We start from the raw sequence: 54172 nt of genomic DNA on the forward strand, positions 1-54172 counted from the left end.
GGCGAGCGGCCGCTGCTCCCGCTGACCAGCAACACGCCGGCCACGACCTCGGCGCATTGACGGACGCGGCAACACCGCGTCCGTCCTCATATCAATCCTGATTCGCCCAGCGGATCGGAATCACCCCAATGGCGCCGCGCGGCGCGGCGGGCAAAACGCAATGTCTCCGCCTTGCGGCGCGACGCCGCGAGCGATCGCATCGCCGGCTCGCGCAATATCGCCGCATCATAGCGATCGGCGCAGATCAACCCCGCCAATTCCGGCTGAAATGCCGGCAGATCGAAGGGTGCCAGATTAAATCCGTGCGGCACCGCCCAGCAGAAACGGTCGCAATAATCGAGATAGTCCACCCACTTCGCATCCCCCAGCAGGTCTGCCCGCGACACTTTGATCTCGACGATCGTGATGATGCCCTTCGCATCGATCGCCATGATATCGGCTCGACGACCATTGCCCAGCGGGACTTCGGCCAACGGCGCCATTTCGTGCCGCAGGAAGAGTCGCGCCACACCACGCGCAACATCGGCCGCGATTACGCGGGTCGCTACATCCTCCGATGGGGACGAATCGGGAAGACTTGCCATAATCCGATGATAGAACAATTCAGGAACATCGCAACGCCTGTCAGTTCTGTATCGCGCCGGCAATCTGAAGTGCATCGCGATGATCGAGCTCGATCGCCCATAGATCGGGATCGGAGCGACGCCTGCGGGCAATATAGTCGCCCACCGCGCCCGGTTCGGACAGGTCGGCCGGTCCAACCGATTCGAGCCGGTAGCCGCCATCGAATTGCCAGACCCGCTCGACGAGTTTCGTAACGATGCCGCGATCGGCCAGCACCAACAGAATCGCGCCGGCGACGGCATCGCCCTTCGCGAGCATCATTGCCGATCCGCCCTTGTCCTGGATCGCGCGGATTGTGGCCGATACGAGCAAAGCCGATGATGCGCGCGCTTCGATCATCGATTCCGCGAATAGCCGGGCAAGGTGGCGAGCGGGATCCGCGATCGCATGAAGGTTCCCGTGCCGCGGGCAACCTCCTCCCCTTCCCCGTCGATCAGCCGCGCGTCGGCAACGAGCACGCGCCGCCGCCCGTTCACCCAGCGCCCCTCGGCGATGATCGGCCCGGTCTTCATCGGCCGGGTCAGCAGCAAATTGAAAGCGGTGGTCAGCAGAAAATAGTCGCTCACCAAGCTATTTGCCGCGTAAAAAGCGGCATCGTCGAGCATCTTGAAATAGGTCGTACCATGCACGGCGCCGGCCGCATGGTAGAGCGTCTCATCGACCGAAAAATGGATGCGGGCGAATCCCTCCTCGACGATTTCCAGCCGGGATCGAAACAGCAGGTTGATCGGCGCCGCCGCATAGAGCGATTCCAACGCCCGAAAATGCGCCTCGGCTCCCGATGGCGGTTGCCCGTCTGCCACAATAAACCCTAGTCAGGCCGCATTGCGGGTTTCGGCGGTTGCGAACAGCGCATAGAGCGCATCGTTCGATCCGGCCCCGCGCAGCTTCGCCACAAAGCCCCTGTCACGCAGGCGCCGACTGACCCGCGCCAGCGCCTTCAAATGCTCGACGCCGGCATCGACCGGTGAGAGCAACAGGAAGACGATATCAACCGGAAGGTCGTCAATTGCCGCGAAATCGATCGGCGCCGCCAATCGCGCGAATACGCCGACGACTCGATCGAGTCCTTCGATCTTGCCATGGGGAATCGCAACCCCCCCGCCAAAGCCGGTCGAACCCAGCCGCTCGCGCTCGGTGAGCCGCTCGACGATCAGCTTCGGATCGGCGTCGACAAACCGTGCGGCGACAACCGCAAGCTGCTGGAATAAAGATTTTTTATTTGGCGCGACCAGCGCGGCCTGCACCGCTTGTGGCGAAAGCAGGTCGCTCAGGTCGTCCATCGATTTTATATCATTCATTCGACGGGCTTCATCATCCTTTTCAGGCCGCCCGGCTTGGTTCCACCCAGCCAATCGTCCCATCGGTGCGCCGATACACCATATTGAATGCGCCCGTACCAGAATTTCTGAACAATAATGCGTTGGTATTCCGTAAATCGAGCATCATCACCGCATCGGACACGCTCGCATCCGGCACGTCGACCCGGGTTTCGGCGATGATCACCGGGTGATCGCCATGCACCTCTTCCTCGGGCGGCGCTTCGAACACTGTGTAACCGGCGCCATCTTCGGCCGTCGCCAGCGCGGGCACCGCTCCGGCACGATCTTTGAGCCGCCGCATATAGCGGCGCAATTGGGTCTCGATGCGATCGGCCGCCTGATCGAAACTCGGGTGGGCCTCCATTGCGTGGCCGCTACCCTTCAGGATCACACCTTGCATCACATGCGCGACGATATCGCATGAAAATCCGTTGCCGTGCTGGCCACGCCCGAAAGTGACGTGAGCGGAGATACTGCGCGAGAAATATTTGTCGGCGATTGCTCTCAGCCGATCCTCGACATGCGTGCGCAGCGCGTCACCAGTATCAACCTGATGTCCCGAAACACGGATCTCCATCATAACCTCCAGTCTTGCCATGCGGATCGAGCGAACCATCCAATCGGCTGCCCTTGCCCGCGATTGTAAGCGATCCTCTTCATCCCGCCGCTCCGGCCAACCACAAAGGATCGGCAAGCCCGGCGATAAATTCCTTGTGCCTTTCCAGTTCCTCCTCACTCGCCATATGGGGTCTCGCGATCCGAATGACAGCAGCCACGGGCGCGGCCTGTTCATGCCGCACCCGATTTTCGACCGTCTTCTCGCGCGCATCGCTCTTCAGCAGCAGGCCGATCTGTCGGCCGCCGGTCAGTTCGACATAGAGCTGCGCCAGCAATTGCGCGTCGAGCAATGCGCCATGCTTGACGCGGTGGCTGCGATCGATGCCGTAGCGGCTGCACAATGCGTCGAGGCTATGTTTTGCGCCGGGATGCGCTTTACGTGCGATAGCCAGCGTATCGATCATCCGCGCCATATCGATCGGGGCATGTCCGCAGTCGGCCAATTCCCAGTTAAGGAACCCGAAATCGAACATCGCATTATGCGCGATCAACGGGCTATCCCCGACGAATTCTAGCAAAGCCAGTGCCTGACTGGCAAAGGAAGGCTTGTCGCTCAGGAAGCGGTCCGACAGGCCATGGACAGCTTCGGCTTCGGCCGGCATCGATCGGCCGGGATTGAAATAGCAGTGGAAGCTGTTGCCGGTTTCGACCCGATTGACCAGCTCGATGCAGCCGATTTCGACGAGGCGATGGCCGTCCGCTGTGCTCAGGCCGGTTGTTTCAGTGTCGAAGACGATTTCTCGCATGCCTTGCAATATCGGACTCCATGCGCCCGCAAGCAAGCAAGGAGATCACGTATCCGCGACTTTGTGCGATCGATCTGCACGCCGGTATCGATGACGAAATCGGCACGGCGCCGTTTTTCGCGGTCCGGCACCTGAAGAGATCGGATATGCTTGAGTTTCAAGGGGTTCATGCCCGGCCTCGCCAACACGCGGCGCGCCTGTTTCCAGGCCGGTGCCGACACCACGACCGTCGCGTCGACCGAACGCCAGCCCTTCTTTTCGAACAATAACGGTACGTCGAGCACGACGACCGGGCGCGATCGATATCGCCGAAGAAAGACTCGGCGCGACTCGGCCAGCGCAGGGTGAATCAATCGCTCGAGCTTACGCAGTTCGGCGCGGTCACCGAGCACCGCCCGCCCGAGCGCGGCCCGATCGATTCCCTGCGGTGTTGCCGTCCCGGGAAAAAGTGCGTCGATCGCCGCGACCAGCTTGCCACCCGGGCCCTGCAATTTGTGAACCTCGGCATCGGCATCATAGACCGGTACGCCCGCCTTCCGGAACATCTCTGCGACGGCCGATTTGCCCATGCCGATCGATCCGGTAAGGCCGAGCAGGATCATGCCGTCAGCATCCGCCGGAGATCGGCATCATGGTCGCGCGGTGCGGGCTGCCCGAAGAACAAGGCAAACGCCTCGGCCGCCTGCCCGATCAGCATCGCCAGCCCGTTGATCACCTGATGCCCCCTCGCTTGTGCTTCGGCGAGCAGCGGCGTTTCGAGCGGACTATAGACAATGTCATAGACGACCGCGCCGGGCGGGACATGCGAGAAATCGACGAGGAGCGGTGGCTGCCCCGTCATGCCCAGCGATGTCGTGTTGACGACCAGATCGAGCACGCCGCTGCGATCATCCCACGCAAAATCGGTCGGCTCGGCGAAATGGCTGAGCGGCGCAATCAAGCTGTCGTCGGGCCCGAAGCTCGCCCGCAACGCCCGCGCCTGATCCAGATTGCGGGCCGCAACGACGATCGTGAATCCCTGCGATGCCAGAGCGAGGGCGATGGCCTTCGCCGCGCCCCCCGCCCCGAACATCCGCGCCATGCGGAACAAATGGCTCCGCGCGAGCAGCGGCTGCAGCGGCTCGAGAAAGCCCGCGAAATCGGTATTATAGCCGACCAGCGCTCCATTTTCGGGACGGACCGTGTTGACCGCCCCGATCTTTTCAGCCGCCGGATCGAGCCGATCGAGCAATGGGATCACCGCCTGCTTGTGCGGAATCGTGACATTGCTGCCGCGCCAGAGCGGATCTGCGCGGCGCGAAGAAAAATGCGCTGCAAGCCGGTCCGGCATCACGTGCGTCGCACGATAATCGGCGGCGATTCCGGCCTGATCGAGCCAGAATTTGTGGATCATCGGCGATTTCGAATGGCTGATCGGATCGCCGATCACCTCGGCATAGGCCATCGTCATGACGGCAGGAGTTCCCTTGTTCGCAGATAATCGAGCAGTGGCATAAGCGGGAGGCCCAGGATCGTGAACTGGCTGCCCTCGATCCGGCTGAACAGTTGCGCGCCCGGGCCTTCGATCCGATAGCAACCGACGCAGCCGGCGACGGCGGGCCATTCGGCATCGAGATAGGACTCGATGAAGGCATCGCTCAAATCGCGGACATGCATCTTCGCGACATCGACATGCCGCCATATCGGCGTGCCGCCCTGGCAGATAACGGCCGCGCTGAACAATCGATGCCGCGTGCCCCGCATTCGTTCGAGTACCGCCCGCGCAGCCTCCCGACTTTCGGCCTTGTCGATCATCGTCCCATCGTCGAGCACCACGGTGGAATCGCACCCGAGCACCAGATCGGTCGGAAAACGGCGCGACAGCTTGGTTGCCTTCAATTCTGCCAAAGCGTCGGCGAGCGCCCGCGCATCATGGCCCTCGCCGCGGAGCGCCAGTTTCATCGATTCCTCGTCGACACCCGCCGCCATCGCTTCGTGCGGGATAGCCGCGGCGGACAGCATTGCGCGGCGCGATGCCGATTGCGACGCCAGAATCAGCTTCACGCGCGGGTATCCTTCGGCGATTTTTCGTTGACCAGATTGATGATCGCGGCAGCCGTTTCCTCGATCGACCGGCGCGTCACGTCGATCACCGGCCAGCCATGATCCGAAAACATCCGGCGTGCGTAAGCGAGTTCGGCCGCCACGGCTTCCTGATCGACATAAGCGGTTTCGGGCGACTGGTTGAGCGAGAGCAGCCGGTTGCGGCGGATCTGGACCAGTCGGTCGGGGCTGGTCGTCAGACCGACCACGATCGGGTGAACGAGCGAGAACAAGGACCGCGGCGGCGGCGCTTCGACCACCAGCGGGATATTGGCGACCTTATATCCGCGATTGGCGAGATAGATCGACGTCGGCGTCTTGGAGGAGCGGGATACGCCGGTCAGGACGATATCGGCCTCCTCCCAATCCTCCGGTCCGATCCCGTCATCATGCGCGATGGTGAACTGAATCGCATCGACCCGCGCGAAATAGGCCGCGTCGAGAATATGCTGGCGGCCCGGGCGGGCGATCGCCTCCTGCCCGAGCAGCCGGGACAGTGCTTCAATCACCGGATCGAGCGCCGACACGATCGGCAGACCGAGCGCGTGGCACCGCGATTCCAGCCGCTTGCGGACGTCGTTATTGACCAGGGTGAAGATCACCAGGCCCGGCCGCTGGGCGATTTCGAGCAGGATGCGATCGAGATGCCCCTGCGATCGCACCATCGGCCAGAAATGCTTGATCGTCTCGACCCCTTCGAACTGGGCGAGACCGGCCTTGGCGATATTTTCGAGCGTCTCCCCGGTCGAATCCGACAGCAAGTGCAAATGGAGGCGGATCACGGGAAGAGCCTGTGGAAAACCATGGGGATAGCGCTAGCGGAATCGGCATGGGGGTTTCAAGCGAGGGATTCGTCCCCGCTGCAGAGATTCGATTCCACGATTCGTCCACAGCGGCTTCGACAGCGCGGTTGCCTGTGGATAACGGGAATGGAATCAACGACTCTGCGACGCTAAACGGCTTTGCGGGAGTCAAGCTGTTGGCAACAGGGCCGACTGTGAATAAACCCCGCTTCGCCGCCGCCTACTACAGCATCAATTTCCTTAAAGAATCTTAAACTAGGAAGATTATGGTCCAGCCGAATCCCGTCGATAGCGTGGTCGATCGTCCGTTGCTCGCCGTCCTGCGAGGCGAACGCCGCGATCCGCCGCCCGTGTGGCTGATGCGTCAGGCGGGGCGTTATCTTCCCGAATATCGTGCTCTCAGGGCAGAAAAAGGCGGCTTTCTCGAACTGGTACATGACAGCCCGGCCGCGGCGGATGTGACTCTGCAACCGATCCGCCGTTTCGGTTTCGACGGTGCCATCCTGTTTTCCGACATCCTCGTGATTCCGCACGCGATGGGGCAGGATCTGCGTTTCGAGGCGGGAGAAGGCCCACGCCTGTCGCCGACGCTCGTCGACCACGCTCTGTCGTCGCTGGTGGCAGTCCCTGAGCGGCTTCTCCCGGTCTATGAGACGATCAGGCTGGTTCGGGACCAACTACCCGCGCGAACCACCTTCCTGGGCTTTGCGGGCAGCCCCTGGACCGTGGCGACCTATATGGTGGCGGGGCAGGGCAGCAAGGAGCAGGCCGAGACCCGGCGGATGGCCTATCGCGATCCCGAAGGCTTTGGAGCGATCATCAATGCGCTCGTCGATGCGACGGTCGATTATCTGTCAAAGCAGATCGAGGCCGGTGTCGATGCGGTCCAGCTCTTCGACAGTTGGGCTGGCAGCCTGGCACCGCGCGAATTCGAGCGCTGGGTGATTGCGCCGACGGCTGCGATCGTCGATCGGCTGCGGTCCCGCCATCCGGAAACGGCGATCATTGGCTTTCCGAAAGGGGCGGGTGGAAAATTGCCTGCATATGCGCGCGAAACCGGCGTCGACGCGATCGGTCTCGACGAGACGGTCGATCCGATCTGGGCCAATGCGGTGCTTCCAGAGGCCTTGCCAGTGCAGGGCAATCTCGATCCCCTTGCGCTGATCGCGGGCGGCCCGGCGCTGGACGATGCGGTGAATGCGATCAGAAGGGCTTTTCCGACACGCCCACATGTGTTCAATCTGGGCCATGGCATCCTGCTCGATACGCCGATCGCGCATGTCGAACAGTTGCTGGCAAGGGTACGCGGACCATTATGATGATTGCGACCGGCTTTCTGGGCAATGCCTATCCCTGGGTGAAGGCAGGACACGTCATCTTCGTGATCTTCTGGATGGCCGGACTGTTCATGCTGCCGCGTTTCTATATCTACCATCAGGCGTGCCAGCCCGGTTCCGCCGAGGACAAGCTCTGGATCGAACGCGAGCGGCGGCTGCGATCGATCATCATCAGCCCCGCGATGACGATGGTCTGGATATTCGGGCTCAGCCTGGCCTTCGATCAGGGTTTGTGGGGTGTCCCCTGGTTTCAGGCAAAATTCGCGACCGTGCTGGCCTTGTCGGCATTTCACGGATGGGCGGTGGGTTATGGCCGCAAGATGGGACGGGGCTATCGGGCGAAGGCTGACAAAGCTCTGCGCTGGATGAACGAGATTCCGGGCATTGCCACGGCGATCATCGTCATATTGGTGATCGTGCGGCCATTTTAGCCGATTATCCCTGCCACGGCACACGGCGGCTGCGTCGCGCCGCTTGACTTGAATCCCGGGCACGCTTAACCGCAAAGGAGAACAGGGCTTCCGTTCGAGCAAGGCCCTATCCCCACACCATATCCATTCCGTCCGTGCGCTGAAGCGTCACCAGATTGAAGACTCAGGACATCCCGATGCATCTTAAGGATCTCAAGAAGAAGACCCCCGCCGAGTTGGTCACCATGGCCGAAACGCTGGGCGTCGAGGGTGCGTCGACCTTGCGCAAGCAGGACCTGATGTTCGCGATCCTGAAGGTCGAGGCCGAAAATGGCGAGCAGATCATGGGGCTCGGCACGATCGAGGTCCTCTCCGACGGATTCGGTTTCCTGCGCAGCCCCGAGGCCAATTATCTGGCCGGTCCCGATGACATCTATGTCTCGCCGAACCAGGTCCGCAAATTCGGTCTCCGCACCGGCGATACCGTCGAGGGCGAGATTCGCGGACCTAAGGACGGCGAACGCTATTTCGCGTTGACCCGGCTGGTTTCGATCAATTTCGACGATCCCGACGTTGTCCGCCATCGCGTCAATTTCGACAATCTCACGCCGCTTTATCCCGAAGAGAAGCTGACGCTCGACAATCTCGATCCGACCGTCAAGGACAAGTCGGCGCGGGTGATCGACATCATCGCGCCGCAGGGCAAGGGCCAGCGCGCCTTGATCGTGGCGCCGCCGCGCGTCGGCAAGACCGTGCTGCTGCAGAACATTGCCAAGGCGATCACCGACAATCATCCCGAGGTATTCCTGATCGTGTTGCTGATCGACGAGCGGCCCGAGGAAGTGACCGACATGCAGCGCTCGGTGAAGGGCGAAGTGATCTCCTCCACCTTCGACGAACCCGCGCAACGCCACGTCCAGGTCGCCGAAATGGTGATCGAAAAGGCGAAGCGCCTTGTCGAGCACAAGAAGGATGTCGTCATCCTGCTCGATTCGATCACACGCCTGGGCCGTGCCTACAACACTGTGGTGCCGTCGTCCGGAAAGGTTCTGACTGGCGGTGTCGATGCGAACGCGCTGCAGCGGCCGAAGCGCTTCTTCGGCGCAGCGCGCAACATCGAAGAGGGCGGTTCGCTGTCGATCATCGCGACCGCGCTGATCGACACCGGCAGCCGCATGGACGAAGTGATCTTCGAAGAGTTCAAGGGCACCGGCAATTCGGAAATCGTGCTCGACCGGAAGGTCGCCGACAAGCGGATCTTCCCGGCGATGGATGTCGGCAAGTCCGGCACCCGCAAGGAGGAACTGCTGGTCGACAAGGGCAAGCTTTCCAAGATGTGGGTATTGCGCCGCATCCTGATGCAGATGGGTACGATCGACGCGATGGAATTCCTTCTCGACAAGATGAAGGATTCCAAGACAAACGAAGACTTCTTCGATTCGATGAATCAATAATCAGACTATCAGCACGGAGCGACGATCGTGGCGGACATCTGGGCGCATATCGTCGCCGATTTTGCGAACATCGGATCGCCCTCCGCAATGGCGGCGTTCGTCCAGGTGCTGATGATCGACATCATGCTGGCCGGCGACAATGCGATCGTTGTTGGTGCGTTGGCGGCGGGTCTGCCGACGAAACAGCGCAAGCAGGTGATCCTGATCGGTATCGTCGCGGCACTGGTGTTGCGGATCGTCTTCGCAATCAGTGTCAGTGCATTGATGAGTATCGTTGGCCTGGTCCTCGCCGGCGGGTTGCTGCTGCTGTGGGTGGCATGGAAGATGTTCCGCGAATTGCGATCTTCGACCAACCACGATGGAAACCCCTCCGATCACGATGCCATTCCGGAGCCGAAGTCATTTATGGGTGCGGCCTGGGCCGTTGCCCTGGCCGACGTATCGATGAGCCTCGACAACGTGCTGGCAGTCGCCGGAGCGGCGCGAGAACACCCCGGAATATTGGTGATCGGCTTGTTGCTGTCAGTCGCGCTGATGGGTCTCGCGGCTAATATTATTGCCAAATATATCGAGCGTTTTCGTTGGATCGCCTATGTGGGCTTGCTCGTGATCCTTTATGTGGCAATCAAGATGATCTACGAAGGCAGCCATCAGATCATTCCGTTGATGTTGTAGGCGCGTAGGGCGAGCCCCGCCCGCGATCGCCGGTTTCCTTTACAATGACGGTATCTTCGCTGCGAACGATAGCCGAGTGCGACCCGTGGAGCGGGGAGGCCGATGACGTCTCTTTTTTTACCCTCCGCCAATGGATTACGGTCAACCATATCCCGATTTGGTATTATTCGGGTTTGTTCGAGATTCATGAAGAACCCGTCGGCTTGGATTAGCAATCTCGTAATTTTATTCGAAATTGTCGGAAAATTTTACACTGACTGCTACTGTGCTTTAGTGAAGCACACTTCGAGTCTTGATATCGTTAACAGCTATTACTGGCATAGACGCTTATTTTTTGGTACGGTCGATTCATGGGAGCCATCCTGCAGGACAGGAGTGGCGTGTGTTCGTCTAGATTTCGGGGTGTGCGATGCGTTTTAATCGTTCTATTCCAGTGTTTCTGGCTGGCTTCGCGTTGATCGGTTCCGCGAATCAGGTATCGGCGTCGATGATTGCCTCGCCGATCACAAGTGCGCTTGCGCAGCTCCAGGAATGGAATCTGATCGCGTTCAATAACTACACCGCCTCAAACGAAGTCGAAGGCCGAGTATTCGTCGGCGGCAATCTAAACGTCGCCCAGGGCACCCAGTTCAACTTCAGGGGCACCTCGGCCTCCACCAGCGGGACGGGCGCCGTAACGGTGGTCGGCAGCGCATCGGGCAACAAGATTGATTTCCGGGCCGGTGATCTCGTCGTCGGCGGCAGTGAATCGGCCAACACGCTCGAGGCGAACAATTCGGGTTCGGTTTTCGTAGGCGGCACGGACACCAGCACCAACCATAATAATATGACGATCACGCAGGGGCTTTCCGGCAACAGCAACTTCACGAACACGCTGAACAGCCAGAAGACCTCCCTGATCAATTCATTGACGAGCCTCAGCAGCAACCTGAAGGCGTTGACCGCGACCGGCACCGTCAGCACGACTAACAATGCCTTGACCTATACGGCGACCAGCGGCCTGAATGTGCTGAACCTGACGGTTGATCAGATTAATCAATATGCCCAGAACTATATCGATATCGTGTCGCCAACCGGAACCACGACCGTCATCAACGTTTCAGGCAGCGGCACGATCAGCCGGAATTTCAATTCGACGTCATCGGCCAATAACATCATCTGGAATTTCTACGACGCGACCAGCCTGACGCTGGGCAATTGGCAGGGCAGCGTCCTCGCGGTCAATGCGGACTTCGTGAAGGATCAGAGCGGCGCGATTAACGGCGCGGTGGTGGCGAAGAATGCCAGCAACTATGCGGAAGTCCATAGCTACAGCTTCCAGGGCGATCTCTCATCAGTGGGTGGCAGCGTTTCGGCAATGCCGGAACCCGCGACCTGGGCCATGCTGATCCTGGGCTTCGGCCTGATCGGTTTTGCGATGCGCCGTCGGGGCGCGACCGTTTTGGCGTCGATACCCGCCTGATTTTTAGACGGTAAGGATCGTTGAGCCGGTCGTCTTTCGGCCTTCAAGCGCGATGTGCGCCGATGCTGCGTCGGCGAGGGCAAAGCGCTGGCCGATCTCGATCTTCACGCTTCCATTTTCCATGGCATTGAACAGCCGTTCGGCGGACTCGCGCCGTTCCTCGGGCGTGGCGATATAATCGAACAGGGTCGGCCGGGTGAGAAACAGCGAGCCGGCTTTCGACAGGTCGCCGGGGCTGAACGGGGCGGGGGCGCCTGAGGCATTCCCAAAACTGATCATCAGCCCCCGACGACGCAGCGATGCGAGTGAGGCTTGCCAGCTCGCAGCGCCGACTCCGTCAAAGCTGACGTCCACGCCATCACCGCAATGTTCGCGGATCAGCCCGGGCAGTTCGTCATACGGGCAATCGAGCGCGATCTCGGCACCGGCCGCATGTGCCATCGCGGCTTTTTGCGCAGATCCGGCATGCGCGATGACGCGGATGCCCAGCGCCGCCATCCATTGAACGAGAATGATGCCCACGCCGCCTGCCGCCGCATGGACGAGCGCGATTTGCCCGGGCCTAATGGCCGCGCAGCGATGGATCAGAAATTCGGCCGTCATGCCCTTGAGCATGGAGGCCGCCGCAAGTTCATCATCGATCGCCGGGGGCAGGGGGATGAGTAGGTCGGCTGCGATCGTCCGGACGGTCGCGTAGCTACCGGGCCCGGAGACATAGCCCACCCGCTGACCCATGGCAAAGCCAGTAACGCTTTCGCCGATCGCCTCGATGACGCCCGCGGCTTCGCCCCCTAGCGGCGCGGGCAAGGGCTGCGGATAGAGCCCTGTGCGATGATAGATGTCGATGAAGTTGACGCCAATCGCGTGGTGACGGACGCGAACTTCGTTGGGGCCGGGCGCGACGAGCTCGCAGGGACGGGAGACGATCATTTCCGGTCCACCGAATGCCTTGGCGACGAGCTGGAAATCGGTGGTCATCGCTTCGCTCCTGATGAAATTAACCAATTGATTCGAAAAGGGTATTTTCTATAGCGCGTTCGTGGCGCAGCAATTTCAACTTGGTCTCCACGCCGTTGCCGCCCGAATAATTGCCTATGGCGCCGGCGGCGGCGGTCACCCGATGACAAGGAACGATAATCGGCAGGGGGTTGCGTCGGCAGGCTTGGCCGATCGCGCGGGGTCCGGAACCGATCATCCGCGCTACCGCACCATAGCTCATCATTTGTCCAAAGGGGATCGCGCAGATCGCTTGTCGAAGCGCTTCGCCGCGTGCGCTGCTAACCGGCTGCAGTGGAAGATCAAATGTGGTCAGCGAGCCGTTGAAATAGGCTGACAGCTGCTCGATCGCGGCACGGGCAATGCGGGACGATGCTTGGGTCCCCCGATATGGGATGTCCTCGGCTGGCGCGGTGATGATGTTGATTGCGCGAAGATGATCCTCGTCGCAATCGACGAGGATCATTCCGATCGGCGACGGGAAGGTTGCGTGAATCATGATCGCTTGCCTGTGACAGCTTTAGCGATCACAAGTGGTGTTTCAACGATCTTTGGATGGCGCCCCCGATGAAGGTAACCGTAGACGTCGATTGTACCCCGGAAGAGGCGCGGCGCTTCATGGGTTTGCCCGATATGTCGAGTGTACACGAAGCCTATACCGATAAGATGAAAAGCGTCATCAACGACGGCATCACGCCGGACATGCTCGAAACGATGATGCGGAACTGGATGCCGATGGGCGAGGCCGGCATGAATGTCTGGCGAACGCTTTTCGATCAGATTGGCCGAACCGCTGGCGGAAAGTAATTGTTCCACGTGGAACATGGTCGAACGTGATACGATCTTTGCGCTCTCGAGCGGGCAGCCGCCGGCGGGCATAGCCGTCGTCAGATTGAGCGGCCCCGGTGCGGGGCGTGCGGTCGATGCGCTCATCAATGGTCGACGGCCGGCTCCCCGCATCGCAACGGTACGCAAGCTATTGCATCCCGACGACGGATCACCCCTCGATGAGGCTCTGCTGCTCTGGTTGCCCGGGCCGCACACGGTGACCGGCGAGGATATGGCTGAGCTTCATCTCCACGGCAGCCGGGCAATTGTCGCGCTGATGCTCGACACGCTGGGAAGGTTCGAAGGGCTGCGGCCAGCCCTTGCCGGCGAGTTCACCCGGCGGGCGTTCGAGAACGGCCGTATCGATCTGATCGAAGCCGAGGCGCTCGGTGACCTGCTGGCCGCCGAGACCGAGGACCAGCGGCGCAATGCGATGCTGCTCGCCAGCGGGGCGCTCAGTCGTGTGATCGAAGCCTGGCGGAAAGAGCTCCTGCAGCTCTCGGCGCGGCTCGAAGCGATCCTCGATTTTTCCGACGAGGATTCGGTGGGCGAAGATGATCACGCAATCCGGTCGGGGATCGCGGGGCTCAAGAGCGCAGTCGATAAATGGCTCGCGGTGCCACCCGCCGAGCGGTTGCGGGATGGTATCCGCGTCGTCCTCGCCGGTCCGCCCAATGCCGGCAAATCGACGCTGCTTAACGCGCTGGTGGGGCGCGACGCGGCGATCGTAACGCCGATCGCGGGTACGACCCGCGACCTTATCGAGGTACCGGTCGCCTTCGGCGGCGTGCCGTTCCTGATCACGGATACGGCGGGGCTGCGCGATGTAGCATCGGATGCGGTGGAAGCGATCGGCATGCAGAGGGCGGCGGCGGCGCTCGATTCTGCTGATATTCTGTTGTGGATGGGAAACCCCGAGGACGCACCCATTGGAAGTCATGTGGTGCGGCTCGGTGCGCAGTCGGATCGCATTCGACGTGCGCCCAATGCCTATGATCTCATATTGTCGGCGACGACGGGGCAGGGGGTCGATGCGCTGATTGCACGGTTGATCGATACGGCGCGCAGGTTGCTGCCGCGCGAGGGCGAAGGGGCGCTCAATCGGCGCCAGCGCTCGTGCCTGATGCTGATGCAGGAGGCACTGTCGGGGGCCGCCGGGACGAGTGACCTCATTTTGACGGCCGAAGGGCTGCGCGCCGCGCGTGCGGCGCTCGATGCGCTCACGGGGCGGGTCGGCACCGAGGATATGTTCGATACACTGTTTGGGGCCTTTTGCATCGGCAAATAGCCGTGTTCCACGTGGAACAATTTTGACTCGCGGGCTGCGGTAGATTAGCGGCAACCCATGTCGAACAGCTATGATGTGATTGTCGTCGGCGGGGGGCACGCCGGGTGCGAGGCTGCGGCCGCCGCGGCTCGGATGGGCGCGCGGGTGGCGCTCATCAGTATGCGCCGCGACATGATCGGCGCGATGTCGTGCAATCCGGCGATTGGCGGGCTCGGCAAGGGGCATCTCGTGCGCGAGGTCGATGCTTGCGATGGCTTGATCGCGCGGGCGGCCGATGCCGCCGCGATCCACTATCGCATGCTCAACGCGAGCAAGGGGTCCGCCGTCCAGGGCCCAAGGGTGCAGGCGGATCGCAAATTGTACAAAGCCGCGATCCAGACGATGCTTGCGGCGATCGACAATCTGGCGGTGATCGAAGGGATGGCGGAGAGCCTGATTATCGAGCCGCTAACGTCGCGGATTGCCGGGTTGGTATTGGGTGACGGCGAGCGGTTGAGCGCTCGATCGGTGGTCCTGGCGACCGGGACCTTCCTTAATGCCCGGCTCCATTTCGGGCTCGATTGCAAGGCTGGTGGCAGGGTTGGCGAGGATGCCGCGATCGGGATGGCGGAGCAGTTGCGCGCGCTCGAGCTGCCGATGGGCCGGCTAAAGACCGGTACGCCACCGCGCCTCGATGGCCGGACGATTGCCTGGGGTGGACTGGAGCGGCAGCCATCCGACGGTGGCGACTGGACCTTCTCGTCCATGGGGCAGGGGCGCCAGGTGCCGCAGGTCCATTGCGCGATTACCCGCACGAACGTCCGGACGCATGATGCGATCCGTGCAGGGCTCGATCGATCGCCGCTCTTCTCCGGCGCGATCGAAGGCCTTGGTCCGCGCTACTGCCCTTCGATCGAGGATAAGGTCGTGCGGTTCGGCGATCGGGACGGCCATCAGATCTTCCTCGAACCCGAGGGGCTCGACGATTTCACGATCTATCCGAACGGCGTTTCGACCTCGCTGCCGCTTGATGTCCAATATGCGATGCTGCGGACGGTGAAGGGACTCGAGCAGGTCGAGATCCTTCAGCCGGGCTATGCGGTGGAATATGATTTCATTGATCCGCGCGCGCTCGATATGGCGCTGGGATTGCGCGCGCTGCGGGGCCTGTACTGTGCCGGCCAGATCAACGGGACCACCGGCTATGAGGAGGCTGCGGCGCAGGGGCTGGTAGCCGGTATGAACGCTGCTGCTTATGCCGCTGATCGCGCACCGATCCTGTTCGATCGGTCCACTAGCTATATTGGCGTGATGGTCGACGATCTCACGCTGCACGGCGTGACCGAGCCTTATCGGATGCTGACGGCACGTGCGGAATATCGGCTGCGGTTGCGCGCAGACAATGCCGGAACGCGGTTGACGTCTTGGGCGATTGCGCAAGGCGCGGTATCGGCGGAACGTCGCAAACTCCATGAAGTGCGTGAGACGGCGCGTGAAGGACTTGTCACGGCGTTGCAGGAAACGACGGTAGCATCCGCAGATATGGCACGGGCAGGGGCGGCGATCGTGTCGGATGGAACGCGGCGATCGCTCTATGATTGGCTGCGGTTTGGCGAAATCGACTATCGCCACGTTATGAGCCTGCTGCCGGAGGTTGAGGATGCCCCCGAGGATATCCGCGCTGAAGTCCTCCAGGACTGCCGCTACGCGCCCTATCTCATACGGCAGGATCAGGAAATCGCGCGGGTTCAGGCGGATGCGGCGATCTGTTTGGAGAGAATCACCGACTATCGGCAGATCGGTGGGCTCTCGAACGAGATGGTCGAGCGGTTGAACCGGGCGATGCCTGGCGACCTTGCGGCGGCAGGACGTATTCGGGGGGTAACGCCAGCAGCGCTCGCGGCGATCATGGTCCACGCGCGGCGGTTGGCCGCGTGAGCGAAGATGAGGCGCGGGCGTGGCTCAAAGCGCAGCTCGATGTTTCACGTGAAACATTGGTACGGCTCGAATCGCTGGTCGAACTCGTCACAGCGGAATCGCAGCAGCAGAATCTGATCGCGGCGTCGACGCTGCCGACGATCTGGGACCGCCATGTCGTCGACTCGGCTCAGCTACTGACACTGGCCCCGGCCGGGGTAGGAAGCTGGCTCGATCTCGGATCGGGGGCGGGCTTTCCGGGCATGGTGGTGGCGGCCATCGCGCGTTCGATCGAGATGGTCCTCGTCGAGTCGCGACGCAAGCGCATCGACTTTCTGAGCCATGTTGCGGCGACTCTCGGCGTGTCGGACCGAGTGACGATTGCCGGATCGCGGCTTGAGCTGATCGCGACGCGGCCCTTTGACGTGGTCAGTGCGCGCGCCTTCGCGCCGCTCGATCGGTTGCTCCCGCTCGCGGCCCGATTCTCGACACCCAAAACGGTTTGGCTGCTGCCAAAAGGGCGGGGCGCCGCATCGGAACTGGCGGCGGCGCGGAGTTCGTGGCAGGGTGATTTCCGGATCGTCGCGAGCGTGACCGATCCGGATGCGGCGATCATTGTCGCACGAAATGTTCAGCCGAAGGGACGTCGATGATCCGCATTGCGATCGCGAACCAGAAGGGTGGCGTGGGCAAAACCACAACGGCAATCAATCTTGCGACCGCGCTTGCGGCGACGGGATGGCGGGTATTGCTGATCGATTTCGATCCGCAGGGTAATGCCTCGACCGGGCTCGGGATGGATCGCGCGTCGCGCACCCATTCGAGCTATGAGCTGCTCCGTGGTGACTGCACTCTGTCCGAGGCGGCGGTCGCGACCAAGGTGCCACGGCTCGATATCGTCACCGCTACGGTCGACCTGTCCGGTGCGGAAATCGAACTGATCGAGGTCGAACAGCGGACGCACAAGCTGCACCAGGCGATTGCCGAGGCCGAAGGTCGCTGGGATGTCTGCCTGATCGATTGCCCGCCCTCGCTGGGGCTGCTGACCGTCAATGCGCTGGTGGCCGCCAACGTCATGCTGGTGCCGCTGCAGTGCGAATTCTTCGCGCTCGAGGGGCTCAGCCAGTTGCTGCAGACGATCGAGCGGGTTCGGGCGCGTTTCAACCCGCAGCTTTCGATCCTGGGTGTCGCGCTGACGATGTACGACCGGCGCAACCGGCTGTCCGAGCAGGTGGCCGCCGATGTCCGCGCGGTGCTGGGCGATATCGTGTTCGAAACGGTGATCCCGCGCAATGTCCGCCTGTCCGAGGCGCCAAGCCATGGGGTGCCGGCATTGATCTATGATTTCCGCTGTCCGGGCTCGGAAGCCTATATCGCGCTGGCCCGTGAATGTATCACGCGGCTTACCAAGACCGCGCAGGCCGCCTGACCGATATATGATGAGAGGTAGAGACATATGACGGCCGAGGCACCGCGCAGAGGCTTGGGCAGGGGCCTTTCGGCTCTGCTGGGGGAGGTCGAGCGCGAACAGCCGGTATCGCCCGGCGCAACGCGCACCCCGGGTGTCCAGACGATCGCCGTCTCGTCGATCTCCCCCAATCCCGGTCAGCCCCGTCGCCATTTCGATGACGAGGCACTCGACGAACTGGCGGCGTCGATCGCGGCGCGCGGGATGATCCAGCCGATCGTCGTACGCCCGCATGGCCATGGCTATCAGATCGTCGCGGGCGAGCGGCGCTGGCGCGCGGCCCAGCGCGCGCAGTTGCACGATGTTCCTGTGATCGTGCGCGAACTGACCGACGTGCAGACGCTCGAGTTGGCAATCATTGAGAACATCCAGAGACAGGATCTCAATGTTATCGAAGAAGCCGAGGCATATCAAAAACTTACGAGTGATTTTGGTCATACGCAGGAAGTTTTGGGCAAACTCGTCAACAAATCGCGCAGCCATGTCGCCAATTTGCTGCGGCTGCTCGAATTGCCGGGGCCCGTCCGCGATTCGGTTGCCAGCGGCAAGCTGAGCATGGGCCACGCCCGCGCGTTGATTACTGCGCCGAATGCGGAAGCGCTGGCCGAGGAAGTGATCCGCCGCGATCTTTCGGTACGGGACACGGAGAAGCTCGCTCGCAGCAACAAGGCTGGCCCGAAGCCCGCGGCTGCGCCAAAGGGCGATATCAGCCCCGGCGCCGATATTGAGGCGTTGCAGCGCCAGCTTGGCGATATATTGGGGCTGAAAGTGCAGATCGAGCATGGCGCGGGCGGCGGCCGGGTCGTCGTCGGCTATTCGACGCTCGATCAACTCGATCTCATCTGCCAGCGCCTGAGTGGTGAGCCCATCTGAGCCAGCATTTTCAATATCTTATCGATTATATCTCAGTTTTTGAGAAACAATCGATGGCCAGATAAACTATCGCCGCCTGCGCGCGGCAGCCGCGCGTGCTATTGCCAGCAATTCCTCGCCGATCGCCACCATTCCCGCGCTACCCGATCGCTTAAACGCGCGCTCGGCGGCGGCGAGCCGCAAGGTTGCGGTGGCGATGGCGTCGGGGGACCAGCGGGAAAGCAGGCCCGCGACGACTTTTTGATCCTTCCAGAAGATGCCGCGACCCGAAGAGGCCATCACCGCGTCCACATTGTTGCCGGCTGCGACTTCGGCGCGGAGCGGCGCGATCTGGGCGAGCCGGCGCAGGAGCGCCCGGACGACGCCGATGGTCTCGGTTGGCCCGATCAGCGCGAGTTCGCTGGCCGCGCGATCGATCTGGCCGCCCAACACGGCGTCGACGATCGCGGAGACATCGCTCTCATCGTTCGCCGCGCCGATCGCCGCGAGCACGTCGGGGCCAGCGGGGCGGGGGGCTTCCGGCGTGCCATCGACATATAACGCGATCTTTTCGAGTTCGCGGGTCATCAGGGCGCGATCGGCGCCGTTGGTCGCGACGATCTGGCGCGCGGCATCGGGCTGCAATTGCACGCCCAACCCGCGTGCAATCTCGATCGCAACCTGATCGGCCTTCTGGCCTTCGGGCAGATAGCTGACGAAGGCGAGTGCGCGGGGATCGGCAAGCGCCAGCTTCAACAGCTTCGAATCCTTGCGCAAATTGCCGGCGACGATCACCACGGGATTGCCGGTCGATCCGGCTTCGAGCAACGCCTGAACCGCCTCGGCGGCTTCATCGCCAGCAGGATCGACCCGGATATGGCGGGCGCCGCCGAACAATGAGAAGGCGGCGGCTTCATCCGCCAGCAGCGCCGGATCGGCCTTCAGGGCAGGTCCTGTCAGATCGACGCGTTCCGCGTCACCACCTTGTGTCCTGCCAAGCCGTGCGGCGATGTCGCGCGATGCGGCCTCGTCAGGGCCATAGAGAAGAAAGAGGCGATAGGCTGGATCCGCGGTATCGAGCGCGCGCCCGATCTGGGCCAGATCCGCCTTCACGGTTGCGTGGGGGCGGTCTTGTCGGCGGCGCGGCGCGCATAAGTGGCGATGCGCGCGACAATCTCATCCGAAAGCATCTCGGTGAGCCGTTCGAGCGTGGTTTGTTCGGCGGCGACGGTCGCATATTCGGATGCCGCGACATCGATGCCGGCGTCGGCGCTCGCCGTCTGATCGAGAACGACGCCGCCATTGGCAACGTCGACCAGCCGATAGCGGGCACGCAGGATACGCCGCTCGCGCGTAATGGCGTTGTTGGTGGCGATACCGAGGCCGGTGATCTGGTCATCGAGCTCGACTTCGAGCCGATAGCGCGCCGGCACCGATCCATGGTGCAGCCGATCGTTAAGCGCGTTGCGAACGAGCCATCCCGCCTGGTTACCGCTGATCGGCGCCACTTCGACGGCCGCGAGCGTGGTTGCTACCGGACTGGCCGATCCGCCGCCATACAGCGGTCGCAACCCGCAACCCGCGAGCAGAAGCGGCAGCATCATGACGGGAAAGGCTCGCTTGAGGTTCATGCGACGATATTGACCAGGCGATCGGGCACTACCACCACTTTCCGGGGGACGGCGCCGTCGAGCGAGCGGGCAATCTTGTCGGAGGCCATCGCCATCGCCTCCAGCACGTCGCGCGAACTGCCTTTGGGCGCCATCAACGTGTCCCGGAGCTTGCCGTTGACCTGTACCGCGATCGTCACTTCGTCGTCGATCAGCAGGGCCGGATCATGATCGGGCCACGCCGCATCGGCAACGAGGCCATCGGCCCCAAGGCGGGCCCAGGCATCCTCTGCCAGATGTGGGACCATCGGGGCGACCAGGCGAACCAGCGTCCGGCAGGCGGCATCGCGGCTGGCCGAGGGAGGCGCTTTCTCGATCGCATTGGCCAATTCATGGATCTTGGCGACCGCGCGGTTGAAGCCGAGCGCCTCAATATCGATCGCGATGCCTGCGATAGCGCGGTGCAGCTTGCGGTCGAGATCCTTATCCTCGCCGGTCGCGGGGTCGGCGGGCTCGGTGAGCCGCCACAGCCGGTGGATGAAGCGCCAGCACCCTTCGATACCGGACTCGCTCCACGGCAGATCGCGTTCGGGCGGACTGTCGGACAGCATGAACCAGCGCACCGAGTCGGCACCATATTGGTCGATGATCGGTCCCGGATCGACGGTATTCTTCTTCGATTTGGACATCTTCTCGACGCGGCCAACCGTTACCGGCTCGCCCGTCGCGATGATCTTGCCGTCGGAGACCTCATCCGGCCCCAACCAGATGCCCTCGGGCGACTTATAGGTCTCGTGGGTGACCATGCCCTGGGTGAACAGGCCGGTGAACGGCTCTGCGATGTCGATCTTGCCGATATGCTTGAGCGCCCGCGTCCAGAAACGCGCGTAGAGCAGGTGCAGGATCGCATGTTCGACCCCGCCGATATATTGGCCGACCGGCAGCCATTGCTCGGCAATCGCCTTGTCGAACGGCTGATCGGACGGGGCGCTGGCGAAGCGGATGAAATACCAGCTCGAATCGACGAAGGTATCGAGCGTGTCGGTCTCGCGCCGCGCGGGCTTGCCGCAGCTCGGGCAATCGACATGCTTCCACGTCGGGTGGCGATCGAGCGGGTTGCCGGGAATGTCGAAGCTGACATCCTCGGGCAGGATGACGGGCAATTGACCCTTGGGAACGCCGACCGGCCCGCAATCGTCGCAATGGATGATCGGGATCGGCGTGCCCCAGTAACGCTGGCGCGAAACGCCCCAGTCGCGCAGCCGCCACACGGTGGTTCCCTGGCCCCAGCCTTCGGCTTCGGCGCGCGCGATCACGGCGGCTTTGGCTTCCTCGATCGCCATGCCATCGAGGAAACGCGAATTCACGATCCGGCCGGGCCCGGTATAGGCCTCGTCATGGATCGGCGTGTCGGCGTCTTCGTCGCTCGGGGCGACCACGCGCGTGACCGGCAGTGCATATTTGCGCGCGAAATCGAGATCGCGCTGGTCGTGTGCGGGGCAGGCGAAGATCGCGCCGGTGCCATATTCCATCAGCACGAAGTTCGCGACGAACAAGGGCAGCCGCCATTCGGGATCGAACGGATGCGCGACCGTCAGCCCAGTGTCATAGCCCTTCTTCTCGGCGGTCTCGATATCGGCGGCGGCGGTGCCGGTGCGCTTGCACTCCTGCACGAACGCCGCGAGATCGGCATTGTCGGCGGCCAGTGCGGCCGCAATCGGATGATCGGCGGCGATCGCGGCAAAGCTCGCGCCAAAGATCGTGTCGGGCCGCGTCGTGAACACGTCGAAGCTGGTCGTTTCGCCTACCGGCCGATCGAGCTGGAAGGTGAAGCGCATGCCCTGCGACTTGCCGATCCAGTTTTCCTGCATCGTCCGGACCTTTTCGGGCCACTGGTCGAGCGTCTTCAGGCCTTCGAGCAGGTCGTCGGCGAAATCGGTGATCTTCAGGAACCACTGGCTGAGCTTGCGCCGCTCGACGAGCGCGCCCGATCGCCAGCCGCGGCCGTCGATCACCTGCTCGTTGGCGAGCACGGTCATGTCGACCGGATCCCAGTTGACCGCGGATTCCTTGCGATAGACGAGACCGGCCGCGTAGAGATCGAGGAACAAAGCCTGTTCCTGGCCATAATAATCGGGCTCGCAGGTGGCGAGCTCGCGGCTCCAGTCGAGCGCGAAACCGAGCCGCTTCAGCTGCTCGCGCATTGCCGCGATATTGGCGCGCGTCCAGTCGCCCGGATGCACCTTCTTTTCCATCGCGGCATTTTCGGCGGGCATGCCGAACGCGTCCCAGCCCATCGGGTGGAGCACTTCATAGCCACGCATCCGCCGGAAACGGGCGAGGACATCGCCCATCGTATAGTTGCGGACATGGCCCATATGGATGCGCCCCGATGGATAGGGGAACATTTCCAGCACATAGCTGCGCGGTTTGGGGCTGTCGTCGGAGGCGTGGAACGTGCCCCTTTCTTCCCAAATCGCCTGCCAGTGCGCGTCGGCCTTATGATGGTTGAAACGCGCGTTCATAAGAGATGAGTCAGCTTTCAGCCTGTAACGGTGGAGCGGCGCAGATCGCGCGCCTTGGTCAGGATGATATCCTCGAGTTTCTGCGCCGTCGCTGCCTGGACGGCGGCATCGACCCACTGGCCGTTGGCCAGCACCTGGCGGACCGGCGCCACACGCACCGCATCGGCACGCAGATCCTGATCGAGGATCGTCACGGTCAGCTTCATGCGCTCGGCCGGCTGGTTCGGATTCACATACCAGTCGGTCACGATCACGCCGCCGTTCGAATCGGTCTGCAGAAGGGGCATGAACGAAAGCGTGTCGAGCGCAGCCTTCCACAGATAGGCGTTGACGCCGATGGTCGTGGTCTTCGACGCAGCAATGTCGGATGCGAGCTGCGCCTTATGCTTTCCGCCATGGCTGCAGGCGCCGAGCGTGGCGACAAGAGCGAGGGCGATCGCGGTGCGGGCCGGGCTATTCATGCAGTCGATCCTCGGGAATTTCGGTCAGGTGGCGCCGTTATAGTTGCTCCGCTTGAGCCCGCAAGCCCAAGGGCCGGGACGATGCGGCGCAAGGCCATTTGGTGCGTTGTGGGGATTCTGCAACACGCGGATAAAATTAGGGAAGATGGCTGGAAACCGGGCGAACCCGCGTGCTAGTGCCAAGGCAGATACAAGAATGAGTCGTGCAGGATGATGAACAAGGGGGTTACAAGATGGCTGGTTGGCGCCGCTGCGGCTGCGTCGATCATGTCGCTTGCCCCAATAACGTCATTGGCCGCCAAGACACCGGAATATAAAGCGAAATCTTCTCACAAGCGGGTGGGAAGCATCGGTTTCTTCACGCCGGCGGCATCGGACGCCCGGCGCGCCGCTTTGTTCGGCCGCGTCGGCGTCGACTTCAACGATACGAGTTTTCGTTTCACGCCGTCGGGCGGCGGTGGCCGTCGCGCCGTCACCGTAGCGATTCGCGCGCGGGCCACGACCAAGGCGGGCGCGGAGCGGACCGCTGCCGTGATGGTCAACAGTGCACCGATCGGATCGGGATTCGAACCGTCGGCCTATAGCCTTGGCGCGTCGGTGGGCTGGAAGCATTTTGCGCTGGCCGGCGATGTGACGCGGATCGATGGTGGATTGTCGACCGTCAATCATGAGCTGGCCGATGTCGGGCTGAGCTATACCGGTGCGAAGTGGAGCACGCGGCTGTTGCTGGGCGCCGAACGCGTTTCCGGCATATCGCCGGAGATTACGGGCCCGGATCGGACGATGTCGGTCGATCTGGCCGGCTCTTATTCGCTGACCAGCAATCTCGAGCTGAGCGGCGGCGTGCGGTACAAAACGCAGCGCGAACGGCAGGAGCTGACGAACGACATGCGTCGTGACAGCCAGGCCATCTATGTCGGGACAGCCTTCCGCTTCTGATCGTTCGGGCGGCGTGGCACCAGGGCTACGACTTATCGGAACCCCATGCATCGATTGCGGCCCATCCATAAGCGCCGATCCGGGCCGTCTGTCGTGCGCGATGTTTCGTCATGCCACCCAGCGCGATCACCGGTTTGGCGGTGGCGCGGCATAAGCGGGCCAGACGCATCAGCCCCAAAGGGGCTTTTCCGGGGTGCGAGCGGGTCGGAAAGATCGGCGATATCAGGATAGCGGCAGCGCCCGATCGCTCGGCGGCGCGGAGTTCCTTGATGTCGTGTGCCGAAGCCGTCCCAAATCGTGGTGGGCCACTCCGACGATGATGCGTTCCATCGGCGCGCAAGCGGGTGTCGATCCCCGCGACCAGCAACATGAGCCCGCGCCGCCGCGCTTGTGCACGCAATCGGACGAACAGTACGGATCGTTCCGGCTCGCAGGTCGCATGGTGGCGAAAGATGATTCCGGCGCCCTTCGGGAGGCGTGGCAAGGAGGCCCACAGACCTTCACCTTGCCGCTCGTCCGTCATCAGCCAGATGCTGGGGAAGGAACGGGGTGACCGAAGCGATGGTTTGCTCGCTGGGCGGACCCGCGAGGGAGTCAAAGTGGCCTTGGGGAGCAAAGAAACCTGCGCCTTCTGTTTGTCATCCGCATAATTTGCCGCTTATAGCGCGGCCATGCCGATTATCGATCCTTCCGCCGCTTTGCTCGCCGATATTCGGAGCCGGATTGCCCGCGCGGCACATCTTTCTGATCGTGATCCCTCCGATGTCACGCTGATCGCGATTTCCAAGACCCAGCCGATCGAAACGATTCGGCCGCTCATCGATGCGGGTCAGACGGTCTTCGGCGAAAATCGCGTTCAGGAGGCGCAGACGAAATGGCCCGATCTGCGCGTTGGCCGCGCGCTCAGGCTGCATCTCGTCGGGCAGCTGCAATCGAACAAGGCCGCCGAAGCCATCGCCTTGTTCGACGCGATTCATTCGGTCGATCGTCCGTCGTTGATCGATGCGCTGGCGCGGGCGATGGACAAGGGAGATCGTCGTCCCGATTGCTTCATTCAGGTCAATATCGGCGATGAGGATCAGAAGGGTGGCTGTGCGATCGATGCGCTGCCGGCGATTCTCGCTCGGGCCCGCGATGCGGGCTTGCCCATCGTCGGTCTGATGGCCGTGCCACCGCTCGATGTCGAACCGGCGCCCTATTTCGCGCTTCTGGCCAAGCTCGCGCGCCGCCATGAGCTCGCCGGGCTCAGCATGGGGATGTCGGGCGATTTCGAGACCGCTGTGATGCTGGGCGCGACGCATGTGCGGGTAGGAACGGCGCTTTTCGGCGCGCGGCGTTGATCCTTACCGTCGATCTCAGCCTTTGAACCAGCGCGCCAGCGCGAAATACAGTGTGATCACCACCGCGATCGCCAGGCAGGTCGCGGTTACCGCGCCGAACGCCCAGGGTTCGTGGGCAAAGGGTATGCCGTCGACATTCATGCCCAGCAGCCCGGTCAGGAAGGTCAGCGGGAGGAATACCAGCGCGACGATCGCGATGACGAGCGATCGCTGATCGATCTTCTCCGATCGCATATCGCTGATCTGCTCGTGCAGCAGCGCCGATCGTTCGCGGATCGCCTCCAATTCCTCACCCATGCGCGCGAAGCGATCCGCAGCTTCGCGCAGGTGGATGCGGTCGTCATCCTCGATCCAGGCGGTCTGGAGCGCTGACATATCCTCCAGCGCCTGCCGCTGCGGTACGATGAACCGGCGATAGCTGATGGCCTTCGATCGTGCCTGTGCGATCTCACGGCGCATCACAAAGCCGCCTTCTTCGGACAGGGTCACCTCGCAATCATCGACCTTGTCGCCCAGTTCGGCGACAACCGGATCGAGCTGATGGGTGATCTTCATCGCCAGCGCGGCGATCAGGTCGCCCGGATCGCGAAACTCATTGTCGCGCATCCGATCGCGCATGTCTTCGATACCCGCCAGGGTTCGGAACGTTACCGAGATCACCCGGCCGGGCTCCGCCCACAACCGGATCGAGACAAGCGCATCGCCATCATCGTCCTCGACCTCGCGCAGGCCGCGCAGGTTGATGATCGTGCCCTCGCGCAACGGCTGGCACCGCGGCCGCGTTTCGACGGCCGTCAAGGCGAAGCGCGCGGTTTCGGGCAGGCCCTCCTGCTTGTCGAGCCACTCCATCATATGCTGGTCGCGCCCGTCGAGATGATCCCAGGCGAAGGCATCCTCATGATGTTTACCGATATGCCAGCAGCCGTTCATGCCCACTCCAGCCTGATCGAAAGCCCCGGCTCCCCGCCACCGATCGTCGGGGATGCCATGATACGCGCGGCATCGGCCCGCGCACGATCGAGGATCGCGGCGGGCATGTCGGCAGCATGATAGATTCGATCGGCCTGCCCCAGCAGCCGGGCCTCGCGAATCGTGAGATCGTCTGGATCGGCCGATCGCAGCGCAATCGTCACGCAGCGATCGGGCGTGGCCTGCCAGTTCCCGGACAGCCAGGATTCGACGCGGGTTATGGCTTCGGGATCCTCGGGATCAAGGAGCCCTGCCGTCGCGAGCGCAGCGTCGATCGCGTGGCGCCGATCCGTGGCGTCGGGCCATTGCCGGCGGATCAGGGGACGCGCGGCGAACAACGCATCGGCCAGCTCTCCGAGCCGGCTAGGCAGCAACGCTTCGAGCCGCTGTCGCAAGACCTTGGCCAGTCCAGCCGATCGGCCGCCGGTGCCGATGGCGATCAACACGGGATCGCGATCGACGATCGCCGGCAAGGTGAAGTCGCACAAGGCCGGCCGGTCGACGACGTTGACCAGAATCGAGCGATGCCTGAGTCGCTCCGCAGCATCGGTTGCAGCTTTATCGTCGTCGAGTGCGACGATCGCCAGATTTGCGGGCTCCACTTCGGCGACAATGATCGCGCCCGCGCGGTGGAGCAGGCGGCGCTTGGCATGGGCGGCCTCGCCATCGCCGATCACGATTACGGGACGTCCGGTGAGGTTCAGGAAGATCGGCAGACTGTGCATCCGCGTCGTCTCCCGCCTCGCTTCAGAGTGTCTTCATGAAGGCGCGGATCGAATCCGAAATATCATCACGCTCGAGTGCGAGTGCCAGATTGGCCTGGATGAATCCTGCCTTATCGCCGCAATCGTGCCGATCGCCGGTAAAGGTCTGGGCATGGAAGGGTTGCTGACCGATCAGCTTCGCCATCGCATCGGTCAGCTGGATTTCGCCGCCTGCGCCGCGTTCGCCACGCGCCAGCAGCGGGAAGATATCGGGCTGCAGGATATAGCGGCCGATGACCGCCAGCCGCGACGGTGCGGTGCCGGCCGCGGGCTTTTCGACAAGGCCTTTCACTTCGGTGACAAGGCCGTCGACCGTCCCCGGATCGACAATGCCGTAGCGATGGGTGTGATCGGCGGGGACTTCGAGCACGGCGATGACGTTGCCGCCCTTCGCCTCATAGGTTTCCGTCATTTGCGCCAGACACGGCGATTTCGGATTCCACAGCAATTCGTCGGGCAGCAGCACCGCAAACGGTTCGTCCCCGATCAGGTCGCGTGCGCAGGCGACGGCATGGCCGAGGCCGAGCATCTGCTGCTGCCGGATGAAAACCGCGCCGCCGGCCGGTAGCCGGGTGCCGTCGAGCAGGCGCAGCGTATCGCGCTTGCCCTTGTCGATCAGGTCGCGCTCGATTTCATAGGCTTCGTCGAAATAATCCTCGATCGCGCCTTTGTTGCGGCCGGTTACGAAGATCATCTGCTCGATACCGGCGGCCTTTGCCTCATCGACGGCATATTGGATCAGCGGGCGATCGACGACCGGGAGCATCTCCTTCGGGACAGCCTTGGTCGCAGGCAGGAAGCGCGTGCCGAAGCCGGCAACTGGAAAGATAGCCTTGCGAACCCGCTTCATGCTTGCTCCTCTTCGATCCAGGGCGGCAATGTGTCGCCCGCTATCAATGCCTCGATCGGCTGTCGGCCTCGCACTATCGCCCATTTGTTACCGGAAACCAGAACCTCCGGGGTCAGGGCTCGCGAATTATAGGTATTGGCCATCGTCGCGCCATAGGCGCCCGCGGTCATGAACGTGACGAGATCGTCAGCCTTCACAACGTCCATCTGCCGCTTTTTGGCGAAGGTGTCACCGCTTTCGCAGATCGGCCCGACGATGTTCGCGGTCATTTTGTCGCCATTCGGGGTGACGCTGCGGATATCGTGCCAGGCATCGTAGAGGCTGGGTCGCATCAGATCGTTCATCGCCGCATCGACGATCACGAACGGGTCGGTGACCCCGGGTTTGACCCGGATGACCTGCGACAGCAGCACGCCGGCATTGCCGACGATCACCCGGCCCGGCTCGAACACGAGCCGCACATTCCATCCCGCGGTAACTTCCGCCACCATCGCGCCATAGGCATCGGGCAAAGGCGGAATGGGCTTGGTCGGATCATAAGGCACGCCCAGCCCGCCGCCGAGATCGGCGGTGGTGATCCGGTGTCCCGCGGCACGCAGATCGGCGATCAGCGTACCGACCCGCTCGAACGCCGCGCGCGATGGGCCAAGATCGGTCAACTGGCTGCCGATATGGACGGCAACGCCCTGCACCGCGAGGCCCGGCAGTGCGGCCGCACGGGCATAAGCCGCCATCGCACGATCATAAGCGACGCCGAATTTGTCTTCGGATCCGCCGGTCGAGATCTTGGCATGGGTGCCGGCGACGACATTCGGATTGACGCGGAACGCCACCGGCGCGCGCAGCCCCATCGCGACGGCCACTTCGGAAAGCATTTCCGCTTCGGGTTCGGATTCGATGTTGAACTGGAAAATGCCGTTTTCCAGCGCCAGCCGCATTTCGGTGGCGGTCTTGCCGACACCCGAAAAGACGATCTTGCCGGCATCGATGCCCGCTGCCAGCGCGCGCAGCAGCTCGCCGCCCGAAACGACATCGGCGCCGAGACCCGCGCCGGCCAGGGTGGCCAGCACGGCACGGTTGGGGTTGGCCTTCACGGCAAAGGCAATCAGCGGGCCATGCGGGCCCGATTCCACATTGGCGAGCGCGGCCTTGAACACCGCGACATGGCGCTCGATCGTCGCGGTCGAATAAACATAGACGGGCGTGCCGACGGCTTCGGCGATCGCGGGCAGCGCGACGTCCTCGGCGTGAAGCACGCCGTGCTTCAGGGTGAAATGGTCCATAAGTGTGCGATCAGCCTGGAGGAGGGAGGTCGAACCGGTCGTCGGGCCGGACCTGCGATTTGGTCAACACGTCGTCGCTGCGCGCCGGACGGGTTTCGGTTGGCGGCTTGAGCAGCGCGTCGACGTCCGGCTGGGAGGCCGCGGTCAACGGCTTGGGCGGGAGCATATGGCCCGTCGCCGGCTTCAGCGTCTCCTGCTTGCCGCAACCCGTAAGCGCGATCAGGGCGAGCGCGCCCAGCGCGGCGATTGTCTTCATGGTGCCGTCTCCAAAGCCACCAGCGCCTCGGCGATCCGGGCACGCACCTGTTCGGGCGCGGTGCCGCCATGGCTGCAGCGGCTGGCGACCGATGCATCGACTGACAATGCCCCATAGACGCGCTCATCGATCCGCGGATCGATCGCCTTCAACGCATCGATCGGCAATTCGCCCAGCGCCAGGCCCTCATGCTCGGCCAGCTTGACCGCGGTGCCGGTGATATGGTGCGCTTCGCGGAACGGGATATCGGCGATTCGGACCAGCCAGTCGGCCAGATCGGTCGCGGTCGAAAAGCCGGCCTCGGCCGCGGCGCGCAGCCGGGGGACGTTGAACGTCACCGTCTCGATCATGCCGGTCATCGCCGCGATCGACAGCGCGAGCAGGTCGTGTGCCTCGAATACCGGCGGCTTATCGTCCTGCATGTCCTTCGAATACGCGAGCGGCAGGCCCTTCATCGTCATGGTCAGCGCCATCATGCAGCCGGCGATCCGCCCCGAATGGCCGCGCACCAGCTCGGCCGCGTCGGGGTTGCGCTTCTGCGGCATGATCGATGAGCCGGTCGAATAGGCATCGGGCAGCGAGATGAAGCCGTAAGGCTGGCTCGCCCAGATGATGAATTCCTCGGCCAGCCGCGACAGATGGAGGCTCAGCTGGGTCGCCGCCATCAGATAATCGAGCGCGAAATCGCGATCGGAAACCGAATCGAGCGAATTGGCGGTCGGCCCGTCAAACCCGAGCGCCGCTGCCGTTGCCTCGCGATCGATCGGGAAGCCGGTGCCGGCGAGCGCAGCCGCGCCGAGCGGGCAGCGGTTGAGCCGGGCTCGGGCATCGGCGAAGCGGCTGCGATCGCGCGCGATCATCTCATAATAGGCCATCAGATGGTGGCCGAGCGTCACCGGCTGGGCGACCTGCAAATGGGTGAAGCCCGGCATCACGCTCGCGGCATGTTCGCCGGCGCGCGTGACGAGCGCCATCTGCAGCGCGGCCAAAGCGGCGTCGACGCCATCCATGGCATCGCGCACCCACAATTTGAAATCGGTCGCGACCTGGTCGTTGCGCGACCGCGCGGTGTGCAGCCGGCCCGCGGCCGGGCCGATCAGTTCGGCCAGCCGGGTTTCGGTGGCCATGTGAATATCTTCGAGGGCCAGATCGACCGGTACGCCGTGCTCACGATATTCGCCGTGAATCGTGGCCAGCCCGTCGGCGATTGCGGATGCATCGGCCTGCGAAACGATGCCCTGTTTGGCCAACATTGCGACATGCGCCTGCGAGCCGGCAATATCCTGCTGCCAAAGTCGCTTGTCGAAGGGTATGGAGGCGTTAATTTCACGCATCACCGCGGCGGGCCCTTCAGCGAAGCGCCCTCCCCACATTTTGTTGGAGTCTTCCGTGCGGCCGCTAATCGTCCTGCTCCTCGCAATCCCACTGGCCGCCTGCGATAGTAAACCCGCAAGCTCGCCGCAAGGCGGCGTCCCCGCCGAATCGGTCGGCACGGTCGATATCGCCAGCCGTGGCAAGGAAATGCCGGCTATTCCCTTCACAGCGCCACAGGGCGGCCCGGCCACGCTCAGCCAGTTTCGCGGCAAGCCGCTGATGGTCAACCTGTGGGCGACCTGGTGCGCGCCGTGCGTCGCCGAGATGCCGACGCTGGACGGTCTCGCCAAGCGCGAAGGCGATCGGGTCCGCCTGATCGTCGTCAGCCAGGATCTGGAGGGTGCGAAGGTCGTCACGCCCTTCTTCAAGGCGAAGGGATTCACCACCCTGCAGCCCTATCTCGATCAGCAGAATGTGCTGATGCAGGCTTTGCGCACCGAAACGCTGCCCACCACCGTCTTTTACGATGCGAAAGGCAAGGAGCAGTGGCGTGTGCTGGGTGCGATGGACTGGAATGGCGACAGGGCGAAGAAACTGATCGATGATGCGTTGAACCCACCGACCGCGGCCACCACATCCTGATCGCCGCGCGTTTCCCGTGCGGAGGAGATCCTCATGACCGTTCGCCAGCCGACCCTGTTCATCCCGCATGGCGGCGGTCCCTGCTTTTTCATGGACGATCCCGCCGGCCGGTGGACGGGTATGGCCGCCTTCCTCCGCAGCCTGCCCGATCGGTTGCCGGCCCGGCCCGATGCGATCCTGCTGGTGTCGGGGCATTGGGAGACCGAAGGTTTCGCGTTCACGGCGAGCCCGCAGCCGCCGTTGATCTACGATTATTACGGGTTTCCGCCGCACACCTATGATCTGCGCTACGACGCGCCCGGCGATCCGGGGCTTGCCGGGCGCGCAAGTGCGCTGTTGACCGGTGCCGGCATGGCTGCAGCGATCGACCCCACACGCGGGCTCGATCATGGCGTGTTCGTGCCCCTGAAGGTGGCGTGGCCCGATGCCGATGTGCCGGTGGTCGAAATGTCGGTCGATCGGGGGCTCGATCCCCGGCTTCATCTCGAAGCCGGGCGCGCATTGGCGCCGCTGCGCGACCAGAATGTGCTGATCGTCGGATCGGGCATGAGCTATCACAATATGCGCGGTTATGGTGATCCGCGTTCGACGCCGCCGTCGCAGGCGTTCGACCGTTGGCTGGTCGCCGCTGTCGAGGCCGATGCCGGCGCGCGGGCTGACCTGCTCACGCATTGGGCCGAGGCACCCGGCGGGCGTTCGTCGCACCCGCGCGAGGAGCATCTGATACCGCTGATGGTCGCTGCCGGCGCTGGCGATGGAACGGGCAAGCAGATCTATGGCGAGAAGGTTCTCGAAACGGCGATCTCAGGCTTCCGCTTCGATTGACCGTTCGATCGCGCGCCGGCGCCGGTGCCATTGCCACAGCTTCCAGATCAGGAAGCAGGTTCCCGGGATCGGCAACGCGATCAGAATCTGGTTCTTGTAGGGGGCAAGCGCATCGAGCATCCGATCGACGGTCGGGCCGAACAGGTAGCCGATGGTGGTGAATATCGCTGACCATATCAGGGCGGCAAAGGCGTTCAGCGAGGCAAATCGCCTGAACGGGACATGCGTCAGACCCAGCGCGATCGGGCTTACGGTGCGCAGCCCGTACAGGAAACGAAAGACGATGATGTAGGCGGTTGGGTAGCGCTCGATGAACGCCATCGCCTTGGCAAAGGCGGGGCGGTGGCGCGCGCGCGCCACGAACGGCCGATCACGGAAGCGCCGGCCGATCTGGAAGAACATCTCATCAGCCAGAAAGGCGCCGAACGCGGTTGCCAGCCAGGCAGCCCACAGCGGCATGACGCCGCGATGGGCAAGCACACCGCCGGCAATCGCGGCGGATTCGCCTTCGAACCCCGCCCACAATATGATCGCGACCGGGCCGTAATCCTGCAGATATTGCCCGAATGTCGTCATCATGCCCCCGCGCGCCGGCCGATGCCGAAACGCGATTCGCATTGGTAACCAATTCGGTTGCCGGCGCCATTCAATTCCTCCCCGAGGAAACTCGGGTGGGAATTACCTCAGTCGCGCAGCAATTCGTTGATTCCGGTCTTCGATCGGGTCTGGGCATCGACCCGCTTGACGATCACCGCGCAATAGAGGCCCGGGCCGCCATCCTTGCCGGGCAGGGTGCCAGGCACGACCACCGAATAGCTCGGCACGCGGCCGATGAAGATCTCCCCGGTCGCGCGATCGACGATCTTGGTCGACGCGCCGAGATAGACGCCCATCGACAGCACCGCGCCCTCCTCGACAATCACGCCTTCGGCGACTTCGGAACGCGCGCCGATAAAGCAATTATCCTCGATCACTACCGGGCCGGCCTGCAGCGGCTCAAGCACGCCACCGATGCCGACGCCGCCCGACAGATGGACGTTCTTGCCGATCTGCGCGCAACTGCCGACCGTCGTCCAGGTATCGACCATCGTGCCTTCGTCAACAAAGGCGCCAAGATTGACGAAGCTGGGCATCAGCACCACGCCCTTGGCGATATGCGCGCCGCGGCGCACGATCGATCCGGGTACCGCACGGAAGCCGGCGCTGCGGAAATTCGCCTCGCCCCAACCCGCAAATTTGGACGGTACCTTGTCCCACCAGCTTGTGCTGCCCGATCCGCCGGGAATCAGCTCCATGTCGTTGAGCCGGAACGAGAGCAGGACAGCTTTCTTCAGCCACTGGTTGACGGTCCAGGCACCATCGGATTTCTCGGCGACGCGCATCGTTCCGGCGTCGAGCGCGGCCAGCGCATCGTTCACCGCTTCGCGAATCTCGCCGGTTGTCGCGAAACCGATTGCGTCGCGATCGTCCCAAGCCTGTTCTATCACTGCCTGAAGATCGGCCATTCCCGTCATTCCCCTAAGATCTGGTGGAGCCAATGGCCCACGTCGCTGATTTCAAAATCGATGAAGCTGCGATCGGCATCGCGCGTCGCCTGTTCCGATCCGTTGTTCACCCATACCGTCGTCATGCCGATCGCCTTGGCCGGCTTCAGATTGCGGGCCATATCCTCGACGAAGAGGGCTGTCGCCGGATCGACGTTCAACGCCTTTGTCATGCTGTCATAGCTCGCTGCATGCGGCTTCGGCTGATAGGCGCAGGCGTGAATGTCGTGAATGGCCTCGAAGCTCTTCGACAGGCCGAGCTTCTCGAGCACGCGACTCGCATAATTGGCGTCGCCGTTTGTGAAGACCAGTTTCCGGCCGGGCAGGCGGGCGACTGCCTCGATGAGTCGCCGATCCTCCTCCAGGGCATCCATTTCGACGTCATGAACGAAGTCGAGGAACTCATGCGGGTCGATTCGGTGGTTCCGCATCAATCCGGAGAGCGTCGTGCCATGTTCATGAAATAAATTTTTCTGGATGCGGTGGGCCTCTTCGGCACTGCACCCCAACAGGCGCTGCACATACATACCCATCCTGACGTCGATCAGCCCGAAAAGGTCTGCCGACGCAGGATAAAGTGTGTTGTCCAGATCGAAGATCCAGCTCTCGATATGGCTAAGCGCAGGCAGCATGATCGGTGCGGCCTAGTCGCTAAAATGCGCAATCGCAACCAATTGGTAACCATTCCCGTTCATGCTTAAGGTCGCCGGTTTCCGCGACATTAAGCGATTCTTTAGCGCCCTTCGGCATGCTGCGCTCCAAGGTTTTTGTACTCGGAGCGTTGTGTATGCGTACTCATTTTACCCGGGCGCGGGCTTGCGCCAGCATTTTGCCGTTGATTCTTCTGGCAGCATGCGGGGGCGGGGGCGGCGTCAGCTCCACCCCGACACCATCATCATCGGGTACGGGGAGCACCACCCCTAATCCATCGGCAACCACGACCGCCACCGATACGTCGTCAACCACGACCACCACGACCACGGTGATGCCAACGCCGTCGACGACGGCCAACCCGTCGATCAATTATAACGACGCCGAATATAAATTGTCGAACGTCGACGTCGCCGCCAACGCGCTCTCGGCCTATAACGCTGGCGCCACCGGCGCGGGCATCAAGATCGCGATCCTCGACAGCGGCCTTTCCGATCCGGGCAACCAGTTTTCCGGCCGAATCGATGCCGCCAGCAAGGATATCGTGTCGAATCGCGGGATCGCCGATGTCGATGGCCATGGCACCTCGGTCGCCTCGATCGCTGCTGCCGGGCGCGATGGTAACGACATGATGGGTGTCGCCTTCAACGCGACCGTGCTCGTCGCCCGCACCGATACAGTGGGCAGCTGCGGCTCGAGTTCGGGTTGCCAGCATAATGACGATATGCTCGCCAAGGGCGTGGACTACGCCCGGCAGAACGGCGCGAAGGTGATCAACATGTCGCTGGGCGGATCCTCCGCCAGCACGGCACTCGTCAATTCGGTCAAGGCGGCGGTTGCCGCCGGGATCGTGGTGGTGATTGCCGCCGGCAATGACGGCGCGGCCAATCCCGACGTGTTCGCGCAGATGGCGGCAACCAGCGGCATGAACGGCATGGTGGTCATCGCCGGCTCGCATGATGCCAATTACAATATCTCATCCTTTTCGGATCGCGCCGGCAATTACAGCCAATATTATCTGACGGCGATGGGCGAAGCAGTACGCGGCTTCGACGAGAATTTCGGTCACTTCCTGTTCTCGGGCACCTCTTATTCGGCGCCGACGATCGCGGGCGCGATTGCCGTGCTCGAACAGGCGTTCCCGAACATGACCGGCAAGCAGATCGTCGACCTGCTTTATGCGACGGCAACCGACGCCGGCGCCGCCGGTGTCGATGGCGTCTATGGCCATGGTATTCTGAACCTTGCCAAGGCCTTCCAGCCGCAGGGCAGCAGCAGCCTGGCCGGTAGCACTGTACCGGTGTCGCTGACCAGCAATGGCACGACCAGTCCCGCCATGGGCGACGCGATGGGCCAGACCGGAGCGTCGGTCGGCAAGACCGTGATTCTCGACAGCTACGGCCGCGCCTATGGCATCAACATTGCCCAGACGATCGGCCATCAATCGGGGTCGCAGCCGCTGATTGGTTCACTGGTGGGCGACGTCCGTTCCACCAACCTGTCGCAAGGGCCGATCGCGGTATCGCTGAACATCGCGCAGAGCCGTATGGGTGATGTTCCTGCCGATGTTGCGCGGCTCGGCCTCAATGATTCGGACGCGCGCGCGGTACGGATGTTGTCCGGCCGGGTAATGGCCCGTCTCGACAAGACGACGCAGGCGGTGTTCGGCCTGTCGGAAGGCGCCGGACGGCTGTCGGCAATGCTCGATGGCCGCGCCGATATGCCATTCCTGGTCGCGCGTGGCCCCGACGAGACGCCGGGCTTCGCCACCCGCGACGGACAGGCCTTCGCAATCCACCATCAGCTTGGGTTTGGTGGGCTGACGGTGTCGGCGGAGCGCGGTTCGATGGTGAAGCCGATGTCTAGCCGCGACACGAGCGCGGGCTACAAGTCCGCCACCGTCCGGCTCGATCATCGTTTCAGCACGTTGGCGGTGTCGGGTGGTCTGGGCATCATGCGCGAAAATGCGAGCGTGCTCGGTGCGCGCTTCGGTACGGCGCTTGGTGGCGGTGGTGCTACCACCGGAATGGTCGATCTGCGCGTCGATTGGCAGATGGGCGATGGCTGGTCGCTGTCGGGCGCCGTGCGCCAAAGCTGGACCCGCGCCGATCAGGGCGGCGCCCTGGTCAGCGGGCACCTGTGGAGCAATGCCTATGCCTTCGATCTGTCGAAGGTCGGCTATCAGCACCGCTTCGGCCTGCGCATTTCGCAGCCGGTGCGTGTCGAAAGCGGGGGCTACGATCTGAGTCTGCCGACGAGCTATGATTATGCCACCGGCACGGTCGGCTATGACGCGCAGCATCTCGGCCTCGCGCCGAAGGGCCGTGAAGTCGATGTCGAGGCGACCTATGGCCGCCAGCTGGCCGGTGGCTGGATCGACGCCAACCTGTTCCTGCGCAACCAGCCCGGCAACGTGGCGGCGGCATCGGCGGACAAGGGCGTTGCCGTCCGTTACTCGCTGACCTTCTGATCGTGACATCCCTCCATGCGGCGCATGGGGGGAGGGGATAAGTTGGAAGGATCCGGGGGCCGCTGGCCGTCGGACAATAAAAATCCCCTCCCGGTGACGGGAGGGGATCAGGTTCGGGACACCGAGGCGTCCCTGTTATCCCTCCCTTGCCGGGAGGAACGATCTGGTTACATCGCGGCGTGGGCCAAGGCGGCCAGCAGCAGCAGGGCCACGATGTTGGTAATCTTGATCATCGGATTGACGGCGGGGCCGGCCGTATCCTTATAGGGATCTCCAACGGTATCGCCGGTAACCGCGGCCTTATGCGCCTCGGATCCCTTGCCGCCGTGATTGCCATCCTCGATATATTTCTTGGCATTGTCCCAGGCGCCGCCGCCGCTGGTCATCGACAAAGCCACGAACAGGCCGGAGACGATCACACCGAGCAACAGTGCGCCGAGCGCGGCGAAGGCGTTGGCCTGATCCGCCACGGCCTTGATCAGGAAGTACACCACGATCGGCGCGAGCACCGGCAGCAGCGAAGGAATGATCATTTCCTTGATCGCTGCCTTGGTGACGAGATCGACGGTCCGCGCATAATTGGGGCGGCTCGTCCCCAGCATGATCCCCGGATTCTCGCGGAACTGCGCCCGCACTTCCTCGACAACTGCCCCGGCGGCGCGGCCGACGGCCGTCATCCCGAACGCCCCGAACACGTAGGGCAGCAACGCGCCCAGCAGCAGACCCACGATGACGTAGGGGTTGCTCAGCGAGAAATCGACCGGCAGGTTCGGGAAATAATGCTTGAGGTCGGTGGTATAGGCACCGAACAGCACCAAAGCGGCAAGGCCCGCCGAACCGATCGCATAGCCCTTGGTGACGGCCTTGGTGGTGTTGCCGACCGCGTCGAGCGCATCGGTCTTGACGCGCACGCTCTCGTCGAGCCCGGCCATTTCGGCGATGCCGCCGGCATTGTCGGTGACGGGCCCATAAGCATCAAGGGCAACGACCATGCCCGCCAGGGCGAGCATTGCGGTGGCGGCGAAGGCGATGCCGATTAGCCCGGCAAGCTGATAGGCGACGATGATGCCGACGCAGATCACCAGGGTTGGGAGTGCGGTTGCCTCGAGGCTGATTGCCAGCCCCTGGATGACGTTGGTGCCGTGGCCGGTCTCGGACGCCTTGGCGATCGAGCGGACCGGACGGAAGTTGGTGCCGGTATAATATTCGGTGATCCATACCAGCAGGCCGGTGACGGCAAGGCCGACGAGACTTGCGTAAAAGAGGTGCATCACCGGGAAGCTGGCCGTGCCGACGCCAATCGGTGCCGTCATGTCGCCCAGTGTATAGGCGATCGCCCCGTAGATCGCGGGTACCGAGAGAATCGCCGTCGTCCAGAAGCCCTTGTAGAGTGCGCCCATGATCGATTGGCTGGCGCCGAGCCGGACCATATAGGTCCCGATGATCGAGGTGATGATGCAGACACCGCCAATGAGCAGCGGCAACGACATCAACTTGCCGATCCAAAGCGTATCGCCGGCAACCAGCAGCGCCGTCAGCACCATCGTGGCGCCGACGGTGACGACATAAGTTTCGAACAGATCGGCGGCCATGCCGGCGCAGTCGCCGACATTGTCGCCGACATTGTCGGCGATCGTGGCCGGATTGCGGGGATCGTCCTCGGGGATGCCTGCCTCGACCTTGCCGACCAGATCGGCGCCGACGTCGGCGGCCTTGGTGAAGATGCCGCCGCCCAGGCGCGCGAAGATCGAGATCAAAGACGCACCGAAGGCCAGCGCGACGAGCGCGTCGATGACCGTCCGGTCATTCGGCGCGAGCCCGCGGAAATGGGTAAGATACAGGAAGAAGACCGCAATCGCGAGCAAGGCGAGCCCCGCAACGAGCATGCCGGTGACGGCGCCAGCGCGGAACGCGACGGTGAGGCCGCTTTGCAGGCTCGTCCGTGCCGCTTCAGCCGTTCGGACGTTCGCGCGCACCGAGATGTTCATCCCGATATAGCCAGTCGCGCCGGACAACAGCGAACCGAGGACGAAACCGATCGCCGAAGTTCCCCCGAGAAAATAGAAGACGAGCGCGGCGACAATGACGCCGACGATCGCGATCGTGCGATATTGACGGCCCAGATAGGCGCTCGCGCCCTCCTGAATGGCTGCGGCGATATCCTGCATCTTCTGATTGCCGGGCGACTGCGCCAGCACCTGACGGCTGGTAACCAATCCATACAATATCGCGAGCAGGCCGCAGCCGATCGCCATTTCCACTATGAGCATCCGATCTCCTTCCCTCTTTCCAACTGCGCGGATCGAGGATCCCCTTATTTTTGGAGGTTCCGCGCATTTGGGACGAGTTTATGTCCGGGATGGAGCCCGCCTGCAAGAGTGCGTTTACGATTGGTTAAGGCGCGATTCAGGCCCGATTTGCGCCATGTTCATAGCCGAGCCGTCCCGGAGTGGGAATCGTGCCTTCGCGATCAGCGATCGTCAGGCCTGAGCCGGTGAAGAAGTGCCCGATATCGGCGATCTCGATCCGGTGCTCGGTTGCGATGGCGGCAAGACGCTCCCCCGCCTCTGAAGGCGCGGCGAAGAGGAGTTGATAGTCGTCGCCGGCGGTAACCGCTGCGAGACGAGCCGCGCGATCGCCGCCGAACGATAGGGTATCGCGCGAGAGCGGTACCGCGTCGAGATCAATCGTCAGCGCAAGCTTCGATGCATCTGCGATGCGCAGGGCATCGATCAGCAGTCCATCGGAAATATCGGCCATCGCATGCACCAACGGCGCAATTGCTTGTCCTGCGCGCAAGCGGGGCATCGGGAGGCGATAGGCTTTCAGCAATTTGCGCGGCCCCGCGATCTCGCCGCGCGCGATGCGCAGGCCGATCCCGGCATCGCCGATCGGGCCGGTCACGTAAAGATGGTCACCCGCTTGTGCACCGCGCCGATCTGGGGCTCCGCCCGGTGGAACGCGTCCGATCGCCGTCAGGCCCAGCACGCGCGCATCGGACGGCGGCTGCAATACCGTGTCGCCGCCCAGCAATGCGACATTGAAATGGCTGAGTGCCCGCGCCAGCCCGTCGGCGAAGGCGATGTCCCATCCGGAATCGCCGGTCAGCCCATAGCCCATCAGCACCCCGATCGGTTCGGCGCCCTTGGCGGCCAGATCCGACAGGTTCACCGCCAGCAGCTTCCAGGCAACATCGCCGGGGGGATCGCTGGCCAGGAAATGCACGGCCTCGACCAGCATATCGTGGGTGAAGACAAGATCGTAACCGATCGGCGCCGGCAGCACCGCCGCGTCATCGCGCAGGTCGCGCGCTGCGGGGTGCGTTGCGATGGCACGCAGCCGATCGATGAAGGCGGATTCGCGGCTCACGCCAAATCCTCCCCCTGGCGGGGGAGGATTCAAGAGCGGACAGCCCTTGCCACCCCATCGAGCAGCCCGTTTACGAAGCCCTTCTCGCGCTTGTCGTAAAAGGCGTCGGCGACATCGACATATTCGCTGATGACCGTCGCGGTCGGCACGTCGATCCGGGCGATCAGTTCATAGGTGCCGGCGCGCAGGATCTGGCGCATCGGTTTGTCGAGCCTGTCGAGCGACCAGCCCGAGGCCAGTTTGCCGCCGATCGCGGCATCGATCTCGTCACGGCGCGCATCGACGCCCATCACCAGATCGTCGAAGAATTCGACCTCCGCCGCGGCATATTCGACATCCTCGATCGTCGCGCCGAGCCGATGCTGGTGAAATTCGTCGAGCAGGCGGGGCATTTTGGTGCCTTCCATTTCCTGCTGGTACAGGGCCTGGACGGCGGCGAGCCGGGCGGCGCTGCGGGCGCGGGAGCGTTCATTGGGTTTCTTGGTCATATCTTTTCCAGGCGCAATGCGACCGAGGCGGCGTGCGCAGGCAGCCCCTCCGCCGTGGCGAGCGCCACCGCCGCCGGGCCGATCCGGGCGATCGACGCCGGATCGAGCGCGATGAAGCTGGTGCGCTTGATGAAATCGAGCACCGAGAGGCCCGAGCAGAAGCGCGCGCGGCGGCCGGTGGGAAGAACGTGGTTCGGGCCGGCGACATAATCGCCGACCGCCTCAGGCGTATGCCGCCCGAGAAAGACCGATCCCGCATGGCGGATCCGATCGAACAGGGCCTGCGGATCGGCCACCGCCAGTTCGAGATGTTCGGGCGCTAGCCGGTCGCTGAGAGCCGGTACCTCGTCGAGCGCGCCGACCACGATGATCGCGCCATTGTCAGCCCAGCTTGCCCGCGCGGTCGTTTCCGTCGCAAGGTTGCGAAGTTGCGTATCGACGGCTTCGCAAACCTTGTCGGCAAAATGCGCATCGTCGGTGATGAGGATCGACTGGCTGGTCGGATCATGTTCGGCCTGGCTGAGCAGATCGGCTGCGATCCACGCCGGATCGTTCGCGCCATCCGCGACGACGACGATTTCGGACGGCCCCGCAACCATGTCGATCCCGACCACGCCGAACAATTGCCTTTTGGCCTCTGCGACCCAGGCATTGCCCGGGCCGACGATGACGTCGACCGGTGCGATCCTATCCGTGCCATAAGCCAGTGCCGCAATCGCCTGCGCGCCGCCAATCCGCCAGACCTCATCGACGCCGGCAATGGCCGCGGCGGCGAGCACCAGCGGGTTGATGTGGCCATCCGGGGTCGGCGTCACCATGACCAGACGGTCGACGCCGGCAACCTTGGCAGGAATGGCGTTCATCAGCACAGACGACGGATAAGCCGCGCGGCCACCGGGAACATACAGGCCGGCCGCCGCAATCGCGGTCCACCGCGCGCCCATGCGAACCCCGGCCGCATCAACCATATCGCTGTCGGACGGGCGCTGGGCGGCGTGGTAGGCGCGGATCCGTTCGGCCGCCAGCTCGAGCGAAACCCGCAGATCCGGATCGAGCGCGTCGAGCGCTGCGTGGCATTGCGCGGGATCGATTCGCCAGCCCGACGCATCGAGATCATGGCGATCGAACCGCTTCGTATAATCGGCGATCGCGGCGTCGCCTTCGGCGCGGACGCGGGCGATGATCGCGGAGACGTCGCGCGAAACATCGGCGTCGGCCTCGCGCCGCCCGTCGACCAGTACCGTGAAAGCGGCGCCGAAGCCGGGATCGCGGCTATCAAGCCGTAACGGCATCATCGCCTCCGACCGCGCGCCGGAATGCCTCGACCAAAGGCGCGATTTCGCCCGCTCGCGTCTTGAACGCCGCACGGTTGACGATCAGCCGCGATGAAACCTCGGCGATCACCTCGACCTCGACCAGGCCATTTTCCTTGAGCGTCCGCCCCGATGATACCAGATCGACGATCCGGCTCGACAGGCCGAGCGCCGGCGCAATCTCCATCGCGCCGTTCAGCTTCACGCATTCGGCCTGGACGCCGCGCGCTTCGAAATGGCGGCGGGTGATGTTCGGATATTTGGTGGCGACGCGGACATGGCTCCACTCGCGCGGATCGTCACCGCTGGCCATTGCCACCGGTTCGGCGACCGAGATCCGGCAATGACCGATGTTGAGATCGACCGGCGCATAGAGTTCGGAATAATCGAACTCCATCAGCACGTCGGACCCGACGATGCCGATCTGGGCCGCGCCATGGGCCACGAAAGTGGCGACGTCGAACGCGCGGACGCGGATCAGCCCGATATGGGCGTGGTTCGTCTCGAAGCGCAGCAGGCGGCTGTCCTCGTCCGAGAACGCCGCCTCCGGCACGATGCCCACCTTGGCGAGCATCGGCAGTGTTTCGGACAGGATCCGCCCCTTGGGGATCGCAATGATGAGGGATTCGGGCATGGCCGCGTGGCCTTATCCCAGCAGATCGCGAATCGCCAGCGCGCCGAGCACCGTCAGGATCGCTGCCGCGGCCATCCGCATGTAGCGCAGCGGGAAAATCCTCGTGACTCGTTCGCCGAGCAGGACCGCCGGCACATTGGCGATCATCATGCCCAGCGTCGTTCCGATCGCCACGAGTTCGACCGAATGGTAGCGCGCGCCCAGCGCAACGGTGGCGATCTGCGTCTTGTCGCCCATTTCGGCCATGAAGAACGCGACGACCGTGGTGAGATAGACGCCATAAGGCGCCGTCGAGACCGCGTCGTCTTCATCGACCTTGTCGGGAATCAGCGTCCACGCCGCCATCGCGAAGAAGCCGAGCGCCACGGCCAGCCGGAACCAGAAACTGTCGAGCAGCCCGGCCAGTTCGGCGCCGGCCCAGGCCGCCAGTGCATGATTGACGATGGTGGCGGTGAAGATGCCGGCGATGATCGGCATCGGTCGCTTGAAGCGCACGGCGAGAATGATTGCGAGCAGCATGGTCTTGTCGCCGATTTCGGCGAGTGCGACGAGCAGGGTAGATGCGAAAACGATATGCATGGGGCAGGTTCCGGGCCGGGCGGGCAAGGGGCAGACGATACCGGCCTTCCCCGCCCGGCTGGCAGGAAAGTCGGTATCGTCGGTCTTGCCGCGGTTGCCAGATCTTACATCTTCATAGCCGTTGGCTGTTTCAGCCAACGCGAAAACGCGCTGGTATCCGCAATCGCACCATGGGGTCTCCCCCAAGTATGTTGACGCGATCTCCGCTTGATCAGAAGCGGCCGGCTACTCCCCGAACGATGGGTCGCGCCTAACCGCGCAGCGGCGGGAGGTCAAGCGCCGCGCGAGGCCTCGAACAGGAACCAGGCGCGTTCTTCCGCAAGATCGGTCCAGTCGTCGAGGATTCCGCTGGTGGCATTATCCTTCGCCGCGTCGACGATATCCTTGGCTTCGCGCAATCGGGCGACGAGTGCCAGATTATCCTCGCGCAGTTCGGCCAGCATGTCGGCCGCGCTTACATATTCGGAATCATTGTCGCGAATCGACTGGCGTCGTGCGATGTCGCCGATCGATCGCAGGGTGGTGTTGCCGGTTTTGCGGACCCGTTCGGCGATGGCATCGGTGGTTCCCAGAATCTGGGTGGCCTGCTCGTCCAGCATCAGATGATAATCGCGAAAATGCGGGCCCGAGACATGCCAATGAAAGTTCTTGGTCTTGAGGTAGAGAGCGAAACTGTCGGCGAGAATCGCATTAAGCGCATCGGCGACCGTCAGCGCGCTGTTGCTTTGCAGGTCGGTGGGGGTCGCGAGTGCCGCCTTGGGTTTCTTGGCCATGTGCTGGGTTCCTTCATCATGAATCGAAGCCCCAACGGCGAAAGGCTGAACTCGTTTCAACCGGGTGGTACGAAATCGCCAGTGACGCATCGAGGTGCTGGATTGCCGCTTCCTGCTTGACTCAGAGATCACGAGGGGGCTAAGGGCGCATCCGAAACAGCGGCGGCAACGCCGCTTTATTTTTTCGTGTGGCGTCGGGCCACTCTCAATCAAAGGGTTTCGGGTCATGGCTAAGCCGACCACCGTAAAGATCAGGCTCGTCAGCTCGGCGGACACGGGCTTCTTCTATGTCACCAAGAAGAATCCGCGCACCCAGACCGAGAAGCTGAGCTTCAACAAATATGATCCCGTCGTGCGTAAGCATGTCGCGTTCAAGGAAGCGAAGATCAAGTAAAGGTTGCCGGCGCCGTCTGGCGCGGGCTGCAATGTCGCCGACGCCCGCCATCAGGCGGGCGTCATTTTTTGTGTCCGCTACACGCCCGAAACGACAGTGACGTTCTGGCCCAGCGTGCCCAGCAATCCTTCAACCGACGAGATGAACCGGGCGACCGATATCGGCTTCGCCACATAGGCATCCGCCCCCGCATCGCGAACACGGGCTTCGTCGCCCTTTCCCGCATAAGCGGTGACCGCCATGATCGGGATGTGGCGCAGCCCGTTGTCCGACTTCATCTGACGGATGAGATCGATGCCGCTGATGTGCGGCAACTGGATATCCATGATCACAAGATCGGGAATGAACGCGCTGATGCGGCTTACAGCCTCCCGCGCATCGCCAACCGCCTCAACCTCCACGCCATGTGCTTGCAGCAAATCCCGAAACAGGCGTAGATTCAGTTCATTGTCCTCGACAATCGCAACTTTTTTGGTCACCGCGATATTCACCTCCCGTTCAGCAGAGCTTAGGCGATGTCCAGCACTGATACAAATATTCTGAAAAATCGGGGAGTTGACCCCGCTCGGGCGGCCATAATCGCACTGTCTGCGCTCGTCTGGATCCTCGAACAGCCGACGCGCGCGCATCGCCTGCTCGATCTGACCGGGCTGTCCCCGCAGGAGTTGCGCGCTCGCGCCGCCGATCCGGCGCTGCAGGCGGCGATCCTCAATTTTCTTGGTAATCATGAGCCGGATCTGATCGCATGCGCGGCCGCGATCGGCCATGATCCGGCTGAACTCATCCAGGCGCGGGATCTGCTCGAATCATGAAACGACCTTTGCTCATTACCGATTGTGACGAAGTTCTGCTGCATATGGCCGGTCCGTTCAGCCAATGGCTGGATGAAGCCCATGCGATCGAACTGGCGCTGGAGGTCGAGGATTTCGGCCACGGCCTGAAGCGGCGATCGGACGGCCGGGCCGTCGAAGCCGAACATATCTGGCCGCTGCTCGAAGCGTTTTTCACCACGGAAATGCATCGGCAGACATTGGCGCCGCATGCCGATACCGCCCTCGCCACGATTTCGGAGGTGGCGGATATCGTCGTCCTGACCAATTTGACCGATGGATTCCATTCGTCGCGTATTGCGCAGCTCGATGCCCATGGCATCCGCCACCGCGTCATCTGCAATCAGGGCGGCAAGGGAAAGCCCGTCGCCGATCTGATCGCGCAATATGATCCGTCGGTTGCGGTGTTCGTCGACGATCTTGCCCAGCATCACAGCTCGGTCGCCGAACATGCGCCCGACGTCTGGCGGTTGCACATGGTGGCCGAGCCGCGAGTCGCGGCGCATCGGCCGAAGGCATCCGAAGCGCATGCCAGGATCGATACGTGGCACGATGCCTTGCCATGGGTGATGGCGCGTTTCGCGGACGCAGCTTGACCTCGAGCCCCTTCAAACGCCAAGTAGCCCCATGACGATCGCACAACGCCTCATCGACCTTGGTATCATCCTTCCTCAACCCGCGGCGCCGGTCGCGGCTTATGTTCCGACCGTAGAGATTGGCGGTCTGCTTCATATTTCGGGCCAATTGCCGTTTCGCGAGGATGGCTCGCTGATGACCGGGCGGATGGGCGAGGCGGTGGATATGGACGAAGGCGCTGAAGCGGCACGCCGCTGCGCGATCATGCTGCTGGCCCAGATGCAGGCCGCGCTGGGCGATCTCGACCGGGTCGTCCGGATCGTCAAACTTGGGGCGTTCATTTCCTCCACCGCGGATTTTACCGGCCAGCCGAAAGTTGCAAATGGCGCCTCCGAACTGATGCAGGCGGTGTTCGGCGAGGCCGGGCGCCACGCGCGCAGCGCGGTCGGCGTGCCGGTTCTGCCGCTCGGCGCGGTTGTTGAAATCGATGGCATTGTCGCCGTTCGCCCTGCTTGATCGTTTCCGGTTCCCCATACCGGACCAGCGCCGCGTGGCGTTCCTTGCCCGCACGCCTTATGCCCATCGCGGCCTGCATGGCACGCGCCTCGTGGAGAATAGCCGCGCGGCGATCGGTGCGGCGGCCGAGGCCGGCTATGGCATCGAACTCGATGTCCAGTTCAGCCTCGATGGATCCGCTTATGTCTTCCACGATTCGTCGCTCGAGCGACTGACCGGCACGCAGGGACAGTTGCGTCACAAAACCAGCCGTGACCTGTCGGAGATCACTCTGAAAGGTACCGATGAGACGATTCCCAAGCTCGACGAGATATTGCGGCTGATCAACGGGCGGGTGCCGGTGCTGATCGAACTCAAGGCGATCGAAGGCCATGTGTCGCAACTGTGCGTGGCCGTGCGCCACGCGCTGGAGGGCTATCGCGGAGAGGCCGCGATCATGTCGCTGCATGGTGAAGTCTCGCGCTGGTTTGCGGCCCATGGCGAAAAGATCGTGCGCGGCCTGATCCTGTCCGAAAACAGCGAATATGGTCGGGAAGAAGGCGCCGAGCAGCGCAAGGCCGTATGGCGCGCCAAGCCCGAATTCATTGCGATCGACATCGCCGACCTGCCGAGCCGTTTCACCGCGCGGCAACGCAAGCGCGGTATTCCGGTGCTGGCCTGGACGGTGCGCACCGCCGAGCAGCAGGCGCTGGCCGCGGTGCATGCCGATCAGATCATCTTCGAGGCGCCGGGATGGTAAGCGCACCCACCGCCCGTATGGCGGAGGGGATTGCGAGTTTTTCACAGGACGATTGGGATCGCTGTGCCGGCCATGCCAACCCCTTCGTCGGCCATGACTTCCTGTTGAGTCTCGAAGAATCCGGCAGCGCGATCGCGCGCGCCGGCTGGCAGCCGGTGCCGATTGTCATTGACGGTGCAGATGGCCGGCCGGCGGCGATTCTGCCCGCTTATGCCAAGAGCCACAGCCAGGGCGAATATGTGTTCGATCACAGCTGGGCCAATGCCTGGCAGCAGGCGGGCGGCGAATATTATCCCAAGTTGCAGATCGCCGTGCCGTTCAGCCCGGTGCCGGGCCCACGCGTGCTGACGCAGGATCCGGCGTTGGCGCCGGCGTTGCTCGCTGCCGCCGAAGCCGTCGTCCGCAACAACGGCCTGTCGTCGGCGCATGCCACATTCATCGAGCCCGCGCAGGTGCCGCTGTTCGAAGCCGCCGGCTGGCTGATCCGTACCGATCGCCAGTTCCACTGGACAAATCAGGGCTATGGCAGCTTCGACGATTTTCTGGACGTACTGGCGTCGCGGAAGCGCAAGGCGATCCGCAAGGAACGGGCCGCGGCGGTTGCGGGCCTTGAGATCGTGCATCTGACCGGTGCCGCGATCGAGGAGCGGCATTGGGACGCCTTCTGGCATTTCTATCAGGATACCGGTGCGCGCAAATGGGGGCGGCCCTATCTGACGCGGCAGTTTTTCACGCTGATCGGTGAGCGCATGGCCGATCGGATCCTGCTGATCTTCGCGTTACGCGACGGCCGGCCGATTGCCGGTGCGCTCAACCTGATCGGGGCCGACACATTATATGGCCGCTATTGGGGCGCGGCCGAGGACGTGCCCTTCCTGCATTTCGAGCTTTGCTATTACCAGGCCATCGATGCCGCGATCGCGCGGGGACTGACCCGGGTCGAGGCGGGGGCGCAGGGCGAGCACAAACTTGCGCGGGGCTATGAGCCCGTCCCGACCTGGTCGGCCCATTATATTCCCGATCGCAACTTTCGGAATGCTGTCGCCAATTATCTGGCGGCAGAGCGCGCCGCCGTAGCCGAGGATATCGCTATGCTCGACGAACTGACCCCGTTCAAGCGGCTCGACGGGCGCTGAGCGCCAGCACGGCGCGCGCCTGTCGTTGCGCCTCAATGATTTCGCGTGCTGTCATGTCCTCGGCGATTTCGGCACGGCATTCCATCGCGCGGGCATTGCCGGCGAGGGCCGCGATGTTGAACCATTTGTGCGCTGAGATAAGATCGAGTGGGCAACCGTCGATCCCGGCCGAATAAGCGATACCCAGATCGAAGCAGGCATCGCTATTGCCCGCCATTGCATCGCGCATCCGCGATTCCCTGAAGAATTCTTCCGTCCGAAATCCATGTCCCATGACGTACAGCTCCACTGTCCTGCGGAACGGTCGGCAAGGAATGTGATGCGAACCCGCCGCCGTCCCGAAAGGGTTAACGACGCGGCCACCGCGTTTTTTAGCGTCTTTCTGGAATCGATTACGCGGGCTCGACGCTGAGATTGTCGATCAGCCGTGTGCGCCCCAAAGTCGCCGCGGCGAGTAGCCGCGCGGGCTTCGTCAACTGATCGAGCGGCTCAAGCGTGTCGGCATCGCACAAGGCGACATAATCGATCGGGGTGAAGCCCGCGTCGGCGAGCTTGCGCCGGGCGATATCGAGTGTCGCCGCGACATCTGCACCCCGCACGATGGCCGCGGCGGCCTCGCCCAGCGCGCGCGGCAGCTGGCGTGCGGTCGTCCGTTCGTCGGTGCTCAGATAGGCGTTGCGCGACGACAGCGCCAAGCCGTCGTCATCGCGCTGGATCGGCACGCCGACGATCTCCACATCGATATCGAGATCCGAAACCAGCCGCCGGATCACGGCAAGCTGCTGGAAATCCTTCTCGCCAAAGAAAGCGACGTCCGGATCGACCTGCAGCAGCAACTTGGCAACGACCGTTGCCACGCCGGAAAAATGGCCAGGCCGTGCGGCACCGTCCCAGCGTTCGCTTACGCCGCCGACGGTGATGCTCGTCGCAAATCCGGACGGGTACATTGTGCCGACATCCGGCGCCCACAACAGCGCCGCCCCCGCCTGAACCAGCAAGGCCGAATCGGCGGCCTCGCGCCGCGGATAGGCATCGAGATCCTCATGCGGCCCGAACTGGGTAGGATTGACGAAGATCGAAACGACCACCTGCAGGCCTCGCCGGCGGGCGGCGTCGACCAGAGCGATATGCCCGGCATGCAAGGCGCCCATTGTCGGCACCAGAGCAATGCCGGCACCCTCGGCCCGCAACCCGCGGACGGCGTCACGAAGATCGGCTATGTTCCGAACGGTCTTCACGGTTTATATGCCTCGATAGAGCGCGAGTTGTTCCTTTGCGGAAGGGGACGCCCGGAATCAAGCGATCCGCGCCGGTTGGGGGTCTGGAAGTTTTGGCAAACGGTCATCTCATTGTATTTGCTAATGAAAAAGGTGGGTCTGGTAAATCGACAACCTCGGTTCACGTGGCCGTGGCGCTGGCGGCGGCCGGCAAGAAGATCGCCGCGCTCGATCTCGATACCCGCCAGCGGACATTGGGCCGCTATTTGGAAAACCGTGCGGCTACGGCGCGGCGGACGGGCCATGAGCTGGCCATGCCGGATTTCGATACATTCGATCCCGCCCGCGATCCGGACATCAAACGCCGGATTTCGACGCTGCTGGCGCAATATGAGATTGTGGTCGTCGATACGCCGGGTCGCGACGATGTCTATACGCGCGCGGTGATTGAACAGGCCGATACGCTTGTCACGCCGATCAACGACAGCTTCATCGATCTCGATCTGATCGGGCAGGTCGATCCTGAGAGCTTCAAGGTGCGGCGGCCGAGCTTCTATGCCGAACTGGTGTGGGAAGCGCGCAAGACGCGCGCGCGCACCGACGGCGGCACGGTCGACTGGATCGTCATGCGCAACCGGCTCCAGCATCTCGAGGCGCGCAACATGCGGCGCGTGGCCGATGCGCTCGCCGATCTGTCGAAGCGCGTGGGTTTTCGGGTGATCCCGGGGCTGTCCGAGCGCGTGATCTACCGCGAATTGTTTCCCAAGGGGCTGACCCTGCTCGACCTGAAGGCGCTGGGTGCCGATGCCGGGCTCGGTCACATCGCCGCGCGGCAGGAATTGCGTGAGATGATCGCCGGCCTCGCGCTCTCGCAATGGCCGCAGCATCAGGCGGCTGCCAGATGATCCTTGCGCTGCTGGCGGCTGCCGGCCTCGCTTATTGGATGTGGCGGCGGGGGGAACTGGCCTGGCTCAACATCAATTATGTGCTCGCGGGCGCAGCGGCGCTGGCGGGCATCTGGGTGCTTCTGCGCGGCGAGCTGCTCGCGGTGCCGTTGCTGCTCGGGGTTGCCGGTTATTGGTATGCGGGCCGCAAGAAGCCGATCCGCTTTGCCCGCACGCCGCGCCCGTCGCCGACGATGCCGAGCGACGAAGCTTGTCGCGTGCTCGACATCCCGGCCGGCGCCGATGCCGAAACCATCCGGGCAGCGCACCGCCGGCTCGTCAATCGCGTCCATCCCGATCGCGGCGGATCGAGCGATCTCGCTGCGCGAGTCAATATGGCGCGGGACACCTTGCTGGCGGAACTCGATCGGCCGCAACACCGTTGATCCGGAAGAGGATTCACCGCTTCCTGTGATCCGGTTCAATCCACTTCTGGAGACTATCTTGACCCATCGTTTCGATCCGACATCACTACGCGAATATGACATCAGAGGAATCGTCGGGAAGGCCCTGGGCCCGGCGGATGCGGTGGCGATCGGGCGCAGCTTTGCAACGGCGGTGCGTCGTGCCGGCGGCACACGCGTGGCGGTGGGCTATGATGGGCGCCTGTCGTCGCCGGTGCTGGAGGTCGCGCTGATCGAAGGCCTTACGCTGAGTGGAGTCGACGTCGTGCGCACGGGGCTGGGCCCGACGCCGATGCTCTATTATGCCGAGGCGATCCTGGAGGTGGATGGCGGGATCCAGATCACCGGCAGCCACAACCCGGCCGACTATAATGGCTTCAAGATGGTGCTGCAGCACAGCCCGTTCTTCGGCGACGATATCCAGTCGCTCGCGCGCATGGCCGAGGCCGGTGATTGGGAAGAGGGTGCGGGCACGGTTTCCAATGCCGACGTCATCGATCTGTATGTCGATCGGTTGCTTGAAAATTACGATGGCGGGGCGTTCCGGGTGGGCTGGGATGCCGGCAACGGCGCGGCCGGACCCGTCGTTGATAAGTTGATCAAGCGGCTACCCGGCGAACATCATGCGATCTTCACCGAGGTCGACGGCCGTTTTCCGAACCATCACCCCGATCCCACCGAAGAACGGAATCTCGCCGATCTGAAGGCGCTGGTGCGCGAAAGGAATCTTGATTTCGGCGTGGCCTTCGATGGCGATGGCGATCGCATCGGCGTCGTCGACGGGCTCGGTCGTGTCGTGTGGGGCGATCAGCTGCTTGCCATCCTGGCCGAGCCCGTGCTGAAGGCGCTTCCGGGCGCGACGATCGTCGGCGATGTGAAATGCAGCCAGGCCCTGTTCGATCGTGTCGCCGAACTGGGCGGAAAGCCGCTGATGTGGAAGACCGGCCATTCGCTGATGAAGGTCAAGATGAAGGAGGCCGATTCGCCGCTCGCCGGCGAGATGAGCGGCCACATCTTCTTCGGCTATGAATGGTATGGTTTCGACGACGCGCAATATGCGGCGATCCGGCTGATGCGCGCCGTGCGGTCGCTCGGCGGATCGCTGACCGCGATCCGCGATTCTATGCCGGCGATGATCAACACGCCCGAACTGCGCTTTCAGGTTTCGGAAGCCCGCAAGTTCGCGGTGATCGATGAAGTGCTCGATCGGCTGGAGGAGAGCGGCGCCACGGTCGATCGCACCGATGGCGCGCGCGTCAACACGCCCGACGGCTGGTGGCTGCTGCGTGCATCAAACACCCAGGACGTGCTCGTGGCGCGCGCAGAGGCGAAGGATCAGGCGGGGCTCGACCGGCTGATGGCGCAGATCGATGCGCAGCTGGCGGCGTCGGGGCTGACGCGGGGCGAGCCGGCGGGGCACTGATGGCGCCAGCTGCGCATCGATCTGCGCCGCATCCGGGAGCTCAGCTCTTCGGGACTTCGGGCAAAAACCGCTCGACCGTCTGGCAGATCACGATGTCCGGCTTATGTTCGTCGACATAAGCGATGTCCATGTCCGCGCGCCAATGGAAATGGAATTCTGCGAACATGTGCTTGAACCACCAGGACAGGCCGTGCACGCCGCCGCCGCGTTCGAAGAAGGAGTTGCCAAAGGCGACAACTTTCAAGGGGCTGGGCGCGTTGGGGTTGCGCCAGACCAGGCGGATATTCTGGAGTCCTTCCGGAGGGAATTCGGCGATCACCGGCGCGCCGGGGGCCAATGCCTCGATCGCGGCGAGATCGCCATAATTGTCGCTCTCATACAAAGGCCGGCCGAAGAAGCGCTCGCCCAGATCCCCCTTCAGGACGTAGGTTTCGGGCGAGGGTGTCATATGACCACATAATGCCGCGATCGCCTCAAAGCCGTCCGCATGCTGGGGCATCAGCGAATCGAGGTGGCGAACGATCTGGTAGAAGGTCAGTTGCGCGCCGGCTGCGCGGAAATGGCTGTCGGTTCGCAGATAAGGCGGCACGCCCGCGGCGTAGGATGCGCGCAACATTTCGACGAGCGAACGATAGAAGACCGGCATCTTGCCGGCGGATCGCTCGAATTCCAGCGCGATCATTTGTTCGAGCAACGCCAGGCGAGCGGTGATCGGCGTGAGCTCCTTTGGGGCGACGCTTGTCAATATCGTCGATTTTTCCGGGATCACGATCTGGGCGTAGCCGACGTTGCGTTGCTGGAGCGCCGCCTGCCGCTGCTGGAACAGCATGAGCCAGCGCGCGGCATCCTTTTGAACCGTCGGATCATCGACAGGCAGGCGGTATTGGCTGGTCAGGCCATTGCTGCCCTGATCGAGAAACAGGAAGCCGTCACCTCCTGTCACCGCCGAACCGTCAGCGGCGGCGACGCCGACCGGCACCCGCACATAAGTCAGATCGGCCTCGGATTTTACGATGACAGGCCCGCGCACCTTGACCAGGAGGTCGGGGTCTCCGAAATCCCTTTTGTAGCAGAAGCGGGCATAGGGCTCGGCTTCGGCGATGATCGACAAGGTGAAAGGCGCGGCCGTCGCACTGACGACATCGACCCTTACCCTCCCTTCGATAATCAGGCGGGAGAGCGCCAGGTCCGCGAACGGGATCTGGAATCCAAGAAAATGGGTGTCCTCGCGCTTGTGCTCGGGTTTGGCACTGGCAACCGGCTTTCCGTCGACCAACAAGACGGCGCGTACCGAGTCGCTTTCGACACCCGCTTCGTCCCCCGCCCAGCCTCCGACGAATTCGCCAATCTTGATGAAATCGCACAGGCCGACGAGCTTTGGCGAGGCCGCGCCGACGGGAGACGCCCCGCCATTGACCGCAGCTAATTCGCCCGGGAGGGCTGGCTTCTTGTCGACCGATTCCGTTGGGGCGGGGCGAGCGGGCGCGGTAGCCGCATGCGGCGTCGGCGCAGCGGATGGCGACGGAACGTTGA

Annotated in this window: 64 protein-coding genes and 1 riboswitch (2 of these 65 running past the window's edge); of the genes, 26 read left to right on the forward strand and 38 right to left on the reverse strand. The window is 63.1% G+C overall.

The genetic code is table 11. The annotated features are described in order from the left end of the window. On the forward strand, window positions 1-60 hold the 3' portion of the coding sequence (locus BLS13_RS04020; protein ID WP_093449978.1) for a CHAT domain-containing protein. Its footprint begins 3045 nt before the window's first position; the window shows 60 of its 3105 coding nt (coding positions 3046-3105); its start codon lies off the left edge, out of view; it ends in the stop codon at window positions 58-60. Window positions 61-86: 26 nt separating this feature from the next. On the opposite strand, the gene BLS13_RS04025 is transcribed toward BLS13_RS04020, so the two are convergent. The 10 genes from BLS13_RS04025 to BLS13_RS04070 form a co-directional block, all read right to left on the reverse strand. Beyond that, window positions 87-584 carry an MmcB family DNA repair protein gene (locus BLS13_RS04025; protein ID WP_093450158.1) on the reverse strand — a complete coding sequence of 166 codons (498 nt, stop codon included), beginning with the start codon at window positions 582-584 and terminating at the stop codon, window positions 87-89. A gap of 40 nt (window positions 585-624) precedes the next feature. Then, window positions 625-963 (reverse strand): DUF1491 family protein, encoded by a 339-nt coding sequence (locus BLS13_RS04030; protein ID WP_093449980.1) that lies wholly within the window; start codon window positions 961-963, stop codon window positions 625-627. Continuing rightward, on the reverse strand, window positions 960-1427 hold the full coding sequence (locus BLS13_RS04035; RefSeq protein ID WP_093449982.1) for a PaaI family thioesterase: 468 nt from the start codon (window positions 1425-1427) through the stop codon (window positions 960-962). Before BLS13_RS04035 ends, BLS13_RS04030 begins: the two co-directional genes overlap by 4 nt. A 12-nt stretch (window positions 1428-1439) precedes the next feature. Further along, window positions 1440-1907 carry a PTS sugar transporter subunit IIA gene (locus BLS13_RS04040; RefSeq protein ID WP_176943435.1) on the reverse strand — a complete coding sequence of 156 codons (468 nt, stop codon included), beginning with the start codon at window positions 1905-1907 and terminating at the stop codon, window positions 1440-1442. 40 nt (window positions 1908-1947) lie between these two features. Continuing rightward, a complete protein-coding gene (gene hpf / locus BLS13_RS04045; RefSeq protein WP_093450160.1) occupies window positions 1948-2523 on the reverse strand; it encodes a ribosome hibernation-promoting factor, HPF/YfiA family in 576 nt (191 codons plus the stop codon). A 79-nt stretch (window positions 2524-2602) separates the two neighbouring features. Beyond that, window positions 2603-3310 (reverse strand): DNA polymerase III subunit epsilon, encoded by a 708-nt coding sequence (dnaQ, locus tag BLS13_RS04050; RefSeq protein WP_093449985.1) that lies wholly within the window; start codon window positions 3308-3310, stop codon window positions 2603-2605. Beyond that, window positions 3271-3912, reverse strand: a complete 642-nt coding sequence (coaE, locus tag BLS13_RS04055) for a dephospho-CoA kinase (protein WP_093449987.1) — start codon at window positions 3910-3912, stop codon at window positions 3271-3273. Before coaE ends, dnaQ begins: the two co-directional genes overlap by 40 nt. Continuing rightward, a complete protein-coding gene (gene aroE, locus BLS13_RS04060; protein WP_093449988.1) occupies window positions 3909-4760 on the reverse strand; it encodes a shikimate dehydrogenase in 852 nt (283 codons plus the stop codon). The genes coaE and aroE overlap by 4 nt, the downstream gene beginning before the upstream one ends. Continuing rightward, window positions 4757-5353, reverse strand: coding sequence for a Maf family protein (locus BLS13_RS04065; protein WP_093449990.1), 597 nt, complete (start codon window positions 5351-5353; stop codon window positions 4757-4759). Before BLS13_RS04065 ends, aroE begins: the two co-directional genes overlap by 4 nt. After that, the gene (locus BLS13_RS04070; RefSeq protein WP_037525616.1) at window positions 5350-6174 is read right to left on the reverse strand and encodes a pyruvate, water dikinase regulatory protein; all 825 of its coding nucleotides are present in this window, start codon (window positions 6172-6174) and stop codon (window positions 5350-5352) included. The genes BLS13_RS04065 and BLS13_RS04070 overlap by 4 nt, the downstream gene beginning before the upstream one ends. A gap of 287 nt (window positions 6175-6461) precedes the next feature. On the opposite strand from BLS13_RS04070, the gene hemE reads away from it, so the two are divergent. The 5 genes from hemE (at window position 6462) to BLS13_RS04095 (ending at window position 11533) form a co-directional block, all read left to right on the forward strand. Continuing rightward, a complete protein-coding gene (gene hemE, locus BLS13_RS04075; protein WP_093449991.1) occupies window positions 6462-7514 on the forward strand; it encodes a uroporphyrinogen decarboxylase in 1053 nt (350 codons plus the stop codon). Beyond that, on the forward strand, window positions 7511-7963 hold the full coding sequence (locus BLS13_RS04080; RefSeq protein WP_093449993.1) for a CopD family protein: 453 nt from the start codon (window positions 7511-7513) through the stop codon (window positions 7961-7963). Before hemE ends, BLS13_RS04080 begins: the two co-directional genes overlap by 4 nt. A 176-nt stretch (window positions 7964-8139) precedes the next feature. Continuing rightward, window positions 8140-9396, forward strand: a complete 1257-nt coding sequence (rho, locus tag BLS13_RS04085; RefSeq protein ID WP_037525608.1) for a transcription termination factor Rho — start codon at window positions 8140-8142, stop codon at window positions 9394-9396. Window positions 9397-9483: 87 nt separating this feature from the next. Then, window positions 9484-10071 (forward strand): YjbE family putative metal transport protein, encoded by a 588-nt coding sequence (locus tag BLS13_RS04090; RefSeq protein ID WP_093450161.1) that lies wholly within the window; start codon window positions 9484-9486, stop codon window positions 10069-10071. A gap of 409 nt (window positions 10072-10480) precedes the next feature. Further along, complete coding sequence (locus tag BLS13_RS04095; RefSeq protein WP_093449994.1) at window positions 10481-11533, forward strand: collagen-binding domain-containing protein; 1053 nt, start codon at window positions 10481-10483, stop codon at window positions 11531-11533. A 3-nt stretch (window positions 11534-11536) separates the two neighbouring features. Here BLS13_RS04095 and BLS13_RS04100 read toward each other — a convergent pair whose 3' ends face one another. Further along, on the reverse strand, window positions 11537-12511 hold the full coding sequence (locus BLS13_RS04100; RefSeq protein ID WP_093449996.1) for a quinone oxidoreductase family protein: 975 nt from the start codon (window positions 12509-12511) through the stop codon (window positions 11537-11539). A gap of 19 nt (window positions 12512-12530) precedes the next feature. Beyond that, the gene (locus BLS13_RS04105) at window positions 12531-13028 is read right to left on the reverse strand and encodes a methylated-DNA--[protein]-cysteine S-methyltransferase (protein ID WP_093449997.1); all 498 of its coding nucleotides are present in this window, start codon (window positions 13026-13028) and stop codon (window positions 12531-12533) included. Window positions 13029-13096: 68 nt separating this feature from the next. Between BLS13_RS04105 and BLS13_RS04110 the strand changes: the two genes are divergently transcribed. The 6 genes from BLS13_RS04110 to BLS13_RS04135 are packed head-to-tail and all read left to right on the forward strand — an operon-like array spanning window position 13097 to window position 18882. Then, complete coding sequence (locus tag BLS13_RS04110; protein ID WP_093450163.1) at window positions 13097-13336, forward strand: DUF6489 family protein; 240 nt, start codon at window positions 13097-13099, stop codon at window positions 13334-13336. Window positions 13337-13352: 16 nt separating this feature from the next. After that, complete coding sequence (gene mnmE / locus BLS13_RS04115; protein WP_093449999.1) at window positions 13353-14645, forward strand: tRNA uridine-5-carboxymethylaminomethyl(34) synthesis GTPase MnmE; 1293 nt, start codon at window positions 13353-13355, stop codon at window positions 14643-14645. 57 nt (window positions 14646-14702) lie between these two features. After that, window positions 14703-16562 (forward strand): tRNA uridine-5-carboxymethylaminomethyl(34) synthesis enzyme MnmG, encoded by a 1860-nt coding sequence (gene mnmG, locus BLS13_RS04120; protein WP_093450000.1) that lies wholly within the window; start codon window positions 14703-14705, stop codon window positions 16560-16562. Then, window positions 16559-17194 carry a 16S rRNA (guanine(527)-N(7))-methyltransferase RsmG gene (gene rsmG, locus BLS13_RS04125; protein WP_093450001.1) on the forward strand — a complete coding sequence of 212 codons (636 nt, stop codon included), beginning with the start codon at window positions 16559-16561 and terminating at the stop codon, window positions 17192-17194. The genes mnmG and rsmG overlap by 4 nt, the downstream gene beginning before the upstream one ends. Further along, a complete protein-coding gene (locus BLS13_RS04130; protein WP_093450003.1) occupies window positions 17191-17970 on the forward strand; it encodes a ParA family protein in 780 nt (259 codons plus the stop codon). The genes rsmG and BLS13_RS04130 overlap by 4 nt, the downstream gene beginning before the upstream one ends. 27 nt (window positions 17971-17997) lie before the next feature. Continuing rightward, window positions 17998-18882: a ParB/RepB/Spo0J family partition protein gene (locus BLS13_RS04135; protein WP_093450004.1), complete on the forward strand. Its 885-nt coding sequence runs from the start codon at window positions 17998-18000 to the stop codon at window positions 18880-18882. Between the two features lie 66 nt (window positions 18883-18948). On the opposite strand, the gene holA is transcribed toward BLS13_RS04135, so the two are convergent. Genes holA through BLS13_RS04155 form a run of 4 tightly spaced genes read right to left on the reverse strand, consistent with a single transcriptional unit; the run spans window position 18949 to window position 23457 of the window. After that, entirely contained in the window at window positions 18949-19974 is a 1026-nt protein-coding gene (gene holA, locus BLS13_RS04140; RefSeq protein WP_093450006.1) for a DNA polymerase III subunit delta, read from the reverse strand. Then, the gene (gene lptE, locus BLS13_RS04145; RefSeq protein WP_256325695.1) at window positions 19971-20465 is read right to left on the reverse strand and encodes an LPS assembly lipoprotein LptE; all 495 of its coding nucleotides are present in this window, start codon (window positions 20463-20465) and stop codon (window positions 19971-19973) included. The genes holA and lptE overlap by 4 nt, the downstream gene beginning before the upstream one ends. A gap of 23 nt (window positions 20466-20488) precedes the next feature. Next, entirely contained in the window at window positions 20489-22996 is a 2508-nt protein-coding gene (gene leuS, locus BLS13_RS04150) for a leucine--tRNA ligase (protein WP_093450009.1), read from the reverse strand. 17 nt (window positions 22997-23013) lie between these two features. Beyond that, on the reverse strand, window positions 23014-23457 hold the full coding sequence (locus BLS13_RS04155) for a DUF3576 domain-containing protein (RefSeq protein ID WP_093450010.1): 444 nt from the start codon (window positions 23455-23457) through the stop codon (window positions 23014-23016). Between the two features lie 210 nt (window positions 23458-23667). Here BLS13_RS04155 and BLS13_RS04160 point away from each other — a divergent pair, with 210 nt between their 5' ends. Then, window positions 23668-24396, forward strand: coding sequence for a porin (locus BLS13_RS04160; protein WP_256325696.1), 729 nt, complete (start codon window positions 23668-23670; stop codon window positions 24394-24396). 25 nt (window positions 24397-24421) lie between these two features. Here the strand turns inward: BLS13_RS04160 and BLS13_RS04165 are convergent, their stop codons facing one another. Continuing rightward, the gene (locus BLS13_RS04165) at window positions 24422-24919 is read right to left on the reverse strand and encodes a thiamine phosphate synthase (RefSeq protein ID WP_093450011.1); all 498 of its coding nucleotides are present in this window, start codon (window positions 24917-24919) and stop codon (window positions 24422-24424) included. A gap of 148 nt (window positions 24920-25067) precedes the next feature. Between BLS13_RS04165 and BLS13_RS04170 the strand changes: the two genes are divergently transcribed. Beyond that, a complete protein-coding gene (locus BLS13_RS04170) occupies window positions 25068-25736 on the forward strand; it encodes a YggS family pyridoxal phosphate-dependent enzyme (protein ID WP_093450013.1) in 669 nt (222 codons plus the stop codon). A gap of 15 nt (window positions 25737-25751) precedes the next feature. Here BLS13_RS04170 and BLS13_RS04175 read toward each other — a convergent pair whose 3' ends face one another. Genes BLS13_RS04175 through argH form a run of 6 tightly spaced genes read right to left on the reverse strand, consistent with a single transcriptional unit; the run spans window position 25752 to window position 31231 of the window. Then, complete coding sequence (locus BLS13_RS04175) at window positions 25752-26666, reverse strand: zinc transporter ZntB (protein WP_093450014.1); 915 nt, start codon at window positions 26664-26666, stop codon at window positions 25752-25754. Beyond that, window positions 26663-27430: a precorrin-2 dehydrogenase/sirohydrochlorin ferrochelatase family protein gene (locus BLS13_RS04180; protein ID WP_093450015.1), complete on the reverse strand. Its 768-nt coding sequence runs from the start codon at window positions 27428-27430 to the stop codon at window positions 26663-26665. Before BLS13_RS04180 ends, BLS13_RS04175 begins: the two co-directional genes overlap by 4 nt. 22 nt (window positions 27431-27452) lie before the next feature. Continuing rightward, window positions 27453-28319 carry a UTP--glucose-1-phosphate uridylyltransferase GalU gene (gene galU / locus BLS13_RS04185; protein WP_093450016.1) on the reverse strand — a complete coding sequence of 289 codons (867 nt, stop codon included), beginning with the start codon at window positions 28317-28319 and terminating at the stop codon, window positions 27453-27455. Continuing rightward, the gene (lysA, locus tag BLS13_RS04190) at window positions 28316-29602 is read right to left on the reverse strand and encodes a diaminopimelate decarboxylase (protein WP_093450018.1); all 1287 of its coding nucleotides are present in this window, start codon (window positions 29600-29602) and stop codon (window positions 28316-28318) included. Before lysA ends, galU begins: the two co-directional genes overlap by 4 nt. Window positions 29603-29612: 10 nt before the next feature. Next, window positions 29613-29858, reverse strand: a complete 246-nt coding sequence (locus tag BLS13_RS04195; RefSeq protein ID WP_093450019.1) for a hypothetical protein — start codon at window positions 29856-29858, stop codon at window positions 29613-29615. Next, window positions 29855-31231, reverse strand: a complete 1377-nt coding sequence (gene argH / locus BLS13_RS04200) for an argininosuccinate lyase (RefSeq protein WP_093450020.1) — start codon at window positions 31229-31231, stop codon at window positions 29855-29857. The genes BLS13_RS04195 and argH overlap by 4 nt, the downstream gene beginning before the upstream one ends. Before the next feature lie 16 nt (window positions 31232-31247). Between argH and BLS13_RS04205 the strand changes: the two genes are divergently transcribed. Then, the gene (locus BLS13_RS04205) at window positions 31248-31814 is read left to right on the forward strand and encodes a TlpA family protein disulfide reductase (RefSeq protein WP_256325697.1); all 567 of its coding nucleotides are present in this window, start codon (window positions 31248-31250) and stop codon (window positions 31812-31814) included. 33 nt (window positions 31815-31847) lie between these two features. Beyond that, entirely contained in the window at window positions 31848-32639 is a 792-nt protein-coding gene (locus BLS13_RS04210; protein ID WP_093450021.1) for a DODA-type extradiol aromatic ring-opening family dioxygenase, read from the forward strand. Here the strand turns inward: BLS13_RS04210 and BLS13_RS04215 are convergent. The 4 genes from BLS13_RS04215 to BLS13_RS20600 form a co-directional block, all read right to left on the reverse strand. Next, the gene (locus BLS13_RS04215) at window positions 32619-33218 is read right to left on the reverse strand and encodes a DedA family protein (protein WP_256325698.1); all 600 of its coding nucleotides are present in this window, start codon (window positions 33216-33218) and stop codon (window positions 32619-32621) included. The genes BLS13_RS04210 and BLS13_RS04215 overlap by 21 nt on opposite strands. Before the next feature lie 104 nt (window positions 33219-33322). Continuing rightward, window positions 33323-34144 carry a 2,3,4,5-tetrahydropyridine-2,6-dicarboxylate N-succinyltransferase gene (dapD, locus tag BLS13_RS04220; protein WP_218123228.1) on the reverse strand — a complete coding sequence of 274 codons (822 nt, stop codon included), beginning with the start codon at window positions 34142-34144 and terminating at the stop codon, window positions 33323-33325. Window positions 34145-34149: 5 nt separating this feature from the next. Continuing rightward, a complete protein-coding gene (locus tag BLS13_RS04225) occupies window positions 34150-34815 on the reverse strand; it encodes a pyrimidine 5'-nucleotidase (protein ID WP_093450023.1) in 666 nt (221 codons plus the stop codon). A gap of 163 nt (window positions 34816-34978) precedes the next feature. Continuing rightward, window positions 34979-35194 carry a hypothetical protein gene (locus BLS13_RS20600; protein WP_176943426.1) on the reverse strand — a complete coding sequence of 72 codons (216 nt, stop codon included), beginning with the start codon at window positions 35192-35194 and terminating at the stop codon, window positions 34979-34981. On the opposite strand from BLS13_RS20600, the gene BLS13_RS04230 reads away from it, so the two are divergent. Then, the gene (locus tag BLS13_RS04230; RefSeq protein ID WP_176943427.1) at window positions 35169-37304 is read left to right on the forward strand and encodes a S8 family peptidase; all 2136 of its coding nucleotides are present in this window, start codon (window positions 35169-35171) and stop codon (window positions 37302-37304) included. The two genes, BLS13_RS20600 and BLS13_RS04230, sit on opposite strands and share 26 nt — an antisense overlap. A 167-nt stretch (window positions 37305-37471) precedes the next feature. On the opposite strand, the gene BLS13_RS04235 is transcribed toward BLS13_RS04230, so the two are convergent. The 7 genes from BLS13_RS04235 to BLS13_RS04265 all read right to left on the reverse strand — a co-directional run bounded on the left by BLS13_RS04235 (window position 37472) and on the right by BLS13_RS04265 (window position 44460). Next, a complete protein-coding gene (locus BLS13_RS04235) occupies window positions 37472-39574 on the reverse strand; it encodes a sodium-translocating pyrophosphatase (RefSeq protein WP_093450026.1) in 2103 nt (700 codons plus the stop codon). A gap of 136 nt (window positions 39575-39710) precedes the next feature. Beyond that, window positions 39711-40673, reverse strand: coding sequence for a thiamine-phosphate kinase (gene thiL / locus BLS13_RS04240; RefSeq protein ID WP_093450028.1), 963 nt, complete (start codon window positions 40671-40673; stop codon window positions 39711-39713). A gap of 29 nt (window positions 40674-40702) precedes the next feature. After that, window positions 40703-41161, reverse strand: coding sequence for a transcription antitermination factor NusB (nusB, locus tag BLS13_RS04245; protein ID WP_093450029.1), 459 nt, complete (start codon window positions 41159-41161; stop codon window positions 40703-40705). After that, complete coding sequence (hisD, locus tag BLS13_RS04250) at window positions 41158-42453, reverse strand: histidinol dehydrogenase (protein WP_093450031.1); 1296 nt, start codon at window positions 42451-42453, stop codon at window positions 41158-41160. Before hisD ends, nusB begins: the two co-directional genes overlap by 4 nt. Beyond that, window positions 42437-43108, reverse strand: a complete 672-nt coding sequence (hisG, locus tag BLS13_RS04255; protein WP_093450033.1) for an ATP phosphoribosyltransferase — start codon at window positions 43106-43108, stop codon at window positions 42437-42439. Before hisG ends, hisD begins: the two co-directional genes overlap by 17 nt. A 12-nt stretch (window positions 43109-43120) precedes the next feature. Beyond that, a complete protein-coding gene (locus BLS13_RS04260) occupies window positions 43121-43687 on the reverse strand; it encodes a TMEM165/GDT1 family protein (RefSeq protein WP_093450170.1) in 567 nt (188 codons plus the stop codon). Between the two features lie 139 nt (window positions 43688-43826). After that, a riboswitch (yybP-ykoY riboswitch) is annotated at window positions 43827-43931 on the reverse strand. 28 nt (window positions 43932-43959) lie between these two features. Further along, window positions 43960-44460, reverse strand: coding sequence for a Dps family protein (locus tag BLS13_RS04265; RefSeq protein WP_093450035.1), 501 nt, complete (start codon window positions 44458-44460; stop codon window positions 43960-43962). Between the two features lie 226 nt (window positions 44461-44686). Between BLS13_RS04265 and rpmG the strand changes: the two genes are divergently transcribed. Beyond that, a complete protein-coding gene (rpmG, locus tag BLS13_RS04270) occupies window positions 44687-44854 on the forward strand; it encodes a 50S ribosomal protein L33 (RefSeq protein ID WP_037525563.1) in 168 nt (55 codons plus the stop codon). 77 nt (window positions 44855-44931) lie between these two features. On the opposite strand, the gene BLS13_RS04275 is transcribed toward rpmG, so the two are convergent. Beyond that, complete coding sequence (locus BLS13_RS04275) at window positions 44932-45333, reverse strand: response regulator (RefSeq protein ID WP_176943428.1); 402 nt, start codon at window positions 45331-45333, stop codon at window positions 44932-44934. A gap of 36 nt (window positions 45334-45369) precedes the next feature. On the opposite strand from BLS13_RS04275, the gene BLS13_RS04280 reads away from it, so the two are divergent. The 5 genes from BLS13_RS04280 to BLS13_RS04300 are packed head-to-tail and all read left to right on the forward strand — an operon-like array spanning window position 45370 to window position 48651. Further along, window positions 45370-45666 (forward strand): DUF3572 domain-containing protein, encoded by a 297-nt coding sequence (locus tag BLS13_RS04280; protein ID WP_093450173.1) that lies wholly within the window; start codon window positions 45370-45372, stop codon window positions 45664-45666. Continuing rightward, window positions 45663-46280, forward strand: a complete 618-nt coding sequence (locus BLS13_RS04285; RefSeq protein WP_093450037.1) for a hypothetical protein — start codon at window positions 45663-45665, stop codon at window positions 46278-46280. The genes BLS13_RS04280 and BLS13_RS04285 overlap by 4 nt, the downstream gene beginning before the upstream one ends. A 31-nt stretch (window positions 46281-46311) precedes the next feature. Next, window positions 46312-46776 carry a RidA family protein gene (locus BLS13_RS04290; RefSeq protein ID WP_093450039.1) on the forward strand — a complete coding sequence of 155 codons (465 nt, stop codon included), beginning with the start codon at window positions 46312-46314 and terminating at the stop codon, window positions 46774-46776. Continuing rightward, window positions 46748-47515, forward strand: coding sequence for a glycerophosphodiester phosphodiesterase family protein (locus BLS13_RS04295; protein ID WP_256325704.1), 768 nt, complete (start codon window positions 46748-46750; stop codon window positions 47513-47515). The genes BLS13_RS04290 and BLS13_RS04295 overlap by 29 nt, the downstream gene beginning before the upstream one ends. Continuing rightward, complete coding sequence (locus BLS13_RS04300) at window positions 47509-48651, forward strand: GNAT family N-acetyltransferase (protein ID WP_093450040.1); 1143 nt, start codon at window positions 47509-47511, stop codon at window positions 48649-48651. Before BLS13_RS04295 ends, BLS13_RS04300 begins: the two co-directional genes overlap by 7 nt. On the opposite strand, the gene BLS13_RS04305 is transcribed toward BLS13_RS04300, so the two are convergent. Both BLS13_RS04305 and panC read right to left on the reverse strand, forming a co-directional pair. Further along, on the reverse strand, window positions 48629-48925 hold the full coding sequence (locus BLS13_RS04305; RefSeq protein WP_093450042.1) for an SEL1-like repeat protein: 297 nt from the start codon (window positions 48923-48925) through the stop codon (window positions 48629-48631). The two genes, BLS13_RS04300 and BLS13_RS04305, sit on opposite strands and share 23 nt — an antisense overlap. A gap of 118 nt (window positions 48926-49043) precedes the next feature. Then, window positions 49044-49889, reverse strand: a complete 846-nt coding sequence (gene panC / locus BLS13_RS04310) for a pantoate--beta-alanine ligase (protein ID WP_093450044.1) — start codon at window positions 49887-49889, stop codon at window positions 49044-49046. A 92-nt stretch (window positions 49890-49981) separates the two neighbouring features. Here panC and BLS13_RS04315 point away from each other — a divergent pair, with 92 nt between their 5' ends. The 3 genes from BLS13_RS04315 to pgmG are packed head-to-tail and all read left to right on the forward strand — an operon-like array spanning window position 49982 to window position 52639. Next, entirely contained in the window at window positions 49982-50773 is a 792-nt protein-coding gene (locus BLS13_RS04315; RefSeq protein WP_037525554.1) for a division plane positioning ATPase MipZ, read from the forward strand. Next, entirely contained in the window at window positions 50770-51198 is a 429-nt protein-coding gene (locus tag BLS13_RS04320; protein WP_093450177.1) for a J domain-containing protein, read from the forward strand. Before BLS13_RS04315 ends, BLS13_RS04320 begins: the two co-directional genes overlap by 4 nt. Before the next feature lie 58 nt (window positions 51199-51256). After that, complete coding sequence (gene pgmG / locus BLS13_RS04325) at window positions 51257-52639, forward strand: phosphoglucomutase/phosphomannomutase PgmG (protein ID WP_093450178.1); 1383 nt, start codon at window positions 51257-51259, stop codon at window positions 52637-52639. 40 nt (window positions 52640-52679) lie between these two features. On the opposite strand, the gene BLS13_RS04330 is transcribed toward pgmG, so the two are convergent. Beyond that, on the reverse strand, window positions 52680-54172 hold the 3' portion of the coding sequence (locus BLS13_RS04330; RefSeq protein WP_093450046.1) for an alginate O-acetyltransferase AlgX-related protein. Its footprint extends 295 nt past the window's final position; the window shows 1493 of its 1788 coding nt (coding positions 296-1788); its start codon lies beyond the right edge, outside the window; the stop codon is at window positions 52680-52682.

Source organism: Sphingomonas sp. YR710, from assembly GCF_900101455.1.
GTDB lineage: Bacteria > Pseudomonadota > Alphaproteobacteria > Sphingomonadales > Sphingomonadaceae > Rhizorhabdus.

What these genes read in the sequence shown, in the direction of transcription:
- BLS13_RS04110 (WP_093450163.1), top strand. Translation starts at nt 13,097, where the DNA reads ATGAAGGTAACCGTAGACGTCGATTGTACCCCGGAAGAGGCGCGGCGC.
- BLS13_RS04090 (WP_093450161.1), top strand. Translation starts at nt 9,484, where the DNA reads ATGGCGGCGTTCGTCCAGGTGCTGATGATCGACATCATGCTGGCCGGC.
- BLS13_RS04260 (WP_093450170.1), bottom strand. Translation starts at nt 43,687, where the DNA reads ATGCATATCGTTTTCGCATCTACCCTGCTCGTCGCACTCGCCGAAATC.
- BLS13_RS04195 (WP_093450019.1), bottom strand. Translation starts at nt 29,858, where the DNA reads ATGAAGACAATCGCCGCGCTGGGCGCGCTCGCCCTGATCGCGCTTACG.
- BLS13_RS04095 (WP_093449994.1), top strand. Translation starts at nt 10,481, where the DNA reads ATGCGTTTTAATCGTTCTATTCCAGTGTTTCTGGCTGGCTTCGCGTTG.
- BLS13_RS04305 (WP_093450042.1), bottom strand. Translation starts at nt 48,925, where the DNA reads ATGGGACATGGATTTCGGACGGAAGAATTCTTCAGGGAATCGCGGATG.
- BLS13_RS04025 (WP_093450158.1), bottom strand. Translation starts at nt 584, where the DNA reads ATGGCAAGTCTTCCCGATTCGTCCCCATCGGAGGATGTAGCGACCCGC.
- lptE (WP_256325695.1), bottom strand. Translation starts at nt 20,465, where the DNA reads ATGATGCTGCCGCTTCTGCTCGCGGGTTGCGGGTTGCGACCGCTGTAT.
- rho (WP_037525608.1), top strand. Translation starts at nt 8,140, where the DNA reads ATGCATCTTAAGGATCTCAAGAAGAAGACCCCCGCCGAGTTGGTCACC.
- BLS13_RS04080 (WP_093449993.1), top strand. Translation starts at nt 7,511, where the DNA reads ATGATGATTGCGACCGGCTTTCTGGGCAATGCCTATCCCTGGGTGAAG.
- mnmG (WP_093450000.1), top strand. Translation starts at nt 14,703, where the DNA reads ATGTCGAACAGCTATGATGTGATTGTCGTCGGCGGGGGGCACGCCGGG.
- BLS13_RS04105 (WP_093449997.1), bottom strand. Translation starts at nt 13,028, where the DNA reads ATGATTCACGCAACCTTCCCGTCGCCGATCGGAATGATCCTCGTCGAT.
- BLS13_RS04170 (WP_093450013.1), top strand. Translation starts at nt 25,068, where the DNA reads ATGCCGATTATCGATCCTTCCGCCGCTTTGCTCGCCGATATTCGGAGC.
- BLS13_RS04100 (WP_093449996.1), bottom strand. Translation starts at nt 12,511, where the DNA reads ATGACCACCGATTTCCAGCTCGTCGCCAAGGCATTCGGTGGACCGGAA.
- hisG (WP_093450033.1), bottom strand. Translation starts at nt 43,108, where the DNA reads ATGCCCGAATCCCTCATCATTGCGATCCCCAAGGGGCGGATCCTGTCC.
- aroE (WP_093449988.1), bottom strand. Translation starts at nt 4,760, where the DNA reads ATGACGATGGCCTATGCCGAGGTGATCGGCGATCCGATCAGCCATTCG.
- BLS13_RS04295 (WP_256325704.1), top strand. Translation starts at nt 46,748, where the DNA reads ATGGCATTGTCGCCGTTCGCCCTGCTTGATCGTTTCCGGTTCCCCATA.
- BLS13_RS04160 (WP_256325696.1), top strand. Translation starts at nt 23,668, where the DNA reads ATGATGAACAAGGGGGTTACAAGATGGCTGGTTGGCGCCGCTGCGGCT.
- hpf (WP_093450160.1), bottom strand. Translation starts at nt 2,523, where the DNA reads ATGGAGATCCGTGTTTCGGGACATCAGGTTGATACTGGTGACGCGCTG.
- BLS13_RS04225 (WP_093450023.1), bottom strand. Translation starts at nt 34,815, where the DNA reads ATGCTGCCTGCGCTTAGCCATATCGAGAGCTGGATCTTCGATCTGGAC.
- BLS13_RS04155 (WP_093450010.1), bottom strand. Translation starts at nt 23,457, where the DNA reads ATGAATAGCCCGGCCCGCACCGCGATCGCCCTCGCTCTTGTCGCCACG.
- dnaQ (WP_093449985.1), bottom strand. Translation starts at nt 3,310, where the DNA reads ATGCGAGAAATCGTCTTCGACACTGAAACAACCGGCCTGAGCACAGCG.
- BLS13_RS04180 (WP_093450015.1), bottom strand. Translation starts at nt 27,430, where the DNA reads ATGCACAGTCTGCCGATCTTCCTGAACCTCACCGGACGTCCCGTAATC.
- nusB (WP_093450029.1), bottom strand. Translation starts at nt 41,161, where the DNA reads ATGACCAAGAAACCCAATGAACGCTCCCGCGCCCGCAGCGCCGCCCGG.
- BLS13_RS04280 (WP_093450173.1), top strand. Translation starts at nt 45,370, where the DNA reads ATGTCCAGCACTGATACAAATATTCTGAAAAATCGGGGAGTTGACCCC.
- BLS13_RS04215 (WP_256325698.1), bottom strand. Translation starts at nt 33,218, where the DNA reads ATGATGACGACATTCGGGCAATATCTGCAGGATTACGGCCCGGTCGCG.
- BLS13_RS04130 (WP_093450003.1), top strand. Translation starts at nt 17,191, where the DNA reads ATGATCCGCATTGCGATCGCGAACCAGAAGGGTGGCGTGGGCAAAACC.
- BLS13_RS04165 (WP_093450011.1), bottom strand. Translation starts at nt 24,919, where the DNA reads ATGACGGACGAGCGGCAAGGTGAAGGTCTGTGGGCCTCCTTGCCACGC.
- BLS13_RS04290 (WP_093450039.1), top strand. Translation starts at nt 46,312, where the DNA reads ATGACGATCGCACAACGCCTCATCGACCTTGGTATCATCCTTCCTCAA.
- argH (WP_093450020.1), bottom strand. Translation starts at nt 31,231, where the DNA reads ATGTGGGGAGGGCGCTTCGCTGAAGGGCCCGCCGCGGTGATGCGTGAA.
- galU (WP_093450016.1), bottom strand. Translation starts at nt 28,319, where the DNA reads ATGAAGCGGGTTCGCAAGGCTATCTTTCCAGTTGCCGGCTTCGGCACG.
- hisD (WP_093450031.1), bottom strand. Translation starts at nt 42,453, where the DNA reads ATGCCGTTACGGCTTGATAGCCGCGATCCCGGCTTCGGCGCCGCTTTC.
- BLS13_RS04040 (WP_176943435.1), bottom strand. Translation starts at nt 1,907, where the DNA reads ATGGACGACCTGAGCGACCTGCTTTCGCCACAAGCGGTGCAGGCCGCG.
- lysA (WP_093450018.1), bottom strand. Translation starts at nt 29,602, where the DNA reads ATGGACCATTTCACCCTGAAGCACGGCGTGCTTCACGCCGAGGACGTC.
- dapD (WP_218123228.1), bottom strand. Translation starts at nt 34,144, where the DNA reads ATGGCCGATCTTCAGGCAGTGATAGAACAGGCTTGGGACGATCGCGAC.
- BLS13_RS04030 (WP_093449980.1), bottom strand. Translation starts at nt 963, where the DNA reads ATGATCGAAGCGCGCGCATCATCGGCTTTGCTCGTATCGGCCACAATC.
- BLS13_RS04320 (WP_093450177.1), top strand. Translation starts at nt 50,770, where the DNA reads ATGATCCTTGCGCTGCTGGCGGCTGCCGGCCTCGCTTATTGGATGTGG.
- BLS13_RS04135 (WP_093450004.1), top strand. Translation starts at nt 17,998, where the DNA reads ATGACGGCCGAGGCACCGCGCAGAGGCTTGGGCAGGGGCCTTTCGGCT.
- BLS13_RS04300 (WP_093450040.1), top strand. Translation starts at nt 47,509, where the DNA reads ATGGTAAGCGCACCCACCGCCCGTATGGCGGAGGGGATTGCGAGTTTT.
- BLS13_RS04285 (WP_093450037.1), top strand. Translation starts at nt 45,663, where the DNA reads ATGAAACGACCTTTGCTCATTACCGATTGTGACGAAGTTCTGCTGCAT.
- mnmE (WP_093449999.1), top strand. Translation starts at nt 13,353, where the DNA reads ATGGTCGAACGTGATACGATCTTTGCGCTCTCGAGCGGGCAGCCGCCG.
- hemE (WP_093449991.1), top strand. Translation starts at nt 6,462, where the DNA reads ATGGTCCAGCCGAATCCCGTCGATAGCGTGGTCGATCGTCCGTTGCTC.
- coaE (WP_093449987.1), bottom strand. Translation starts at nt 3,912, where the DNA reads ATGATCCTGCTCGGCCTTACCGGATCGATCGGCATGGGCAAATCGGCC.
- BLS13_RS04265 (WP_093450035.1), bottom strand. Translation starts at nt 44,460, where the DNA reads ATGGCCAAGAAACCCAAGGCGGCACTCGCGACCCCCACCGACCTGCAA.
- BLS13_RS04235 (WP_093450026.1), bottom strand. Translation starts at nt 39,574, where the DNA reads ATGCTCATAGTGGAAATGGCGATCGGCTGCGGCCTGCTCGCGATATTG.
- leuS (WP_093450009.1), bottom strand. Translation starts at nt 22,996, where the DNA reads ATGAACGCGCGTTTCAACCATCATAAGGCCGACGCGCACTGGCAGGCG.
- rpmG (WP_037525563.1), top strand. Translation starts at nt 44,687, where the DNA reads ATGGCTAAGCCGACCACCGTAAAGATCAGGCTCGTCAGCTCGGCGGAC.
- BLS13_RS04230 (WP_176943427.1), top strand. Translation starts at nt 35,169, where the DNA reads ATGCCAACGCCGTCGACGACGGCCAACCCGTCGATCAATTATAACGAC.
- BLS13_RS04210 (WP_093450021.1), top strand. Translation starts at nt 31,848, where the DNA reads ATGACCGTTCGCCAGCCGACCCTGTTCATCCCGCATGGCGGCGGTCCC.
- BLS13_RS04175 (WP_093450014.1), bottom strand. Translation starts at nt 26,666, where the DNA reads ATGAACGGCTGCTGGCATATCGGTAAACATCATGAGGATGCCTTCGCC.